Here is a 50,859-nt window from a genome sequence, read left to right as displayed (position 1 = left end):
GCCTCAGCGCCGCCGGCTCCGCCGCCCGCGGCGCCCGCCCCGCCCTCGGTCTGTGCGCCGTCCGGGCCATCAGCGGCATCCGCCTCGCCTGCGGGCTGCGCCCCATCCGGGTCTTCCGCGGCAGCGGCGCCCGCCTCGCCTACGGGCTGCGCCCCATCCGGGTTTGCCGCGTCAGCGGCGCCCGCCTCGCCTGCGGGCTGCGCCCCATCCGGGTCTTCCGCGTCAGCGGCATCCGCCTCGCCTGCGGGCTGCGCCCCATCCGGGCCATCCGCGGCAGCGGCATCCGCCTCGCCTGCGGGCTGCGCCCCATCCGGGTCTTCCGCGTCAGCGGCATCCGCCTCGCCTGCGGGCTGCGCCCCATCCGGGTCTTCCGCGTCAGCGGTGGCGGCTTCGGGTCCGTCCGGGTCGGCCTGCGACCCCGCCGGGTCATCCGCGTCAGCGGTGGCGGCTTCGGCCTGACGGTCCGTACTCACAGCGTGCTCCAGTCCTGATCGGGATAGCGGTGCTCCGGCGCCGACACGTCGTCCAGCGCACGGCAGATCTCCTCCGGAAGACTAAGCTCCTCCACCGACAACGCCGCCGCGAGCTGCGCCGACGTCCGCGCGCCGACGATCGGCGCGACCACCCCCGGCCGGTCTCGGATCCATGCCAGCGCCACCTGGAGCGGGGTCACGGCCAGGCCCTGGGCCGCCGTCACCACCGCGTCCACGATCCGGCCCGCCGCCTCGTCGAGGTACGGCTCCACCAGCGCGGCCAGGGACTCCGAGGCGCCCCGCGAGTCGGCCGGGGTGCCGTCCCGGTACTTGCCCGTCAGCACCCCGCGCCCCAGCGGGGACGACGGCAGCAGACCGACCCCCAGGTCCAGCGCGGCCGGCAGCACCTCCCGTTCCACCCCGCGCTGGAGCAGCGAGTACTCCATCTGCGTCGAGGCGATCCGGGTCCGTACCCCGGGGGCCGCGAGCTGCCAGGTCGCCGCCTTCGCCAGCTGCCAGCCGCAGAAGCCCGCCACCCCCGCGTACCGGGCCCGGCCGCTGCTCACCGCCAGGTCCAGGGCCTGCAGGGTCTCCTCCACCGGCGTCGCCGGATCGAAGGCGTGGACCTGCCACAGGTCGACGTAGTCGGTGCCCAGCCGGTCCAGCGAGTCGTCCAGGGCCGCGAGCAGATGGCCCCGCGAGCCGTCGAAGCGCCGGTCCGGGTCCGGGACGCTGCCCGCCTTCGTCGCGATCACCAGGTCCCGGCGCGGGACGAGCCCGCCCACCAGCCGCCCGAGGAGGTACTCCGCCTCACCGCCGCCGTACACGTCGGCGGTGTCGACGAGCGTGCCGCCCGCCTCCCAGAACGTCTTCACCTGCTCGGCGGCGGCTTCCTCGCCGGTGTCGCGGCCCCAGGTGAGGGTGCCGAGGCCGATCCGGGAGACGCGCAGTCCGGTGCGGCCGAGATGCCTCTGCTCCATGAGCGCTGAGACTACTGGGGCGCTGACGCGGAGGACCTTGGCGCGCTACAGTCCCCGCACACCAACGTTACTGATCGGTAAACCGGTAAGGGGACGACACATGCGGCTCGGCATCAATCTTGGTTACTGGGGCGCGGGCATGGACGCCGACAACCTCGCCGTCGCCCAGGAGGCCGACCGCCTGGGTTACGACGTCTGCTGGGCGGCGGAGGCCTACGGCTCCGACGCCCCGACCGTGCTCGCCTGGGTCGCCGCCCAGACCGAGCGCATCGACGTCGGCTCGGCGATCCTCCAGATCCCGGCCCGCCAGCCCGCCATGACCGCCATGACCGCGGCCACCCTCGACTCGCTCACCAAGGGCCGCTTCCGGCTCGGCCTCGGCGTCTCCGGCCCCCAGGTCTCCGAGGGCTGGTACGGCGTCAAGTTCGACAAGCCGCTCGCCCGCACCCGCGAGTACGTGGAGATCGTCCGCAAGGCCATGTCCCGCGAGCGGCTGAGCTACGAGGGCGAGCACTGGACCCTCCCGCTGCCGGACGGCCCGGGCAAGCCGATCAAGCTGACCGTGCACCCGGAGCGCGAGCACATCCCGCTCTACATCGCCGCCATCGGGCCCAAGAACCTGGAGCAGACCGGCGAGATCGCCGACGGCGCCCTGCTGATCTTCCCGGCCGCCGAGCACCTGGAGGCCACCGCGCTCACCCACATCCGGGCGGGCCGCGAGAAGGCCGGGCTGACGATGGACGGCTTCGACGTCTGCCCGACCGTGCCGCTGGCCCTCGGCGACGACGTGAGCGCCCTCGCCGACATGTTCCGCCCCTACACCGCCCTGTACGTGGGCGGCATGGGCAGCCGGAAGCAGAACTTCTACAACCAGCTGGCCCAGCGCATGGGCTACGAGAAGGAAGCCGCCGAGATCCAGGACAAGTACCTGGCCGGCGACAAGAACGGCGCTGCCGAGGCCGTCCCGCACTCGCTGATCGACTCGACGACGCTGCTCGGCCCCGTCGAGCGGATCGCCGACGGGATGCGGGCCTACGCGGAGGCCGGGGTCACCACCCTCACGCTGGCGCCGGCCGGCTTCACCCTGGACGAGCGGATCGCCGCCCTGCGTGCCGGCACCGAGGCCATGGAGCTCGCGGGCCTCGCCTGAGCCGGGTCCGGGCGGCGGGCGCCGGATGCCGCCTGAAAGCTCTGCGGCCGTGGTGGGGGCTCGGGGGGTCTTCCCCGCCACGGCCGACACAGCCAACAACGCGCCGGACGGCCAAGGGGTTACGCACCGCGGCCCGACCCGGCGGTTCGTTCATTCGGACGAGTAGTGCCACCCCTCGGTTGCCCGCCCCCCGCACCGGCGTTTGACTCGTTGCATGCTCTCTGCCCGCAGCCTGTTCCAGGAGATCGTCGACCACGACGACTCCTTCCAGCTGTTCTGCTCCATCGCCGCCAGCGGGGAAGCCCAGGGCGGCTGGGAGAACGCCCGTATCGCGGCTCTCGTCCCGGACGGCATGCGCGACCTGGCGCCCAAGATCACCCGGCACGGCGCCGACGAGGACAAGCACGGCCGGATCTTCCACGCCCTGCTGCGCAAACGCGGCCTGGAGGCCGTCCCCGTACCGCCCGAGACCGACTACACGATGCTGCTCGAACGCCGCGGCATCGGGCTGGCCCACGACAAGCTGCGCCGCCGGGAGGCGCTGAGCGAGGAGGACATCGTCGTCTACCTCGCGCACAGCCGCGTCACCGAACAGCGCGCCGCCGACCAGATGGACATGCTGGTCAGGTACTTCGGTGACCACCCCGAGGTGGGCAAGGCCATCCACATGATCAGCAACGACGAGGGCAACCACCTCGCCTACTGCCACGAGGAACTGCTGCGGCTGGCCCGCGCCGGCCACGGCCGGACCATCCAGCGGGTGCTGCGCGAGAGCGCCCTCGCCGAGATCGCCGTCTACCGCGACGTGAGCCTCGCCGTCATGGACCACATGGGGCGGCTGCTGCACTGGCCCGCGCCGAAGGCCGCCCTGCTGGCCGCCGGGATCCGCGCGATGTACGCGTACGAGCGCTTCAGCGGCTGGCACCGGATGGTCGACCTGCGGATGCCCGAGCGGCGCAACGCCCTCGGCGGCGCACCCGTCACCGCAGCTGAGTTCGCCTAGGTGCGCCTCAGAGCCAGCCCCGGCGCTTGAACAGCCGGTGCAGGCCCAGACAGGCGCCCGCCATGAGCACGAGCACCCCCGGATAGCCCCACCACCGGTGGAGCTCGGGCATGTGGTCGAAGTTCATCCCGTAGATCCCCGCGACCATCGTCGGCACGGCCGCGATCGCCGCCCAGGCCGAGATCTTCCGCACGTCGTCGTTCTGCCGCAGCCCCGTCTGCGCGAGGTGCGCGGCCAGCGCGTCGGACAGCAGCCGGTCCAGGCCCTCGATGTACTCGCTCGCCTTGGTCAGGTGGTCGGCGACGTCGCGGAAGAACGGCTGGGCGTGCTCGTGGACGAAGGGCACCTGCCCGAAGGCGAGCCGGTCCATCGGCGCCAGCAGCGGGTTCGTCGCCCGCCGGAACTCCAGCACCTGCCGCTTGAAGGCGTAGATCCGGGCCGCGGTGTTCTTGGTGTCCGAGGCGTTCGGCGCGAACACCTCCGCCTCCAGCTCCTCCAGGTCCGACTGGAGTTCCGCCGCCACCTCGATGTAGTGGTCCACCACCGCGTCGGACACCGCGTACAGCACCGCCGTCGGGCCGTGCCGCAGCACGTCCGGCTCCTGCTCCAGCCGGTGGCGCACGGCGGCCAGCGGGGCCCCTTCGCCGTGCCGGACCGTGACGACGAAGGAGTCGCCGATGAACAGCATCAGTTCGCCCGCGGACACCGTGTCCGTGTCCTCGTCGTAGAGCACCGGCTTCAGCACGACGAACAGCGAGTCGTCGTACACCTCCAGCTTGGGACGCTGGTGGGCGTTGAGCGCGTCCTCCACCGCCAGCGGGTGCAGTCCGAACTCCCGGCGGACGTGATCGAACTCCGCCTCCGTCGGCTCGTACGTGCCGATCCAGAGGAAGGCGTCACCGCTCGCCCGGGCCTCGTCCAGGGCGTCCGAGAAGTCCTCCGGCCCCTTGGCACGGCGACCGTCCCGGTAAATCGCGCAGTCGACAATCACGCCGAACATTGTCCCCCGCCGCCGACGCCCCCGCACCCCTCCCGCACCGCCTACGCTGGCTCCCATGGCCACGCTGATCCTCGTACGACACGGGCGGTCCACCGCCAACACCGCAGGGCTGCTCGCCGGATGGACCCCCGGCGTGGCCCTCGACGAGCGCGGCGCCGAGCAGGCCGCCGCGCTCCCCGGACGGCTCGCGGGCGTGCCGCTCGCCGCCGCCGTCACCAGCCCCCTGCAGCGCTGCCGGGAGACCCTGGCACCCCTGCTGGCCGCGCGGCCCGAGCTGGAACTGCACACGGACGAGCGGATCGGCGAGTGCCACTACGGCGACTGGTCCGGGCGCAAACTCTCCGAACTGTCCGAAGAACCGCTGATGAAGATCGTGCAACAGCACCCGTCGGCGGCCGCCTTCCCGGGCGGCGAGTCCATGCGGGCCATGCAGGCGCGCGCCGTGGACGCCGTGCGCGACTGGAACGCGCGGATCGAGGAGCGGGACGGCAGCGACGCCGTCTTCCTGATGTGCTCGCACGGCGACATCATCAAGTCCCTTGTCGCGGACGCCCTGGGCATGCACCTGGACCTCTTCCAGCGCATCCACGTCGACCCGTGCTCGGTGACGGCGATCCGCTACACGCAGACCCGCCCGTTCGTGTTCCGCCTGGGCGACACCGGGGACTTCGGCTCCCTCGTACGGCGTCCCGCCGCGCCGGAGCCCGTCGCCTCCGACAAGGAATCCGAAGACTCCGGGAACGCGGTCGTGGGGGGCGGCGCGGGCGCGGCGTGATCGCAGGGCGCAGTAGGGTGGACGGGCCCACACAAGGGCGCAGATCCGCCCCCGCCGCCGAGACTTGGAGACTGGACGTGCCCCGTCAGGTGTTCCTCTACGACCCGCCGGACCGCTTCGTGGCCGGCACGGTCGGCTTGCCGGGACGCCGTACGTTCTTCCTGCAGGCCTCCGCCGGCCCCCGCGTCACCAGCGTCTCCCTGGAGAAGACCCAGGTCGCCGCACTCGCCGAGCGGATGGACGAGCTGCTGGACGAGGTCGTGCGGCGGACCGGCGGAAACGCCCCGGTCCCCGCCATGGCCCCCACGGAGGCCGCCGACACCGCCCCGCTGGACGTCCCCGTCGAGGAGGAGTTCCGCGTCGGCACCATGGCCCTGGCCTGGGACGGCGAGGAACAGCGGATGATCGTCGAGGCCCAGGCCCTGGTGGAGCTGGACGCCGAGTCCGACGAGGACCTCGCCGAGGCGGAGGAGCGGCTGCTCCAGGACGAGGAGAACGGCCCGCCGATGCTGCGGGTCCGCCTCACCGGCGCCCAGGCGCGCGCCTTCGCCAAGCGCGCCCTGGACGTGGTCAACGCCGGCCGCCCGCCGTGTCCGCTGTGCAGTCTGCCGCTGGACCCGGAGGGACACGTGTGCCCGCGCCAGAACGGCTACCGGCGCCAGGCGTGACCGGCCAGGGGGACATGGAGGAACTGCTCGCCAAGGGCGAGCTGACCGTCGTCGGCCGGATCCGCGAGGCGTCCAACGCGGTCCTGCTGTGCACCGTCACCCACGACGGCGCGAGCACCGACTGCGTCTACAAGCCGGTCAAGGGGGAGCGGCCGCTGTGGGACTTCCCCGACGGCAGCCTCGCCCAGCGGGAGGTCGCCGCCTACCTGGTCTCCGAGGCCACCGGATGGGGCCTGGTGCCCGCCACCGTGCTGCGCGACGGGCCCTACGGCGAGGGCATGGTCCAGCAGTGGATCGAGGCCCGGCAGCCGCAGGACGACTCCCCTGAGGGCGGGCTCCTCGCGCTCGTCGACGGCGAGGAGGCCGGTGAGGGCTGGAAGCCCGTTGCCTTCGCCGAGGTCGGAGAGGGCCGCACCGCCCTGCTCGTCCACGCCGACGACCCCCGGCTGCGCCGGCTCTCCGTCCTCGACGCCGTGATCAACAACGGCGACCGCAAGGGCGGGCACCTGCTGCCCGCGCCCGACGGGCGGATCTACGGCATCGACCACGGCGTGACCTTCCACACCGAGGACAAGCTGCGCACCCTGCTGTGGGGCTGGGCGGGGGAGCCGCTGACGGAGGAGGCCCGCCTGGCGCTCACCGCGCTCGCCGCGGAACTGGCCGAAGGAGCCCCCCTCGCCACCCGGCTGGCCGAACTGATCACGGCGGCCGAGCTGGCCGCCGTACGGGAGCGGGTGGCGCACATGCTGCGCACCGGAAGGCATCCGCAGCCGTCCGGGCAGTGGCCGGCGATCCCCTGGCCACCGGTCTGAACCGGCCACCGGGCACACGCACAGAACCGGCCAGACCGCAAGAGCGCCGATCAAGACAACAGTGCTGGTCCAGTTCGTTTCCGGAACATCAGTCCGGTTAGGCTCGACACATGCATGCCTGGCCCGCTTCTGAAGTCCCCGCCCTTCCCGGTAAGGGCCGCGACCTCCAGATCCACGACACCGCGACCCAGAAGGCGATCACCCTCGCCCCCGGTCCCGTCGCCCGCATCTACGTCTGCGGCATCACCCCGTACGACGCGACCCACATCGGTCACGCGGCGACCTACAACGCGTTCGACCTCGTGCAGCGCGTGTGGCTCGACACCAAGCGGCAGGTCCACTACGTCCAGAACGTCACCGACGTCGACGACCCGCTCCTGGAGCGGGCGCTGCGCGACGGCCACGACTGGACCGAGCTGGCCGAGCGCGAGACCGCGCTCTTCCGTGAGGACATGACGGCCCTGCGGATGCTGCCGCCGCAGCACTACATCGGAGCCGTCGAGGCCATACCCGGCATCGTGCCGCTGGTCGAGCGGCTGCGGGACGCGGGCGCCGCCTACGAACTCGACGGCGACATCTACTTCTCGGTGGAGTCCGACCCGCACTTCGGCGGCGTCTCCCACCTCGACGCCGAGGCGATGCGCCTGCTCTCGGCGGAGCGGGGCGGCGACCCCGAGCGCCCGGGGAAGAAGAACCCGCTGGACCCGATGCTGTGGATGGCGGCGCGCCCGGGCGAGCCGAGCTGGGACGGCGGCTCGCTGGGCCGCGGCCGGCCGGGCTGGCACATCGAGTGCGTCGCGATCGCCCTGGACCACCTCGGCATGGGCTTCGACATCCAGGGCGGCGGCTCCGACCTCGCCTTCCCGCACCACGAGATGGGCGCGTCGCACGCCCAGGCGCTGACGGGCGAGTTCCCGATGGCCAAGGCGTACGTCCACGCCGGCATGGTCGCCCTGCACGGCGAGAAGATGTCGAAGTCGAAGGGCAACCTCGTCTTCGTCTCGGCGCTGCGCCGCGCAGGCGTGGACCCGGCGGCGATCCGCCTGGCCCTGCTCTCCCACCACTACCGGGCCGACTGGGAGTGGACCGACGCCGTCCTCGACGAGGCCGTGGCCCGGCTGGAGCGCTGGCGCGCGGCGGTCTCCCGCCCGGACGGCATCGCGGCGGACGCGGTCCTCGAAGAGGTCCGCGAGGCCCTGGCGAACGACCTGGACGCCCCTGCGGCGCTCGCGGCCGTGGACCGCTGGGTGGAGCTCCAGAACGCCACCGACGGCGACGACGAGTCGGCCCCCGGCCTGGTCTCCCGCACCGTGGACGCCCTGCTGGGCGTGGCGCTCTAGGTCCGCAGTACCGCCACAAGCGCGCCCCCGGCCTCGTGCCGGGGGCGCGCTTCGCCGTTGCAGGGCTTTCACCGCGTCACTGCATGACGGTCACCGGAGGGCCAAGCAGGGCGCACTGACACCCGGACAGCCCCTTGCGGTCAGGCCCCGGGAGTGTCCCCGCCGCCCCCGCCGTCGGCGCCGCCGTCTCCTTCAGCGGTGCCGTCCGCCCGTGGCGGGGCGTCCTGGTCCGGCGCGTCGTCCGGCTTCGGCTTCGGCGCGGGGCGCCCGCCGGAGAGGTCCCGGAAGTACGAGCCCGTGTCGGTGGCAGTCTCCGGGCCCGCCGCCGGATCCCGGCGCCGCAGATACCGTTCGAACTCCCGCGCGATCGCGTCGCCCGAGGCCTCCGGCAGGTCGGCGGTGTCCCGCGCCTCCTCCAGCGTCTGGACGTACTCCGCCACCTCGCTGTCCTCGGCGGCCAGTTGGTCCACGCCCAGCTGCCAGGCCCGAGCGTCCTCCGGCAGCTCGCCCAGCGGGATCCTGATGTCGATCAGGTCCTCCAGCCGGTTCAGCAGGGCCAGCGTCGCCTTCGGGTTCGGCGGCTGCGACACGTAGTGCGGCACCGCCGCCCACAGCGACACCGCCGGCACGCCGGCATGCGTACAGGCCTCCTGGAGGATGCCCACGATGCCCGTCGGACCCTCGTACTTGGTCTCCTCCAGGTCCATCGTCCGCGCCAGGTCCGCGTCCGAGGTGACCCCGCTCACCGGCACCGGCCGGGTGTGCGGCGTGTCCCCGAGCAGGGCGCCCAGGATGACCACCATCTCCACGCCCAGCTCGTGCGCGAAGCCCAGGATCTCGTTGCAGAACGAGCGCCACCGCATGGACGGTTCGATCCCCCGCACGAGCACCAGGTCGCGCGGCTTGGCGCCGCCGATCCGGACCACCGAGAGCCGGGTCGTCGGCCACGTGATCTTCCGTACCCCGTTGTCCAGCCACACCGTGGGCCGGTTGACCTGGAAGTCGTAGTAGTCCTCGGCGTCCAGAGCCGCGAAGACCTCGCCCTTCCACTCCCGGTCCAGGTGTGCGACCGCACCGGAGGCCGCGTCACCCGCGTCGTTCCAGCCCTCGAACGCGGCCACCATGACCGGGTCGATCAGCTCGGGCACGCCCTCAAGCTCGATCACCCAGGTCTCCTTCCGAAGTTCCTTGCGTACGTGGGTCAGCCTAAGCCCCGAGGGGACACCGGCCACAGCCCACGACAGAGGGGCGGTTCCCCTCGGAACCGCCCCTCTTCCCCACCTGCGTGAGAGCTATGCCTTGCGGGCCAGCATCTCCTCGACGCGGGCCCGGACGGCGTCGTCGTCCAGGCCGCGGATCGTCACCGTGGTGCGGCGGCGCAGCACGTCGTCGACCGTCTCGGCCCACTCGTTGTCACGGGCGTAGGCGACCTGCGCCCAGATCTCCGGACCGTCCGGGTGGATGCGCTCGGCCAGCGCCGGGTCCTCGTTCGCGATGCGCGCGATGTCGAAGGCCAGGGAGCCGTAGTGCGAGGCCAGGTGGCGTGCGGTCAGCGGGTCCATCCGGGTGCCGGGCTCACGGTCCACCAGCAGCCGGTGCGCGACCGCGTTCGGGTTGGCGACACCCGGCAGCGCGATGCGGCGCACGAGGGACTTCACGGGCTCCATGTCCTCGGTCAGCGGGCTGCCCGGGAGCTTGGCCAGCTTGTCCATGACGACGCGGCCGATGTGGCGGTACGTGGTCCACTTGCCGCCGGCGACCGACAGCATGCCGCCCGCACCCTCGGAGACGACGGTCTCGCGCTTGGCCTTCTCCACGCCGCCGGGACCGCCGGGCAGCACGCGCAGGCCGGCGAAGGCGTACGTCATCAGCGAGCGGTCGAGGTCGGCGTCCTTCACCGAGAAGGCCGCCTCGTCCAGGATCTGCTGGATGTCGGACTCGGTGGCGCGCACGTCCGCCGGGTCGCCCTCGTACACCTCGTCGGTGGTGCCGAGCAGCAGCTGGTCCTCCCACGGGAGGGCGAAGGTGATGCGGTACTTGTCGATCGGGGTGGCCATGGCGGCCTTCCACGGCGACTTGCGCTTCATGACGATGTGCGCGCCCTTGGAGAGGCGGATCGACGGCATCGAGTGCTTGTCTTCCATGCGCCGCAGGTGGTCCACCCACGGGCCGGTGGCGTTGAGCACGACACGGGCGTCGATCCCGAACTCGGTACCGTCCAGGCGGTCCTTGAGCTCGGCGCCGGTGACCCGGCCGTGCGTCTTGCGCAGCCCGGTGACCTCGGCGTGGTTGAGGACGACCGCACCCGACTCGACGGCCGCGCGGACCGTCATGACGGCGACGCGGGAGTCGTTCATCTGGTGGTCGTAGTAGACCGCGACGGCCTTGAGGTTGTCGGTCTTCAGACCGGGGTTGTCGGCGACGGCACGGGCGGGGGATATGACCTTGCCCATGCCGTCGCCGAAGGCCGAGAGGGCGGAGTAGGCGAAGACGCCCGCGCCCAGCTTGGCCGCACCCACCGGACCGCCCTTGTAGACCGGCAGGTAGAAGGTGAGCGGGTTGACCAGGTGCGGGGCCACGTCCTTGGCCAGCACCCGCCGCTCGTGGTGGTTCTCCGCGACCAGCTTGACCGCGCCGGTCTGCAGGTAGCGCAGGCCGCCGTGGACGAGCTTGGAGGAGGCCGAGGAGGTGGCGCCGGCGAAGTCGCCGGCGTCCACCATGGCAACCCGCAGACCCGACTGCGCGGCGTGCCAGGCCACCGAGGTGCCCAGGATTCCACCGCCGATGACCAGCAGGTCGTACGTGGCCTTCGCCAGCTGCTCACGGGTCTCGGCACGGCTCGCGTTCGCGACGGCGGTCGGGTGCGTACCCAGGGCGGGGACGCTCTGCAGGGTGCTCATATCTCTTTCAGCTCCTCGTCGATTGACTCAGCTGGTGCGGTCAGCTGGCGTCTTCGTCGTCGACCCAGCCCATGGACCGCTCGACGGCCTTGAGCCAGCTCTTGTACTCGCGATCCCGCTGCTCGGCGGGCATCCGCGGGGTCCACTCCGCCGCGCGGCGCCAGTTGGCGCGCAGGGCGTCGGTGTCGGGCCAGAAGCCGACGGCCAGGCCGGCGGCGTAGGCGGCGCCGAGGCAGGTGGTCTCGGCGACCATCGGGCGCACCACGGGGGCGTCCAGGAAGTCCGAGAGCGTCTGCATCAGCAGGTTGTTGGAGGTCATGCCGCCGTCGACCTTGAGGGCGGTGAGCTCGACGCCCGAGTCCTTGGTCATGGCGTCGGTGATCTCGCGGGTCTGCCAGGCGGTGGCCTCCAGGACGGCACGGGCGATGTGCGCCTTGGTGACGTACCGGGTGAGGCCGGCGATCACACCGCGGGCGTCGGAGCGCCAGTACGGGGCGAACAGGCCGGAGAAGGCCGGCACGAAGTAGGCACCGCCGTTGTCCTCGACGGAGGAGGCCAGCGTCTCGATCTCGGCCGCGGACTTGATCAGGCCCATCTGGTCGCGCATCCACTGGACGAGCGAGCCGGTGACGGCGATGGAGCCCTCCAGGGCGTAGACCGGCTTCTGGTCGCCGATCTGGTAGCCGACCGTGGTCAGCAGGCCGCTGTAGGAGTTGATGATCTTGTCGCCGGTGTTCATCAGCATGAACGTTCCGGTGCCGTACGTGGACTTCGCCTCGCCCTCGGCGAAACAGGTCTGGCCGAAGAGGGCGGCCTGCTGGTCACCGAGCGCCGAGGCGACCGGGACACCGGCGAGGACGCCGTCCTTGACGTGGCCGTAGACCTCGGCGGAGGACTTGATCTCGGGGAGCACGTTGAGCGGGACGCCCATCGACTCCGCGATCTTCTCGTCCCAGGCGAGGGTGTGCAGGTTCATGAGCATGGTGCGCGAGGCGTTGGTGACGTCGGTGACGTGCGCACCGCCCTGGGCGCCGCCCGTGAGGTTCCAGATGACCCACGAGTCCATGGTGCCGAAGAGGATGTCGCCGGCCTCGGCGCGCTCGCGCAGGCCCTCGACGTTGTCGAGCAGCCAGCGGACCTTCGGGCCCGCGAAGTAGCTCGCCAGCGGCAGGCCGGTCTCGCGGCGGAAGCGGTCCTGGCCGACGTTGCGGCCGAGCTCCTTGCACAGGGCGTCGGTGCGGGTGTCCTGCCAGACCAGCGCGTTGTGGACGGGCTCGCCGGTGTGGCGGTCCCACAGCAGGGTGGTCTCGCGCTGGTTGGTGATGCCGATCGCCTTGACGTCGGCCGCGGTGATCTCGGCCTTGGCGATGGCGCCGGCGACGACCTCCTGGACGTTGGTCCAGATCTCGGTGGCGTCGTGCTCCACCCAGCCCGGCTTCGGGAAGATCTGCTCGTGCTCCTTCTGGTCGACGGCGACGATGCGGCCGTCGCGGTCGAAGACGATGCAGCGGGAGGAGGTGGTGCCCTGGTCGATCGCGGCGATGAAGGGGCCGGTGCTGCTGGTCATGATGGCTGCTCCTGGCAGGTCTGGTGAGTAGGCGGAATCAGGAGTGCGGTGCGGATCTTACGAGCGCGGCAGATGCTGATCAGGCGAACGCGATGTTGTAAAGACCGCCGGCGAGCACGGCACCGACGAGCGGGCCGACCACCGGGATCCAGGAGTATCCCCAGTCGGAGCCGCCCTTGTTGGGGAGCGGCAGCAGGGCGTGGACTATTCGGGGGCCGAGGTCACGGACCGGGTTGATGGCGTAGCCGGTCGGGCCGCCCAGGGAGAGGCCGATGCCGACGACCACGAAGGACGTGATCAGGACACCGATGACACCGAGGCCCTTGCCGCCGTCCTGCAGGCCCTGGGTCAGGATCGCCAGGACCAGCACGGCGGTGCCGATGATCTCGGTCGCCAGGTTCTGCACGACGTTGCGGATCTCGGGGCCCGTGGAGAAGATGCCGAGCACGGGGCCGGCCACGTCGTGCGGGTGCGGGTCCTCCGGGCCGAGCTTGGCGTCGCGGATGTGCTCGGGGTCGGAGAGGTGAGCGCGGAACTGGCCGTAGTAGGTCACCCACATCACCACCGCGCCGAGCATGGCGCCCAGCAGCTGGCCGGCGAAGTAGACGGGCGTGTCGCCCCACTCGCCGGTCTTGACGGCGAGGCCGACGGTGACCGCCGGGTTGAGGTGCGCACCGGAGAGCGGCGCGGACACGTAGGCCGCGATCAGTACGGCGAAGCCCCAGCCGAAGGTGATCGCGAGCCAGCCCGCGTTGCGGGCCTTGGAGCTCTTGAGTGTCACTGCGGCGCAGACGCCACCGCCGAGCAGAGTGAGCAGGGCGGTACCGATGGTCTCGCCGATGAAGATGTCGGAGCTGGACACCCGCGACTCCTTACGTACGTCCAGGGGTGGGCGGAACCCGGGTCCCTCCGGTTGTTCCGCGCACTCGGTGAGTGCTGCACCGGTCCTTGGCCTTGTCGCATCCTAGCGCGTATTGCCGGTAGGTGTTCGACAATGTCGACCGGTGAACGGCAGTTTTCCGCCCAGGTGAAGAATGCGTCAAGGGTCGGCCAGGCCAATGTGTCGGATCGTTACCAGCACGTGTGATCAGCCAAATCCGGCCATCTCAAGGTCGAGATATGGCGAAAAATGGGCAGAAGGGGGCCAGGTGGTGGCCGGAGCCTGTTAAAGGGAGGTCAGAACCGGCCTGCGCCGAGATCGCGTGAAACCGCGCGCGCACAGTCCCGCACCGAGGCGACGAGGGCCGCACGGGGCTCCCCGGCCTCGCCGCAGACCCGCTCCACGGCGCCCGCGACCGCCACCGCGCCCACCGGCATCCGGCGCCGGTCGTGGATCGGCGCCGCCACCGAGGCGATGCCCTCCCACGTCTCCTCGACGTCCGCGGCCCAGCCGCGCGCCCGGGTCAGGCCCAGGATCTCCTCGAAGCCGACGGCGTCGGTGACCGTGCGGGGGGTGAAGGGGTCCCGCTCCACTTCCATCGCCTGGGAGTGCGCGACCGGGTCGTACGCCGACAGCACCTTGCCCAGCGCGGTCGAGTGCAGCGGCTGCATGGCCCCGACCTCCAGCACCTGGCGGCTGTCGTCGGGCCGGAACACGTGGTGCATGATCAGCACCCCGCTCTGGTGCAGCACGCCCACGTACACGCTCTCGCCGCTCGCCCGGGCCAGGTCGTCCGTCCACACCAGGGCGCGGGCGCGCAGCTCGTGCACGTCCAGATAGCTGTTGCCCAGGCGCAGCAGCTCGGCGCCCAGCTGGTAGCGCCCGGAGGCCGGGTCCTGCTCCACGAAGCCCTCGGCCTGCAGGGTGCGCAGGATGCCGTGGGCCGTGCCCTTGGCCAGGCCCAGCGAGGACGCCACGTCCGAGAGCCCCAGCCGGCGTTCGCCGCCCGCCAGGAGTCGCAGCATCGCAGCGGCTCGTTCGAGCGACTGGATGTTCCGTGCCATCGCGCAGCCTCCTGCTGACCTTCGGTATCACTGACCATATTGACGTGGTTCGACAATGCTGAACAGTATCGGTCGATGCCGACCTCGCGCACCGTAGGAGATCTGTTCGCCGTACCGCCACCGGGACACCTCGGACAAGCCCCCGCCACAGAATGCAGTCCGCCACGTGGGACACCCACACCGGGGCCGGTGCCTCGCGGTTACGCTGGCCGCGTGCACCCTTGACACAGAGGGGGTGCAAAGCCGACAGCCGTCGCATCCCAGGGAGCACTCCATGGCATCGCTGCCGAACCCGCCCGCCGACACCCAGACCCGGGCCGATGCCCTTCGGGAGGCGCTCGCGACCCGCGTGGTCGTCGCCGACGGAGCCATGGGAACGATGCTCCAGGCGCAGGACCCCACCCTGGAGGACTTCCAGCAGCTCGAAGGCTGCAACGAGGTCCTCAACGTCACCCGCCCCGACATCGTCCGCACGGTGCACGAGGCGTACTTCTCGGTGGGCGTGGACTGCGTCGAGACCAACACCTTCGGCGCCAACTACGCCGCCCTCGCCGAGTACGACATCGCCGAACGCAACTTCGAGCTCTCCGAGTCCGGCGCCCGCATCGCCCGCGAGGTCGCCGACGCGTTCACCGCCTCCACCGGACAGCAGCGCTGGGTGCTCGGTTCCATGGGCCCCGGCACCAAGCTGCCGACCCTCGGCCACATCACCTACGGGCAGATCCGCGACGCCTACCAGACCAACGCCGAGGGACTGATCGCCGGCGGCGCCGACGCGCTGCTCGTCGAGACCACCCAGGACCTCCTGCAGACCAAGTCCTCCATCATCGGCGCCCGCCGCGCCATGGAGGCGCTCGGCGTCAACGTCCCGCTGATCTGCTCCGTCACCGTCGAGACCACCGGCACCATGCTGCTCGGCTCCGAGATCGGCGCGGCCCTCACCGCGCTGGAGCCCCTCGGCATCGACATGATCGGCCTGAACTGCGCCACCGGCCCCGCCGAGATGAGCGAGCACCTGCGCTACCTCGCGCGCAACGCCCGCATCCCGCTCTCCTGCATGCCCAACGCCGGCCTGCCCGTCCTGACCAAGCAGGGCGCCCACTACCCGCTGACCGCCCCCGAGCTCGCCGACGCCCAGGAGACCTTCGTCCGCGAGTACGGCCTCTCCCTGGTCGGCGGCTGCTGCGGCACCACCCCCGAGCACCTGCGCCAGGTCGTCGAGCGGGTCCGCGGCACCGCGATCGCCCCGCGCGACCCCCGGCCCGAGCCCGGCGCCGCCTCGCTCTACCAGACCGTGCCCTTCCGCCAGGACACCTCGTACATGGCGATCGGCGAGCGCACCAACGCCAACGGCTCCAAGAAGTTCCGCGAGGCCATGCTGGAGGGCCGCTGGGACGACTGCGTCGAGATGGCCCGCGACCAGATCCGCGAGGGCGCGCACATGCTCGACCTCTGCGTGGACTACGTCGGCCGCGACGGCGTCGCCGACATGGAGGAGCTCGCCGGCCGCTTCGCCACCGCCTCGACCCTGCCGATCGTCCTGGACTCCACCGAGGTCCCCGTCATCAAGGCGGGCCTGGAGAAGCTCGGCGGCCGCGCCGTCATCAACTCGGTGAACTACGAGGACGGCGACGGCCCCGAGTCCCGCTTCGCCAAGGTCACCCGGCTGGCCCAGGAGCACGGCGCCGCGCTCATCGCGCTGACCATCGACGAGGAGGGCCAGGCCCGCACCGTCGAGCACAAGGTCGCCATCGCCGAGCGCCTCATCGACGACCTGACGGCCAACTGGGGCATCCGCGAGTCGGACATCCTCATCGACACCCTGACCTTCACCATCTGCACCGGCCAGGAGGAGTCCCGCGGCGACGGCATCGCCACGATCGAGTCGATCCGCGAACTCAAGCGCCGCCACCCGGACGTCCAGACCACCCTCGGCCTGTCCAACATCTCCTTCGGCCTCAACCCGGCCGCCCGCGTCCTGCTGAACTCGGTCTTCCTCGACGAGTGCGTCAAGGCCGGCCTCGACTCCGCCATCGTGCACGCCTCCAAGATCCTGCCGATCGCCCGGTTCGACGAGGAGCAGGTCTCCACCGCCCTCGACCTGATCTACGACCGGCGCACCGAGGACTACGACCCGCTGCAGAAGCTGATGGCCCTCTTCGAGGGCGTCAACACCAAGTCCCTGAAGGCCGGCCGAGCCGAGGAACTCCTCGCCCTGCCCCTGGACGAGCGCCTGCAGCGCCGCATCATCGACGGCGAGAAGAACGGCCTGGAGGCAGACCTCGACGAGGCGCTGCAGACCCGCCCCGCCCTCGACATCGTCAACGACACCCTCCTGGAGGGCATGAAGGTCGTCGGCGAGCTCTTCGGCTCCGGCCAGATGCAGCTCCCCTTCGTCCTGCAGTCCGCCGAGGTCATGAAGTCGGCCGTGGCCTACCTCGAACCGCACATGGAGAAGACCGACGACGAGGGCAAGGGCACCATCGTCCTGGCCACCGTCCGCGGCGACGTCCACGACATCGGCAAGAACCTCGTCGACATCATCCTGACCAACAACGGCTACAACGTCGTCAACATCGGCATCAAGCAGCCCGTCTCCGCGATCCTCGAAGCGGCCCAGGAGCACAAGGCCGACGTCATCGGCATGTCCGGCCTGCTCGTGAAGTCGACCGTGATCATGAAGGAGAACCTGGAGGAGCTGAACCAGCGCAAGCTGGCCGCCGACTACCCGGTGATCCTCGGCGGCGCCGCCCTCACCCGCGCCTACGTCGAGCAGGACCTCCACGAGATCTACGAGGGCGAGGTCCGCTACGCCCGCGACGCCTTCGAGGGCCTGCGCCTCATGGACGCCCTCATCGCCGTCAAGCGCGGCGTGCCCGGCGCCGCCCTGCCCGAGCTCAAGCAGCGCCGCGTCGCCAAGCGCGACACACCCCTGCCGGTGGAGGAGCCGGAGGAGTCCGGCGGCCGCTCGGACGTGGCCGTCGACAACCCGGTGCCCACCCCACCGTTCTGGGGCACCCGGGTGGTCAAGGGCATCCCGCTCAAGGACTACGCCTCCTGGCTGGACGAGGGGGCCCTCTTCAAGGGCCAGTGGGGCCTCAAGCAGGCCCGCGCGGGCGGCGCCACGTACGAGGAGCTCGTCGAGAGCGAGGGCCGCCCGCGCCTGCGCGGCCTGCTGGAGAAGCTGCACACCGAGAACCTGCTGGAAGCGGCCGTCGTCTACGGCTACTTCCCCTGCGTCTCCAAGGGCGACGACCTGATCATCCTCGACGACGACGGCAACGAGCGGACCCGCTTCACCTTCCCGCGCCAGCGCCGCGGCCGCCGCCTGTGCCTCGCGGACTTCTTCCGCCCCGAGGAGTCCGGCGAGACCGACGTCGTCGGCCTCCAGGTGGTCACCGTCGGTTCGAAGATCGGCGAGGCCACGGCCAAGCTCTTCGAATCCGACTCCTACCGCGAGTACCTGGAGCTGCACGGCCTCTCCGTCCAGCTCGCCGAGGCCATGGCCGAGTACTGGCACGCCCGCGTCCGCGCCGAGCTCGGATTCGGCGGCGAGGACCCGGCCGCGGTCGAGGACATGTTCGACCTCAAGTACCGCGGCGCCCGCTTCTCCCTCGGCTACGGCGCCTGCCCCGACCTGGAGGACCGCGCGAAGATCGCCGACCTCCTCCAGCCGGAGCGGATCGGCGTCCACCTCTCGGAGGAGTTCCAGCTGCACCCGGAGCAGTCGACGGACGCCATCGTGATTCACCACCCCGAAGCGAAGTATTTCAACGCACGCTGAGCTCCGCCGACGTACACTTGTCGGTCCCATACAGGCCGGTCGCCTGTTCCCCTGGGGATGCCCCGCGGGAAGAGGTGACCGGCCTTCTCGTCCCTTCAGAGAGGTACGCGCATGACGAGCACCGTTCCCGCCCCCGTCACCCGCACGGCCGACGGCTCGGCCCTGCAGGCGGTGCTGCTCGACATGGACGGCACCCTGGTGGACACCGAGGGCTTCTGGTGGGAGATCGAGGCGGAGATCTTCCGCGAGCTCGGCCATCGCCTGGAGGACGCCTGGCGCGACGTGGTCGTCGGAGGCCCCATGACCCGCAGCGCGGGCTTCCTGATCGAGGCGACCGGCGCGGCCATCGGCATCGCCGAGCTGAGCGTCCTGCTCAACGAGCGCTTCGAGGCCCGCATCGCCGACCGGGTCCCCCTGATGCCCGGCGCCGAGCGGCTGCTGACCGAGCTGGCCCGGCACAACGTGCCCACCGCCCTCGTCTCCGCCTCCCACCGCCGGGTCATCGACCAGGTGCTCCTCACCCTCGGCCGCGACCGCTTCACGATGACGGTCGCCGGCGACGAGGTCCCCCGTACCAAGCCGCACCCCGACCCCTACCTGCTCGCGGCGCGGACGCTCGGCGCACACCCCTCGCGGTGCGCGGTCATCGAGGACACCAACACCGGTGTGGCGGCCGCCGAGGCCGCCGGCTGCCGGGTCGTGGCCGTCCCCTCGGTCGGCGTGATCGAACCGGCTCCCGGGCGTACCGTCGTCCGCTCGCTGGAGGACGTCGACCTGGAGTTCCTGCGCTCCCTCATCGTCCCGATGAACTGAGCACGCGGGCTCCGCCCGACCGGCGCCACCCAAGTGGACACATCGGCATGCACTGGCCTACATCGGTATGCATCGCCACGCACCGGAATCCCCCGAGCACGCTCCGTACCGAACGGAACCCTGTCGCGCCGCACCCTGACGGAAGGATCTTCCGCCGCAGGCCCCGGAGGCTGAAATTCCATCCTCTCCGGGGCTGTTGCGCAGGGTGACCTTGGTCACGCGTCACACGCCCGACGGGCCTGTCCAGGGGCCCCCATGGCTTCCAATGTGTCCACATTGATCAGCCCCTGACCGAATCTGCGCAGCCCTGCCTGTGAACAGGCAGTTCGCTCCGATCACAGTGCGATTACGCCCCAAGTCCGGCCAGTTCCAGCCATCCCGCCCCGGACCACTAGTGTCGAGCCGGGCACTGCGCCGCACCCAGCCGTCCCGGACACACACCCCTGTGCCGGAACCGCGTGGACCGATCGTCACAACACCGGCCCGATCGTTCCGCCCTGAACGGGCGACCGCCGCCACGTGCCCTTCACACCGCTTTGAGCAAGTGCCGGTTACAGGGAGTACTTCCAGCATGAACCGCAAGACCATGGTGCTGACGGCCGCGGCCGGACTGCTCACCCCCGCGCTGGCCGCATGCGGCACCGCGAGCGGCGGAGGAGCAGGATCCGCGGCGATCGTCGTCGGGACCACCGACCGGTTCGAGGCCGCAGACTTCGCTCCCGCCCCCTTCGACCCCGCATACGCCTACGACGCCGGCGCCTGGAACATCCTGCGCCAGACCGTCCAGACGCTGATGCACACCCCGCGCGGCGGCGGCCAGCCCGTCCCCGAAGCGGCCTCCGCCTGCCGCTTCACCGACTCCGGCAACGAGAGCTACCGCTGCACCCTGCGCCCCGGCCTGAAGTTCGCCAGCGGCGACCCGCTCACCGCCAAGGACGTCAAGTTCTCCATCGACCGCGTCCTCGCGATCAAGGACGAGAACGGCCCCTCCTCGCTCCTCTCCACCCTCGACAACGTCGAGGTCAAGGGCGAGGACACCGTCGTCTTCCACCTGAAGACCCCGGACGCGACCTTCCCCTTCAAGCTCTCCACCCCCGCCGCCGGCATCGTCAGCGAGAAGAACTACGACGCCAAGAAGCTCCGCGAAGGCTTCGAAGTCGACGGCTCCGGGCCCTACACGATGAAGGCCGAGGTCAAGGACAACCGCCTCGTCCGCGCCGTCTTCAGCAAGAACCCCCACTACAAGGGCGACCTCAAGCTGCAGAACGACAAGGTCGAGCTGCGCACCTATCCCGACTCCCCGGCCATGGGCAAGGCACTCACCGACGGCAAGATCCACGTGGTCTCCCGCACCCTGTCGCCCGCCCAGATCAACGAGCTCAGCGCCAACCCGCCCAAGGGCGTCAAGCTGGTCCCGATGCCCGGCCTGGAGATCCGCTACATCGGCTTCAACACCGACGCGCCCGTCGTCAAGGACAAGGCCGTCCGCCAGGCCCTCGCCGCCGCCGTCGACCGCGGCGCGCTCATCTCCAAGGTCTACGGCAAGTCCGCCCAGCCGCTGTACTCGCTGGTCCCCACCACCGTGACCGGCCACGTCAACTCCTTCTACAACAAGTACGGCGACGCCAACACGCCCAAGGCCGCCGCACTGCTGAAGGACGCCGGGATCAAGACCCCGGTCAAGCTGACCCTGCACTACACCAGCGACCACTACGGCGACGGCACGGCGGCCGAGTTCGAGGCCCTCAAGGCCCAGCTCAACTCCACCCAGCTCTTCGACATCACCGTTCAGGGCAGCGAATGGGCGGACTTCCGGCCCGCGCAGAAGAAGGGCGACCACGCCGCCTACGGGCTCGGCTGGTTCCCCGACTACCCGGACGCCGACAACTTCCTCGCCCCGTTCCTGGAGCAGGACAACTTCCTGGGCACGCCGTACGCCAACAGCGCGGTGCGCACCAGGCTCCTCCCCGAGTCCCGGCGCGCGGTCGACCGTAACGTCGCCGCCCCCGCGGTCACGGAGATGCAGGACATCGTCGCCGAGGACGTACCCGTCCTGCCCCTGTGGCAGGGCAAGCAGTACGTCGCCGCACGCGACGGGATCACCGGAGTGGAGTGGTCGGTCAACGCCATCTCCGACCTCCAGTTGTGGGAGCTCGGCCGCGGCGTAAGCGGCTGAGCAAGGCAAAGACCGGCAGCGGGTGTCGCGGGCCGGAGCAACGAAACAGTTCGACTGTGAAGGACGTTCGCGTGAATCGACGTAACCAGTGGCTGGCGGCCCCGCTCGGCGCGGCCACCGCCGCCGCGCTGCTCAGCGGTTGCGGTTCGACCGATGGCTCCAATGCCGGCAGCGGCAAGGGCGTGGTCATGGGCATATCCGACAAGGTGAAGTCCACCGACCCGGCGTCCGGCTACGACCCGGGCTCCTGGCTGCTCTTCAACAACGTCTTCCAGTCGCTGCTGAGCTTCCCCAAGGGCGGCACCACCCCCGAGCCCGACGCCGCCCAGAGCTGCGCCTTCGAGGGCGGCGACAGCAAGCTCTTCAAGTGCACCTTGAAGAAGGACCTGAAGTTCAGCAACGGGCACGAGCTCACCTCGAAGGACGTCAAGTACTCCTTCGAGCGCACGCTGAAGATCAACGACGAGAACGGCCCCGCCGTCATGCTCGCCTCGATCGCCGGCATCGACGCCCCCGACGAGCAGACCGTCGTCTTCCGCCTGAAGACCTCCGACGCCACCTTCCCGAGCAAGATCGCCTCGGGTGCGGGCTCCATCGTCGACCACCGCGAGTACCCGGCCGACAAGCTCCGCACCGACAACAAGGCCGTCGGCTCCGGCGTCTACAAGCTCGACTCCTTCAGCGAGAAGAGCGCCACCTTCTCCGTCAACGAGTCCTACACGGGCAAGGCCAAGGCCAAGAACACCGGCGTCACCCTCAAGTTCTTCAACGGCGACCAGGCCGGCCTCAAGACCGTCCTCGAAAGCGGAGACGTCGACTTCGCCTTCCGCGGCCTCGCCGCCAAGGACATCGCCGCCCTCGCCTCCACCAAGACCGGCGACGACAAGGTCGACGTCGTCCAGGGCACCGGCGCCGAAGTCGAGCACATGGTCTTCAACATGAACGACCCCGTCGTCGGCAAGCTCCCCGTCCGCAAGGCCATCGCCTACCTCGTGGACCGCGAAGCCCTCGTCAAGGACGTGTACGCCGGCACCGCCACCGCCCTGTACTCCATCGTCCCCACCGGCATCGCCGGCCACACCACGCCGTTCTTCGACCGCTACGGCGGCACCCCGCAGCTGGACAAGGCCAAGGCCGTCCTCAAGGCCGCCAACATCAACGGCAAGGTCAAGGTCACCCTGTACTCGACCCCGTCCCGCTACGGCCCCTCCACCGACCAGCAGTTCGAGGTCATCGCCAAGCAGCTCAACGACAGCGGCCTCTTCGAAGCCGACGTCAAGTCCGTCGAGTACGAGCAGTACGAGAAGGACATCCAGGCCGGCAAGTACGGCATCTACGTCAAGGGCTGGGTCCCCGACTACCCGGACGCCGACAACTTCACCCAGCCGTTCTTCGGCCCGGGCAACGTCCTGAACAACAACTACGACAACAAGGAGATCACCGGGACGATCATCCCGTCGACCTCCGCGAAGTCCGACCGCACCGCGGCCAACACCGACTACAACCGCCTCCAGGACATCGTCGCCGACGAGCTCCCGCTCCTCCCGCTCTGGCAGGGCAAGCAGTACGCCGTCACCCGCCAGAACGTCAACGGCCTCCAGTGGTCCCTGGACGCCTCGACGGTCTTCCGCTTCTGGGAGATCAGCAAGGGCTGACCCGGACCGGGCCCGGACACACCACGGGGCCGCACGCGCGAGGTTCTCTCGCGCGTGCGGCCCCGTGCCCGTTCCCGACGGCCACGGCAACCGCTACTGCGCCCCCGGCCGGACCAGACCGCTCTCGTACGCGTACACCGCCGCCTGGACCCGGTCACGCAGCCCCAGCTTCGTCAGGACGTGCCCCACGTGCGTCTTGACCGTCGTCTCGCTCACGAACAGGTCCGCCGCGATCTCCGCGTTCGACAGCCCCCGCGCCACCAGCTTCAGCACCTCCACCTCGCGCTCGGTCAGCGTCCCCAGCGTGTCCGGGACCCGCTCCTCACCCGACGGCAGATGCCCCGCGTACTTGTCCAGCAGCCGCCGCGTGATGCTCGGCGCGAGCATCGCCTCGCCCGCCGCCACCACCCGGATCGCCTGCACCAGCTCGGTGGCCGGCGCGTCCTTCAGCAGGAACCCGCTCGCCCCCGCCCGCAACGCCTCCACCACGTACTCGTCCAGATCGAACGTGGTCAGCACCAACACCTTCGCCGGACCGTCCCGGCCCGGACCGGTGATCTGCCGCGTCGCCTCGACCCCGTCCATCCGCGGCATCCGGATGTCCATCAGCACCACGTCCGGCTGCAGCGCCCGCACCTGGTCCAGCGCCTGCAGGCCGTCCCCGGCCTCGCCGACCACCGCCAGCTCCTCCTCCGCCTCCAGGATCATCCGGAAGCCGGTGCGCAACAGTGGCTGGTCGTCGACCAGAAGAACGCGGATGGCCACGGGCGATACCTCGTATTCGTCGGACGGCTTCGGCGGACACGCCCATTCTGCCCTGACCCGACGATCAAGAAATCCCGCCCCTGACCCCGAGACCCCAAGGCCGTGTCGGCAAAGTCCCGCCTGCGCGGCGGGGTCCGGTGCGCGCGCTTGCCGCGTTGTCGTCGGTCGCCGATGCTCCGCATCGGCTCCCTCCTCCGCCTTGCAATCGCACGCACCGGACCCTGCCGCGCCCGCCCTCCGGGCGGCCGACGCTACTTTGCGGACACTCCCTAGCTCCCCGCCGAGGCTCCGCCCGGCCGCGGCACCACCGGCAGCGGGTACACCGGGGGAGTACCGCCGAACTCCGGACACGACGCCTGGTGATCACACCAGCCGCACAGCTTCGTCGGACGCGGCCGCCACTCACCCGTCTCCGTCGCCTCCCGGATCGCCTCCCACAACGCGAGCAGCTTGCGCTCCACCCGCTCCAGGTCCGCCACCACCGGGTCGTACGTCAGCACGTCCCCACTGCCCAGATACACCAGCTGCAGCCGCCGCGGCACCACCTGCTTCAGCCGCCACACCACCAGCGCGTAGAACTTCATCTGGAACAGCGCACCGTCCGCGTACTCCGCCCGCGGCGCCTTCCCCGTCTTGTAGTCGACGATCCGCACCTCACCCGTCGGCGCCACGTCCACCCGGTCGATGATCCCGCGCAGCCGCAGCCCCGACTCCAGCTCCGTCTCCACGAAGAACTCCCGCTCCACCGGCTCCAGCCGCGTCGGGTCCTCCAACGTGAACCAGCGCTCGACCAGCGCCTCCGCCTCCGTCAGCCACCGCGCCAGCCCCGCCCCGCCATCACCCTCCGGGAACAGCTCCGCCAGCTCCGGACGCGACCCCAGCAACCGGTCCCACTGCCCCGGAATCAGCTCCTTCGCCCGCGGCGCCGTCCGCTCCTGCGCGGGATGATCGAAGAGCCGCTCCAGCACCGCGTGCACCAGCGTCCCCCGCGTCGCCGCCGCACTCGGCTTCTCCGGCAGCTTGTCGATCACCCGGAACCGGTACAGCAAAGGGCACTGCATGAAATCGCTCGCCCGGGAAGGAGAGAGCGAAGAAGGCGCCACAGCGCTCGGGCTTGCGGCTTCGGCCGCGCCGGGCACGGCACCGGGGCTCGTCGTCATGGACAAAACCCTACGACCCGCGACCGACAGCACGCGCATACCATCGACGCCAAGCCCCCTCGCACTGCATGATCGGAGCATCACCAGGCGCTACGCACACCGCGCCGTACACCACGAGAACCACACGCGAACCCCCGGCACCGAACGAAGGACAGACGTGGCAGACACCGACCAGACCGACGGGCGCGACAACCGGCGCCCCGGACCGGGCGGCGGACTCCTCATGGGCCGCCCCTTCGGCGTGCCCGTCTACGTCTCACCCAGCTGGTTCCTCGTCGCCGCCCTCATCACCTGGGTCTTCGGAGACCAGCTCGACCGCGTCCTGCCCGACCTCGGACCCGTCCGCTACCTCGTCTCCCTCTTCTTCGCCGTCGCCTTCTACGCCTCCGTCCTCGTCCACGAACTCGCCCACACCGTCGCCGCCCTCCGCTTCAAACTCCCCGTCCGCCGCATCCAGCTCCAGTTCTTCGGCGGAGTCTCCGAGATCGAGAAGGAATCCGAGACCCCCGGCCGGGAGTTCGTCCTCGCCTTCGTCGGCCCCCTCCTCTCCCTCCTCCTCGCCGGCGCCTTCTACCTCGGCATGAAAGCCGTCGACCCCGCGACCGTCCCCGGCGTCCTCCTCGCCGGCCTCATGATCTCCAACCTGCTCGTCGCGGCCTTCAACCTGCTCCCCGGCCTCCCCCTCGACGGCGGCCGCATGCTCCGCGCCGTCATCTGGGGCGTCACCGGCAAACCCATGGCCGGCACCGTCGCCGCCGCCTGGGTCGGCCGCGCCCTCGCCGTCGCCGTCCTCCTCGGCCTCCCCCTCCTCACCCACACCGGACTCCTCGGCAACCGCACCGAAGAGATCGGCGGCATGGACACCGTCATGGACGCCCTCCTCGCCGCCATCCTGGCCGCCATCATCTGGACCGGCGCCGGCAACAGCCTCCGCATGGCCCGCCTGCGCGAACACCTCCCCGAACTGCGCGCCCGCAGCCTCACCCGCCGCGCCATCCCCGTCGAGAACGCCACCCCCCTCTCCGAAGCCCTCCGCCGCGCCAACGAAGCCGGAGCCCGCGCCCTCGTCGTCGTCGACGGCCACGGAGACCCCACCGCCATCGTCCGCGAGAGCGCCATCGCCTCCGTCCCCGAACACCGCCGCCCCTGGGTCGCCGTCAGCACCCTCGCCCAGGACCTCACCGACGGCATGAAGGTTTCCGCGGAACTCACCGGCGAAGAACTCCTCGACCACCTCCGCGCCACCCCCGCCACCGAATACCTCGTCCTCGAACCCGGCGGCGCCATCTACGGCGTCCTGTCCACCCTCGACGTCGAGAAGGCCTTCGTGAAGGCCATGGCACGGCCCCAGTCCTGAAGCCAATACACTGGTCACATGTCCGAACCGACCGGTGCCGCCCGCCGACGCGGGCCCTTCAAGGTCGGGGACCAGGTTCAGCTCACCGACCCCAAGGGCCGCCACTACACGTTCACGCTCGAAGCCGGGAAGAATTTCCACACCCACAAGGGTTCCTTCCCCCACGACGAGCTGATCGGTGCTCCCGAAGGCAGTGTTGTCCGTACCACGGGGAACGTCGCGTACCTCGCGCTGCGCCCCCTGCTCCCCGACTACGTCCTGTCCATGCCCCGCGGCGCCGCCGTGGTCTACCCCAAGGACGCGGGCCAGATCCTGGCCTTCGCCGACATCTTCCCCGGCGCCCGCGTCGTGGAAGCGGGCGTGGGCTCCGGCTCCCTGAGCAGCTTCCTGCTGCGCGCCATCGGCGACCAGGGCATGCTCCACAGCTACGAGCGCCGCGCGGACTTCGCCGAGATCGCCACCGCCAACGTGGAACGCTACTTCGGCGGACCCCACCCGGCCTGGCAGCTCACCGTCGGCGACCTCCAGGACAACCTGTCCGACACCGACGTCGACCGCGTCATCCTCGACATGCTCGCCCCCTGGGAATGCCTGGAGGCCGTCTCCAAGGCCCTCGTCCCCGGCGGCATCCTCTGCTGCTACGTGGCCACCACCACCCAGCTGTCCAAGACCGTCGAGTCCATCCGCGAGATCGGCTGCTTCGCCGAGCCGCAGCCGTGGGAATCGATGATCCGCAACTGGCACGTCGAAGGCCTCGCCGTCCGCCCGGACCACCGCATGATCGGCCACACCGGCTTCCTCGTCACCGCCCGCCGCCTCGCGGACGGCGTCGAGCCCCCCATGCGCCGCCGCCGCCCCGCCAAGGGCGCCTACGGCGAGGACTACGAGGGCCCCGGCAGCGACCGCTCCGCATAACGGCCCTCAGGATCCTCCGCCGACCCAACACGACGGCGCTGCGGCGCAGTTCCCCCCATCACCGGGGAACTGCGCCGCAGCGCCTTTTCGTTGTCTCCGCAACGGCTCCGGACCCTGCCGTTCCACCCCCGTGTGAGGTGTGGCACGATGCTGGCTCCCCGTCACCCTTCGCACAGGAGACACCCCGCGTGCTGCACACCCCCGCCACGCTGGCAACCCCGGACACCCCGGCCCACACCCGGACCAGGCCCCTGCACTGGCTCGCCACGGCCACCGCCCTGGCCGCCGTCATCGCCGCGGCGGGACTCGTACAGCCGGCCACCGGCACCCCCGCCGGCGCGACCGGCACCACCGCCGCCGAGGAACCCGCCGCGAACGGGCCCGAGGCCACCGCCCCCGACGCCGCAGCCGCCACCTACCCCCTCGACTGCAAGGGCGCGCCCCGGGCCGTCACCGCCACCGCCCACGGCGACCTCGACGGCGACGGCCGCCCCGAGACCGTGGCGGCCGTCCGCTGCGACGCGGGCTCCGGCACCCCGCCGCACGCCATCTACGTACTCACCCAGGACCCCGCCGAAGGCTCCCGCCCCCGCGTCGTGGCCACCCTCCTGGACACCCCGCAACGCCAGACCGCCACGGAACTCACCGTGCGCGACCGCGCCGTCACCGCGAGCCTCCTCGGCTACTCCGGCCCCGAGGTCCCCCGCTGCTGCCCCGACAAGAAACAGCTCGCCAAGTGGCGCTGGACCGACGGAAAATTCCGCCAGGAGCTGACGGACTCAGCCGCCAGGAGTGTTTGAAACGTCACTCCGCGTCCGGACCGAAGACCTCCACGCCGTCCGAAACGCGCCTTACGTGAATGCAGTCCCCCGGACATTCCTTCGCCGAGTCCACCACGTCCTGGAGCAGCGGCAGCGGCACCGGAGTGCTCGCCCCCACCTCCTGCAGCAGCTCGTCGTCCGCGCTCTTCACATACGCCAGACCGTCGATGTCCAGCTCGAACACCTCGGGCGCGTACTGCGCGCAGATGCCGTCCCCGGTGCAGAGGTCCTGGTCGATCCAGACCTCAAGCGGCTCGCCGGTCCCACCGGCGCCGCCGGTCGGAGCCTCCTGCTGCACGGTCATATCTCCTGCCGTTCCCTGCGGTGAGTGATCCATCCCGGTCACAACCCGCAGCAAGTCGCGCGGGCCCTGACGGGTGTTGAACACTTCGACCTTACAACCGGCGGCTTCCCGAGTTTGATGGGTGGGTATTTCCTTGGCGTGAGGGAGTACGCAAGGGTGAAGATCGGACACACCTCTATCGTCTTTGTGATCTAGGGGTTTCAATCACCACCAGCCCAGGTAGGGTCAGGAAGCGTCCAGCTCCCCATGGAGGAGGTGAGGACCGTGGCAGCCCACGACGACGACATCAACCGCGGCATCCGGCCCGCGCGAGGGTCCGAGGACCCCGCCGGCCAGGTTGCCTATCTCGAGCAGGAAATCGCCGTCCTGCGACGTAAGCTCGCCGACTCTCCGCGACACACGAGGATTCTCGAAGAGCGGATCGTCGAGCTCCAGACAAATCTGGCCGGCGTCTCCGCACAGAACGAACGACTGGCGAATACCCTCCGTGAGGCCCGGGACCAGATCGTGGCCCTCAAGGAAGAAGTCGACCGGCTCGCACAGCCGCCAGCAGGCTTCGGTGTCTTCCTCCAGGCGAACGAGGACGGCACCGTCGACATCTTCACCGGAGGCCGAAAGCTCCGCGTGAACGTCAGCCCCAGCGTCGACCCGGAAGACCTCCGGCGCGGCCAGGAGGTCATGCTCAACGAGGCCCTCAACGTGGTCGAGGCCATGGAATTCGAGCGGGCCGGGGACATCGTCACCCTCAAGGAGATCCTCGAGGACGGCGAGCGCGCCCTGGTCGTCGGGCACACCGACGAGGAACGGGTGGTGAGGCTCGCCGAGCCGCTCCTGGACATCACCATCCGTCCCGGCGACGCCCTCCTGCTCGAACCCCGCTCCGGCTACGTCTACGAGGTCGTCCCCAAGAGCGAGGTCGAGGACCTGGTCCTCGAAGAGGTCCCCGACATCGACTACGACAAGATCGGCGGCCTGGGCGACCAGATCGAGCTGATCCGCGACGCGGTCGAGCTCCCGTACCTCTACCCCGACCTGTTCAAGGAACACGAACTGCGGCCCCCGAAGGGCATCCTGCTCTACGGCCCGCCCGGCTGCGGCAAGACGCTCATCGCCAAGGCCGTCGCCAACTCCCTTGCCAAGAAGGTCGCCGAGGTGACCGGACAGGCCCAGGGCAAGTCGTACTTCCTGAACATCAAGGGCCCCGAGCTCCTCAACAAGTACGTCGGCGAGACCGAGCGGCACATCCGCCTGGTCTTCCAGCGGGCCCGCGAAAAGGCCAGCGAGGGCACCCCCGTCATCGTCTTCTTCGACGAGATGGAATCCCTCTTCCGCACCCGCGGATCCGGAGTCAGCTCCGACGTCGAGAACACCATCGTCCCGCAGCTCCTCGCCGAGATCGACGGCGTGGAGGGCCTGGAGAACGTCATCGTCATCGGCGCCTCCAACCGCGAGGACATGATCGACCCGGCCATCCTGCGACCCGGCCGCCTCGACGTGAAGATCAAGATCGAGCGTCCGGACGCCGAGGCCGCGAAGGACATCTTCGCCAAGTACCTCAAGGCCTCGCTGCCCCTGCACACGGACGACCTGTCCGAACACCAGGGCTCCACGGCCGGCACCGTCCACAGCATGATCCAGACCGTCGTCGAGCAGATGTACGCCGAAACCGAGGAAAACCGCTTCCTTGAGGTCACGTACGCCAACGGCGACAAGGAAGTCCTGTACTTCAAGGACTTCAACTCGGGCGCGATGATCCAGAACATCGTCGACCGTGCCAAGAAGATGGCCATCAAGGCATTCCTCGAACACAACCAGAAGGGCCTGCGGGTCTCCCACCTCCTCCAGGCCTGCGTGGACGAGTTCAAGGAGAACGAGGACCTGCCCAACACCACCAACCCGGACGACTGGGCCCGAATCTCCGGTAAGAAGGGCGAGCGGATCGTATTCATCCGCACCCTCGTCACCGGAAAGCAAGGCGCGGACACCGGACGCTCCATCGACACGGTGGCGAACACCGGCCAGTACCTCTGAACCGGAGCGGCTGCGGATGCCCTCCCCGGGCATCCGCAGCCGACTGCTTTACCCGACCGATTGACCGGCCGTATTCCAGCCGGTGACAGGGCAGATTCAATGACGGAAATGATCTCCCCACGAGCGCGCAGTGGTTCTAGGCTCTTCCGTACCGCCGGTCGCGCAGTGCGGGGACGGGCACCGCACAGTCACACGCACCGGAGCACCAGCGGTACTTGAGCGCCGCCCCCGGAGGGGGGCGCCGCCGGGCAAGGAGGGCCGCATGACCGTACGGCGAGTAATGGGGATCGAGACGGAGTACGGGATCTCCGTCCCCGGTCACCCGAACGCCAATGCCATGCTCACCTCGTCCCAGATCGTCAACGCCTACGCGGCGGCGATGCACCGGGCGCGACGCGCCCGCTGGGACTTCGAGGAGGAGAACCCGCTGCGGGACGCCCGCGGCTTCGACCTCGCCCGCGAGGCCGCCGACAGCAGCCAGCTGACCGACGAGGACATCGGCCTCGCCAACGTCATCCTGACGAACGGCGCACGGCTCTACGTCGACCACGCACACCCCGAATACAGCTCTCCGGAGATCACGAACCCACTGGACGCCGTGCTCTGGGACAAGGCCGGCGAACGGATCATGGCCGAGGCCGCCGTACGTGCCGCCCAGCTGCCCGGGGCCCAGCCCATCCACCTCTACAAGAACAACACCGACAACAAGGGCGCCTCCTACGGCACGCACGAGAACTACCTGATGAAGCGGGAGACCCCCTTCTCGGAGATCGTGCGCCACCTGACCCCCTTCTTCGTCTCACGACAGGTCGTGACCGGAGCGGGACGCGTGGGCATCGGCCAGGACGGCCGCGAGCACGGCTTCCAGATCAGCCAGCGCGCGGACTACTTCGAGGTCGAGGTCGGCCTGGAGACCACCCTGAAGCGGCCCATCATCAACACCCGCGACGAGCCGCACTCCGACGCCGAGAAGTACCGCCGGCTCCACGTGATCATCGGAGACGCCAACCTCTCCGAGATCTCCACCTACCTCAAACTCGGCACGACGGCCCTGGTGCTCTCCATGATCGAGGACCAGTTCATCAGCGTCGACCTCGCCGTCGACCAGCCCGTGCGCACCCTCCACCAGGTCTCCCACGACCCGGACCTGGGACACCTCATCACGCTGCGCAGCGGCCGGACACTCACCGCCGTGCAACTCCAGATGGAGTACTTCGAGCTGGCGCGGAAGTACGTGGACGAGCGTTTCGGGACCGACGCAGACGAGCAGACCAAGGACGTACTGGCCCGCTGGGAGGACGTACTGGGCCGGCTGGAGAGCGACCCGATGAGCCTGTCGGGCGAGCTGGACTGGATCGCCAAGCGGGAGATCCTGGAGGGCTACCGGCGCCGGGACGGGCTGGACTGGGACGCGGCGCGACTGCACCTGGTGGACCTCCAGTACTCGGACGTACGGCCCGAGAAGGGCCTCTACAACCGCCTGGTGGCCCGCGGCAAGATGAAGCGGCTGGTGGAGGAGACCGCGGTCGAGCGGGCTCAGAGCAAGCCTCCGGAGGACACGCGGGCGTACTTCCGCGGGCGCTGCCTGGAGCAGTACGCGGACGACGTGGCGGCGGCCTCCTGGGACTCGGTGATCTTCGACCTCCCGGGCCGGGACTCGCTCCAGCGCGTCCCGACGCTGGAACCCCTGCGGGGGACCCGCAACCACGTCAAGGAGCTCCTGGACCGCTGCCGTACGGCGGAGGACCTGGTCCGGGTGCTTTCGGGGCAGTGAGCGGGCCTGAAATGCGGCCGGTCCGGGAATCATGAGAAGAACCGGACTGTGAAAGTACGGGGACGAATGTCGGACCCTCCCTATAGGGTCCGACGTAGGGTCTGATCTTGAGAGATCCCGAATCCCGGGGTCTCTCGACATGAGCGTGCGAACCGAGCGGGGTGAGGTAGACATGGCGACCAAGGACACCGGCGGCGGACAGCAGAAGGCGACGCGCTCGACCGAGGAGGTCGAGGAGGCGGCGGTCGAGGAATCGACCGACCTCAAGGAGCGCCAGGAAAAGCTCTCCGACGACGTCGACTCCGTACTTGACGAGATTGACGATGTACTCGAAGAGAATGCCGAGGACTTCGTTCGGAGCTTCGTACAAAAAGGCGGCGAATAGCCTTCGAATCTAAGGCGCGCTCGCCAACATTGGCTTCATGTCCAATGGAACGAAGTGGTGTCGCGGCTGCAGCCGGGACGTGCCGCTGAGCGGGTTCGCCCTGGATCGGAATCGCGGCGACGGCTTTCAGCCGAGGTGCCGTGAGTGCGTGGCGGAGTACAGCGCCGCGCACTACCGGCGCCGCCAGGCAGCGAGGGGCAAGGTCGTCAAAGAGAAAGTGGATGTTCCGTCCGGCCATAAGCTCTGCCGACAGTGCGGTGAGATCAAGCCGCACAGCGAGTGGCACAAGAACGCGTCGGCGTCTGACGGCTTGTCCACCCGATGCGCGGCATGCAGGGCCGTCCAGGGTCGGGCGGGGCATCTCAAGCGTTCGTACGGCATGACCGAGGCTGACCGGGACGAAATGATCGCCGCCCAGGGCGGGCTCTGCTGTATCTGTCTCAAGCGCCCTGCGGTACATGTGGATCACTGCCACAAGACGGGTAGGGTCCGAGGCGTACTGTGCTTCAACTGCAACACGGCCATCGGCAAGTTGGGTGACGATCCCGACGCAGCTCGTCGGGTCGTCTCATACTTGGAGGGACACGCGTGGAAGCCAACAATCGTGGCACAGGGCGTCTACCGGCAGCCTTCCTGACGCCGGGGTCTTCGTCCTTCATGGACTTCCTGGGCGCGCACTCGCCCGAGATGCTGCCCGGCAACCGCAAGCTGCCGGAAGGCGTGGTCGAGGCGCCGCACGGGACGACCATCGTGGCCGCCACCTTCCCCGGCGGGGTCGTGCTCGCCGGTGACCGGCGGGCGACCATGGGGAACATGATCGCGCAGCGGGACATCGAGAAGGTGTTCCCGGCGGACGAGTACTCCGCCGTCGGCATCGCCGGTACGGCCGGCCTGGCCGTGGAGATGGTCAAGCTGTTCCAGCTGGAGCTGGAGCACTTCGAGAAGGTGGAGGGGGCGACCCTCTCCCTGGAGGGCAAGGCCAACCGGCTCTCGACCATGATCCGGAGCAACCTCGGCATGGCGATGCAGGGCCTGGCCGTGGTGCCGCTCTTCGCCGGGTACGACGAGGCCAAGGAGAAGGGCCGGATCTTCTCCTACGACGTCACCGGCGGCCGCTCCGAGGAGCACGGCTACGCGGCGACCGGTTCCGGTTCGATCTTCGCGCGGGGCTCCATGAAGAAGCTCTTCCGCCCCGATCTGACGGAGGAGCAGGCCACCACCCTGGTCGTCCAGGCGCTGTACGACGCCGCCGACGACGACTCGGCGACCGGTGGGCCGGACCTGTACCGGCACATCTACCCGATCGTCACCGTCATCACGGACGAGGGGTTCCGCAGGCTGACCGACGACGAGTCGCAGGAGCTCGCCCGTTCGGTCACCAACCGTCGGCTGGAGCAGCCCGACGGCCCGCGCGCCGCCCTGCTCTGACCATCCGTCGCCCCGTAGGAGCCCAGAAGAAAGGGACGGACAGCCGGTGTCGACTCCGTTCTATGTGTCACCCCAGCAGGCCATGGCCGACCGGGCGGAATACGCCCGGAAGGGCATCGCCCGCGGTCGCAGCCTTGTCGTGCTGCAGTACGCCGACGGCATCGTGTTCGTCGGCGAGAACCCGTCCCGTGCGCTGCACAAGTTCAGCGAGATCTACGACCGGATCGGCTTCGCGGCCGCCGGCAAGTACAACGAGTACGAGAACCTGCGGATCGGCGGTGTGCGGTACGCGGATCTGCGCGGATACACCTACGACCGTGACGATGTGACGGCGCGTGGGCTGGCCAACGTGTACGCGCAGACCCTCGGCACCATCTTCTCCTCGGCCGGTGAGAAGCCGTACGAGGTGGAGCTCGTGGTGGCGGAGGTCGGTGCGACGGCCGCCGGTGACCAGATCTACCGGCTGCCGCACGACGGTTCGATCGTGGACGAGCACGGCTCGGTCGCGGTCGGCGGCAACGCCGAGCAGATCAGCACCTACCTGGACCAGCGCCACCAGGACGGGATGACGCTGTCGGAGGCGCTGAAGCTGGCGGTGGCGGCGTTGTCCAGCCAGGCCAACGGTGCCGACAAGGCGATTCCGGCCGAGCGGCTGGAGGTGGCGGTGCTGGACCGGACGCGGTCGCAGCAGCGCAAGTTCAAGCGGATCCGGGGCCGGCAGCTGTCGCGGCTGCTGGAGGCGGACGTGCCGGCCGCCGCGCAGGCGGACGCGGTGTCGAACGACGAGGCGCCGGAGGACGACGCCGAGTAGGACGCCGAGTAGGACGCAGGGCAGGACGTGTTGCGGCCCCGGTCGCCCCCTCTGGGGGGTGGCCGGGGCTTCGTCGTGTCCGGGGGCGGGAGGTCCCCCTACGGGGCCGGGGTGGGGGCCGGGCCCGTGGAGTCGCGGACGACGAGGGTGACGGGGATGTCGGGGGCGGTCCAGGGGGTGCCTTCGAGGACGGCGAGGAGGGCGGTCATGCCCTGTTCGCCGACGCGTTCGGCGGGGAGGTGGACGGTGGTGAGCTCGGGTTCGACGGCGGTGGCGAGGGCGAGGTCGTCGAAGCCGGTGACGGAGAGGTCCTCGGGGACGCGCAGGCCGAGGCGGCGGGCGGCCTTGCAGGCGCCGGCGGCGAGGATGTCGTCGTCGCAGACGATGGCGGTGGGCCGGCCCCCGGGGGCCGCGAGGGCGGCCTCCATGGCCGTACGGGCGTCGTCGGCGGTGAGGGGGGACCGTACGGTGCGCAGCTCGGTGCCGGGGCCCAGGAGGGTCGTGAGGGCTTCTGCGCGGGTGTCGAAGGTCCAGGAGTCGACGGCGGAGGCGAGGTGGAGGAAGCGCCGGTGGCCGAGGGCGAGGAGGTGTTGGGTGACCTGGCGCATGCCGTCGGCCATGGCGAGGTTGACGTGGGCGGCGGAGCCTGCGGCGCGGGGGTCGCTGTCGAGCATGACGAGGGGGAGGGTGTCGCCGCCGATGGCGTGGAGGGCGTGGGCGGCCATGGAGGAGGCGATGACGCCGTCGAGGGCGGCGCGGGCGGAGGCGAAGGGGTCGCGGGCGGGGCCGGTGCCGTCGGGGGAGGGGTAGAGGACGACGCCGAAGCCGTGTTCGGCGGCGACGCGGGCGGCGCCGGTGTAGACGCGGGCGAAGAACTCGTTGGTGAGGGCGGGGACGACGAGGAGGGCGGTGCGGGTGGAGCCGAGGCGGAGGTTGCGGGCGGCGAGGTTGGGGCGGTAGCCGAGCCGGGTGGCGGTTTCGCGGACGAGGGCGGCGGTGCGTTCGGAGACGCGGCCGGGCCATTTGTCGCCGAGGACGAGGGAGACGGTGGCCTGGGAGACCCCGGCGGCGGTGGCCACGTCCCGGCTGGTGGGTCTCGTCACACGGGGCTCCTGTAGTGCGAGGTCAGGGGTGGTTTCGTGGTCCGTGGGGTGGACCCGTGGACTGTGGCCATGGTACGTATGACGCGTCAAGTTATACGTATTACCCCGGCTGGGTCCGGGCAGAAGGGGGCCGACATGGCCGCGGGATACGCGGAGCTGCTGGGGACCCGGCACGCCGCGAGGCTGCTGGTGGGCACGCTCGTCGGCAGGCTGCCGAACGCCACCGCGCCGATCGCGATCGTGCTGTTCACGCGCGCGGAGGGCGGCAGCTACAGCCTGGCGGGGGCGCTGGCCGCCGTGTACGGGCTGGCGAACGCGGTGGGTCAGCCGCTGCTCGGGCGGGCGGTGGACCTGTTCGGGCAGCCGAGGGTGCAGCTGCCGGCGGCGCTGCTGTCCGCGCTCGGAATGGTGTGGCTGGCGCTGGCGGGCACCGGCTCGGTGGTCGCGGCGTACGCCGCCGTGGTGGTCGGCGGGCTCTTCACGCCTCCGCTGGAGGGCGGTCTGCGGGCCCTGTGGCCGAGCGTGCTGGGGGGGCGTGAGGAGAAGGTGCACGCGGCGTACGCGATGGACGCGGTGGCCCAGGAGGTCATGTTCACCGTCGGTCCGCTGCTGGTGACGTTGTTCGTGGCGGTGTGGTCGCCGGCCGGGGCGCTGCTGGCGCTGAACGCGATCGGGGTGCTGGGCGCGCTGTCGGTCGTGGTCAGCGAGCCGTCGCGGACGTGGCGTTCGCAGCCGCGGGAGGCGCACTGGCTGGGGGCCCTGCGCTCGCGCGGGCTGCTGGCGCTGCTGGGTTCGTTCTTCTTCGTGGGGATGGCGCTGGGTTCCATCACGGTGGCCGGGGTGGCGTACGCGGACGGCCACGGCGGCCAGGCGGTGTACGGCTGGCTGATGGCGGCGCTGGGCCTGGGCGCGCTGATCGGCGGTGTGTTCTACGGTGCGCGGCAGTGGGCGGGTGCGCCCGAGCGGCGGCTGCGGCTGCTGGTGGCGCTGCTCGCGGTCGGCTACCTGCCGTTGCTGCTGACTCCGGGGCCGGTGGCGATGACGGCCCTGGCGGCGGTGTCGGGGGTGTTCCTGGCGCCGGCCCTGGCGTGCGCGTTCATCGTGGTGGACCGGCACGCGCCGACGGGCACGGTGACGGAGGCGTTCTCGTGGCTGGTCACCTTCTTCGGGGTGGGTGCGGCGATCGGTACGGCGGCGGCGGGTCCGGCGGTGGAGCTGGGGGGCACGGCGTGGGGCTTCGGCGTGGCGTGTGCCGCGGGCGGTTCGGCGCTGCTGGTGCTGATGGTGACTCAGGGGGTGCTGTCAACTGCGGGTCACAGCCGTGCGGTGGCGGGTTCGGCTCCGGGAGTGCCGGACGGCTCCGGCGAGGTGGCTCCGCAGGCCCGGTCGGCGCAGTGACGGGCGGGCGCGTCGGTGCGGCGCGCCCGTGGTGTTCGCGGGGCTCCGGGCCGCCGTTCGGCGGCCTGCTCGGGGGAACTGATCGAAACGGCGGCTGCGAACCCGGTTTCAGAAGAGGGCAGAAGGCGTAATGTTCAGTCATGGACCGCCGCATTTTCGGGCTGGAGAACGAGTACGGCGTCACGTGCACGTTCAGGGGACAGCGCCGACTGTCTCCTGACGAAGTGGCGCGCTACCTCTTCCGCCGTGTCGTGTCATGGGGCCGCAGCAGCAATGTCTTCCTGCGGAACGGCGCCCGCCTGTACCTCGACGTGGGTTCGCATCCGGAATATGCAACTCCCGAATGCGACAACGTGACCGAGTTGGTCACGCACGACAAAGCAGGCGAGCGCATTCTCGAAGGACTGCTCGTCGACGCCGAACGCCGCCTGCACGAGGAGGGAATCGCGGGCGACGTCTATCTCTTCAAGAACAACACCGACTCGGCGGGCAACTCGTACGGCTGCCACGAGAACTACCTGGTGGCCCGGCACGGGGAATTCTCCCGCCTGGCGGACATTCTCATTCCGTTCCTCGTCACGCGGCAGCTGATCTGCGGTGCCGGCAAGGTGCTGCAGACCCCTCGGGGCGCGGTCTACTGCGTGAGCCAACGGGCCGAGCACATCTGGGAGGGCGTCAGCTCAGCGACGACGCGTTCCCGGCCGATCATCAACACGCGTGACGAGCCGCACGCGGACGCGGAGCGGTACCGCCGCCTCCACGTGATCGTGGGCGACTCGAACATGTCCGAGACGACCATGCTGCTGAAGGTCGGGGCGACCGACCTGGTGCTGCGCATGATCGAGGCGGGCACGGTGATGCGGGACCTGACCCTGGAGAACCCGATCCGGGCGATCCGCGAGGTCAGCCACGACATCACGGGCCAGCGCAAGGTGCGCCTGGCGTCCGGCCGGGAGGCCTCAGCGCTGGAGATCCAGCGGGAGTACTACGACAAGGCGGTGGACTTCGCCGAGCGCCGGGGCATCCGTACCGGCGTGGTGGACCAGGTGCTGGAGCTGTGGGGCCGCACGCTGGACGCGATCGAGGCGGAGGACCTCGACCGGATCGGCACCGAGATCGACTGGGTCATGAAGTACCAGCTGATCGAGCGGTACCGGGGCAAGCACAACATGACCATGTCGAATCCGCGGGTGGCTCAGATAGACCTCGCCTACCACGACATCCATCGCCGGCGCGGGCTGTACTACCTGCTGGAGCGCAAGGGGCAGGCGGCGCGGATCTGCAACGACCTCAAGATCTTCGAGGGCAAGTCGGTGCCCCCGCAGACGACGAGGGCGCGGCTGCGCGGCGACTTCATCCGCCGTGCGCAGGAGCAGCGGCGGGACTTCACGGTCGACTGGGTGCACCTGAAGCTCAATGACCAGGCGCAGCGGACGGTGCTGTGCAAGGACCCGTTCCGGTCGGTGGACGACCGTGTGGAGAAGCTGATCGCCGGTATGTAGGCGGTCGGTGTGACGTCCCACATCTCGCCAGGGCCCCGTACGTCTCTCGTACGGGGCCCTGCGCACGGCTTAGAGTGGCGGGCGACCGCCTTGCCGTCTGAGATCTGAGGAACACGTGCGCCGACTTGCCGGCCTGCTTGTCGTACCCCTTCTGCTGCTGTCGACAGCGGCGTGTGGCGACGACAGCGGCTCCGACTCCGCCCAGATGAAGAACGGAGCGCCCGCGATCACGAAGGGTGCCGAGTTCGGGGAGACGCCCACCCTGTCGAAGGGGAAGGGCGAGCCGCCCAAGGAGCTGAAGGTGGTGACCGTCAAGGAGGGCACCGGCCCGGCGCTGAAGAAGGGCGACATCGCCCAGGTCAACTACTACGGCCAGGTGTGGGACGGTACCGAGCCGTTCGACCAGAGCTTCGGCAAGGGCCAGCCGTTCGACGTGACGATCGGCGCGGGCGCCGTCATCAAGGGCTGGGACCAGGGCCTCGAGGGCCAGAAGGTCGGCAGCCGTGTCGAGCTGGTGATCCCGCCGGACCTCGGCTACGGCGCGCAGGGTTCGCCGCCGAAGATCAAGGGGAACGCCACGCTGGTGTTCGTCGTGGACATCGTCAAGGGTGCCACGGTCCCGGTCTCGGCCACGGGCAAGGAAGTCGCCCAGGACAACAAGGACCTGCCGAAGGTCGGTACGAACACGGACGGCAAGGAAGTCTCCGTGGCCGTCCCGAAGGACGTCACCCCGCCGGCGAAGCTGGTGTCGAACTACGTCCTGGAGGGCGACGGTCCGGCGGTGACGGACAAGAACAGCGTCGTCGTCAAGTTCCACGGCAAGACCTGGAAGGACGACAAGACCTTCGAGAGCACCTACACCTCCGACCAGTCGGTGACCTGGCCGCTGGAGCAGCTTCAGGTGAAGGGCCTCAAGGAGGGCATCGTCGGCAAGAAGGTCGGCAGCCGCATCCTGCTGGTGATCCCGCCGGACATGGGCTTCGGCGACAAGGAGCAGGGGACCATCCCGGCGAACTCGACGCTGGTCTTCAGCCTCGACATCCTCGCGGTGGTGTAAGACTGTCCCGGTTGTCCCATAGTTTGAGGAGCAGTTCCGTGAGCGACAAGCTCGAAAAGCCCGAGATCGACTTCCCCGAGGGCGAGGCCCCCAAGGACCTCGTGGTCGAGGACATCTGGCTGGGTGACGGTGCCGAGGCCAAGGCCGGCGACATGGTCGCCGTCCACTACGTGGGCGTGGCCTTCTCCACCGGCGAGGAGTTCGACGCCTCCTGGAACCGCGGTTCCGCGCTCCAGTTCAAGCTCGGTGTCGGTCAGGTCATCAGCGGCTGGGACCAGGGTGTCCAGGGCATGAAGGTCGGCGGCCGCCGCAAGCTGGTCATCCCGGCGCACCTGGCGTACGGCGACCGTGGTGCGGGCGGCGCGATCGCCCCGGGCGAGACGCTGATCTTCGTCTGCGACCTGGTCAAGGTCGGCTGAGCGGAACATCCGCGAGCAGTGCAGGGCCCCCGCCGTGAGGCGGGGGCCCTCGCTTTTGTCCGGGAGCGCCGGGGCGGTACGGTCAACGGTCACGAGTGTGTGTCGAGAACGGGGGATGGGCGTCGATGGCGATTGCCAAGGCCGAGCGGCTGATGAATCTGGCGCTGTGTCTGCTGGGGACCCGCCGGCCGCTGAGCAAGCGCGAGTTGCGCGGTTCCATCGAGGCCTACATGGAAGCCGGCAACGACGAGTCCTTCAACCGGATGTTCGAGCGGGACAAGGACGACCTGCGCGAACTCGGTCTGGTCATCGAGACGGTGGAGAACCTGGAGGGGGAGACGGGCTACTTGGCCCGCCGGGACAGCAACCGGCTGCCCCCGGTCTCCCTGGACGCCGAGGAGGCCGCCGCCCTGGGCCTGGCGGCCAAGGTGTGGCAGCAGGCCCGTCTCGCGGGGGCCGCCAGCGGCGCCCTGCAGAAGCTGCGGGCGGGCGGGATGCCCGAGGCGGGCAACCCGTACGAGGGCCAGCACAGCGCCATCGAGCCGCGCATCCCGGTCCACGAGGCGGCCTTCGAGCCGCTGATGCTGGCCTGCCGGGACCGCCGGCCGGTGGTCTTCGACTACCGCAAGTCGACCGCCGCCCGGCCCGAGACGCGGCAGGTGGAGCCGTGGGCTCTGGAGTGCTGGCGCGGTCACTGGTACCTGGCCGGCTACGACCGTGAACGCGGGGCGGAGCGGGTGTTCCGGCTCTCCCGGATCACCGGGAAGGTCCGCTCGCGCGCGGCGAAGTACACCGCGGAGGTGCCCGACGTGGTGACCGTGCGGGAGACCGTGGCGAGCTGGGCCGGGGAGAGCGCGGACCGCTCCGCGCTGATCCGGCTGCGGGCCGGGGCGGGCTACCCGCTGCGGGCCAAGGCCACGGCGGTGCGCGAGGGCACCGACGGCTGGGACGAGCTGGAGATCCCCTACGGGCACGGTCTCGACGCCTGGCTGGTGGAGTTCGGCCCCGACGTCGTCGTGGTCGGGCCCGCGGACCTCCGGGCGGACGTGGTGGACCGGCTGCGGGCCGTCGCCGGGGCCTGACAGGCTTTCCCGGAACCGCCGCCGGTGCGGCGCCGGTCCGCCGCCGCACCTTTTTCGAACCGCGACATCCACAGACGTGCCCTGAGGGGGAGACGTACCAGCATGGCTGCCAACGCCATCGACCAGACCCGCCGGATGCTGTCCCTGGTGACGTACCTGCGCGAGCGCCCGGGTGCGCACGTCGCCGACGTCGCGCGTGCCTTCGGCATCACCGAGGACGAGCTGATCTCGGACCTCGACGTGCTGCCCATGTGCGGGACCAGCTTCCGGGGCGGGGACCTGCTCGACATCGACACCGACGGGGAGCGCATCTGGTGGCGCAACCCCGACGCCTCCGGGGAGTCCACCGCCGAGCCGCTGCGGCTCGCCGCCGACGAGGCGACCGCGCTGCTGGTCGCCGCGCGCGCGGTGGCGACCCTGCCGGGGCTGCGCGAGAGCGACCGGGACGCCCTGCTGCGGGCGACCGCGAAGCTGGAGGCGGCCGCGGGCGAGGCCGCCGGGGCCAGCTCCCGGCTGTCGGTGACCTTCGAGTCCGAGGGCGGGGTCTTCGCCGACGTCGACCGGGCCATCGCCGAACGCCGCCGGCTGTGGCTGCGCTACTACTCGCCGGCCCGTGACGAGCTCACCGAGCGCGAGGTCGACCCGATCCGGCTCTTCGCGGTGGGGCACACCTACATGGAGGGCTGGTGCCACCTCTCCGAGGCCCGGCGCACCTTCCGGCTCGACCGGGTCGCCGAGATCCGGCTGCTGGACGAGCGGGCGGAGCCGCCCGCCATCGAGCCGCGCGACCTGTCGGTGGGACTCGTCCAGCCGTCCGCCGAGGACCCCGAGGTCGTGGTCGAGGTGGGACCGGGCGGACGCTGGGTCGCCGAGTACTACCCGCACGACAGCGCCGAGGAGCTCGCGGACGGCGGCCTGCGGATCACGCTGCGCACCCCGGACCCGGGCTCGCTGCGACGCCTCGCGCTGCGGCTGGGCCGCGAGGGGCGGATCACGGCTCCCGCCGAGCTGGCGGACAGCGCGCGCAGCGCCGCCCGGGAGGCCCTCGCGGGGTACGGGGAACAGGTCTGAGGGGGGCGCGGTCGATGTCGCCAACGTCCGGGCCCGTCGCCTTCAAGGCCTCCTGTCCCGAGTGCGGCGCCCGCTTCGAGCTGGACGCGGGCGCCCTGCGGCTGGCCATCGGCGGCAGCCGCAGGGCCACCTTCTACTCCTTCACCTGTCCCGAGTGCGGTGCCGCCGTCCGCAAACCGGCCGGGGACCGCATCGTGGAGCTGCTGACCGGTGGCGGCGTGAGCACCCTGCGCAGCATCTGAGGCGTCCGGTGGCCTAGGCTCGGCCCATGCTGTGGCCGATGTTCGCAATTGCCCTGGGCTTCCTCGGAGTGGCCGTGCTGGCCGTGCTGGCCGTGCGCGTGTACGTGGAGGTGCGCCGGCTCTCCTCGGAGGTCGCGCTGGCCAGCCGCCGGATCACCGCCGCGTCGGCCGATCTGGAGCGGGAGGCGGCCGGTCTGGCACGGGCGGGCCACGACGTGCGGCCGTAACGAACGCGACAGGCGTGTGACCGGGGGATTGACAATCGGCCAGGACGCAAGACGGGGTACGCCGGGGGATTGCCGGGCGTTAACCCCCTGGGGTTACGATCCTCGGTAGAGACAGTCCCAGGCGCCCGTACCGGTGCGCTGCGAACCTCGGAGAAAAGGAAGACTTCATGGGCAACCTCAGGGGTTGGGAAATCCTCGTCATCGTCGGAGTCATCATCCTGCTCTTCGGCGCCAAGAAGCTCCCCGACATGGCCCGCTCCCTCGGCAAGTCGGCCCGCATCCTCAAGAGCGAGGCCAAGGCCATGAAGAAGGACGGCGAGGCCGACGACGCGGCCGCCCCGGCCGACCAGTCCGCGCAGGCACCGGTCGCCCCGCGCACCATCCAGGCCGCGCCCGGTGACGTCACCAGCTCCCGGCCGGTCAGCGAGCCGAACCGCACCGCCCAGGGCTGACCTACGCCCTTCAGGCCAGTCATCTGCAACGAGACAAGGGACGTGGGTTGCTCAAGTCTGCCCGCAAGCAGGGGAAACAAGAACGACAGGCAAAGGACGCCGAAGGGCGCATGCCTCTCGTCGAGCACCTGCGCGAACTGCGTAACCGCCTGCTGAAGTCGGTCCTGGCGATCCTCGTCATCACGATCATCGCGGCCTTCTTCTACCGGGACATCATCAACTTCCTGTTGAAGCCGATGCTGGACTCCGTCGGCTGCACCAACGGGGTGGTGACCCAGCGCAACGGGCGCCCCTGCGCCGACATGACCGTGAACGGCCTGATCTCGGCGTTCTCGATCGCCCTGAAGGTCTCGCTGATGGCCGGCGTCGTGCTCTCCGCGCCGGTGTGGCTCTACCAGCTGTGGGCGTTCGCCGCGCCCGGTCTGCACAGCCACGAGAAGAAGTACGCGCGGAGTTTCGTCGCGGTCGGCGCGCCGCTGTTCATGACCGGCGCCGTCCTCGCGTACAAGATCCTCCCGCAGACCGCGACGATCATGCTGGAGTTCACCCCCGACCACGCGCGCAACCTGCTCCCGGTCGACGACTACCTCGACCTGGTCACCCGCATGGTGATCGTCTTCGGTCTGGCCTTCGAGCTGCCGCTGCTGCTGATCCTGCTGAACTTCACCGGCGTGCTCTCCGGCAAGCGGCTCGCCGGCTGGTGGCGGGGCATGGTCCTCGGCATCACCGTCTTCGCCGCCTTCGCCACGCCCACCGGTGACCCGCCGACCATGCTCGCGCTGGCCCTGCCCATCGTGGCCCTCTACTTCGCGGCCGTCGGCCTGTGCCTCCTCAACGACCGCAGGCGCCGGCGCAACGACCCCGACGCGGGACTGAGCGACGACGAGGCCTCGGAGCTCGACCTCACCCCGGCTCCGATCGGCGCCATCGACGCCGCGCCCGCCCCGGCCGCCCTGCCCGAACAGGCCGACGGCGGACGACACCGGATCAACGGGTACGACGACGCCACCTGACAGGTACGCCCCCGGCCACCGCCGGGAGGTGCCCCCGGGGGCGGCCGAGACCCGCGAAAGGGCTCCGGTACATTCCCGGGGGTGAGCTACGAGGTCACCCTCTTCGTCAATCCCACCGCGGGACGCGGCCGGGGCGCGCACGCCGCCCAGCCGGCCGCTTCCGCTCTGCGGGAAGCCGGATTCTCCGTACGGACCCTGGTGGGCACCGACGCACCGGACGCGCTGGCCCGGCTGACGGCCGCGGTCCGCGAGGGCGCCGGCGCAGTCGTCGCGGTCGGCGGCGACGGCATGGTCTCCCTGGCGCTCCAGGCGCTCGCGGGCACCCGGGTGCCGCTCGGCGTGGTCGCCGTGGGCACCGGCAACGACTTCGCGCGGGCCGCGGGACTGCCCGTACGCGAGCCCGCCCGGGCGGGACGGATGGCCGCCCAGGCCCTCAAGGAGGGCCGGACCCGGGAGATCGACCTGGGGCGCGTGGGCGCCACCTGGTACGGGACCGTGCTGTGCTCGGGCTTCGACTCGAAGGTCAACGACCGGGGCAACCGGATGCGGCTGCCGGCGGGCCGCTTCAAGTACGACCTGGCGATGATCGCGGAACTGGCCGCCTTCCGGCCGTTCCCGTACCGCATCACCCTCGACGACGGCCCGGTGATCGAGACCGAGGCCACGCTGGTGGCCGTCGGCAACGGCTCCTCCTACGGCGGCGGCATGCGCATCTGCCCCGGCGCCGTCCCCGACGACGGCCTCTTCGACGTCACGGTCGTCGGCGACTGCAGCCGGGCCACCCTGCTGAAGGTGTTCCCGCAGGTCTACCGGGGCGGCCACCTCTCCCACCCGAAGGTGAGCGTCCACCGCACCAGGAAGATCACCCTGGAGGCGCCCGGCCTGACCGCGTACGCCGACGGAGAGCCGCTCGGGCCCCTCCCGGTGACCGCCGAGTGCGTGCCCGGGGCGATCCGGCTCCTCACATAAATGATCGCGACTGTTGTCAGAGCCGACGGGTAGGCTCGACAGCAAGATGACCGAAGAACTCTCACCCGCCGAGCGGTACGCCGCTGCCCGGATCCGCGCCGCCGAAGAGGCCTCCGCCCTGGCCCCCTTCCGCGAGATGTACGACTTCGACCTGGATCCGTACCAGGTGGAGGCCTGCAAGGCGCTGGAGGCCGGCAAGGGCGTCCTCGTCGCCGCCCCGACCGGCTCGGGCAAGACCATTGTCGGCGAGTTCGCCGTGCACCTGGCCCTCCAGCAGGGCCGCAAGTGCTTCTACACGACGCCGATCAAGGCGCTCTCGAACCAGAAGTACGCCGACCTCGTCAAGCGCTACGGCGCCGACAAGGTGGGCCTGCTGACCGGCGACAACAGCGTCAACTCCGAGGCGCCGGTGGTCGTGATGACCACCGAGGTGCTCCGCAACATGCTGTACGCGGGCTCCCAGTCGCTGCGCGGTCTCGGCCACGTCGTGATGGACGAGGTCCACTACCTCTCCGACCGGTTCCGCGGGGCCGTCTGGGAGGAAGTGATCATCCACCTCCCCGAGTCGGTCACCCTGGTCTCCCTGTCGGCCACCGTGTCCAACGCCGAGGAGTTCGGCGACTGGCTGGACACCGTGCGCGGGGACACCGAGGTGATCGTCTCCGAGGAGCGGCCCGTACCGCTGTGGCAGCACGTCATGGCCGGCCGCCGGATCTACGACCTCTTCGAGGAGGAGTCCGACCACGGCGGCCGCGGCTCCGCGCGCCGGGAGGTCAACCCGGACCTGCTGCGCATGGCGCGCGAGGAGAACAGCCGCACCTACAACCCGAAGGACCGGCGCCGCGGCAAGATGGTCCGCGAGGCCGACCGCGAGCGCGAACGGCGCTCCCGCGGCCGGATCTGGACCCCGTCCCGCCCCGAGGTCATCGCCCGCCTCGACAACGACGGGCTGCTGCCCGCCATCAACTTCATCTTCAGCCGGGCCGGATGCGAGGCCGCCGTCCAGCAGTGCCTGTACGCGGGCCTGCGCCTCAACGACGAGTCCGCGCGGCTCAGGGTCCGCGAGATCGTCGAGGCGCGCACCGCCTCCATCCCCACCGAGGACCTGCACGTCCTGGGCTACTACGAGTGGCTCGAAGGCCTGGAGCGGGGCATCGCCGCGCACCACGCGGGCATGCTGCCCACCTTCAAGGAGGTCGTGGAAGAGCTGTTCGTCCGCGGTCTGGTGAAGGCCGTCTTCGCCACGGAGACGCTGGCGCTGGGCATCAACATGCCCGCGCGCACGGTGATCCTGGAGAAGCTGGTCAAGTGGAACGGCGAGCAGCACGCCGACATCACCCCCGGCGAGTACACCCAGCTGACCGGCCGGGCCGGACGGCGCGGCATCGACGTCGAGGGCCACGCGGTCGTGCTCTGGCAGCGGGGCATGGACCCGGCCGGCCTCGCCGGGCTCGCGGGCACCCGTACGTATCCGCTGCGTTCCAGCTTCAAGCCGTCCTACAACATGGCCGTCAACCTGGTCAGCCAGTTCGGGCGGCACCGCTCGCGCGAGCTGCTGGAGACCTCCTTCGCGCAGTTCCAGGCCGACCGCTCGGTCGTCGGGATCTCCCGGCAGGTGCAGCGCAACGAGGAGGGCCTGGAGGGCTACCGGGAGGGCATGACCTGCCACCTGGGGAACTTCGAGGAGTACGCGCAGCTGCGCCGCGACCTCAAGGACCGCGAGACGGAACTGGCCAAGCAGGGCGCCGCCCAGCGGCGGGTGCAGGCGGCCAGTTCGCTGGAGAAGCTCAAGCCGGGCGACATCATCCACGTCCCGACGGGCAAGTTCGCCGGGCTCGCGCTCGTCCTCGACCCGGGCGTGCCGGCCGGACGCGTCCACGGGCACCGCGGGTACGAGTACGCCGAGGGCCCGCGTCCGCTGGTGCTCACCGCAGAGCGGCAGGTCAAGCGGCTCGCCGCGATCGACTTCCCGGTCCCGGTCGAGGCGCTGGACCGGATGCGGATCCCCAAGTCCTTCAACGCGCGCTCGCCGCAGTCCCGTCGGGACCTGGCGTCCCAGCTGCGGAGCAAGGCCGGGCACATCGCCCCGGAGCGGCGCTCCCGGGGCCGGGCCGCGGCCGCCGACGACCGCGAGATCGCCAGGCTGCGCGCCGAGCTGCGGGCGCACCCCTGCCACGGCTGCGACGAGCGCGAGGACCACGCCCGCTGGGCGGAGCGCTACCACCGGCTGCAGCGGGACACGCAAGCGCTGGAGCGGCGGATCGAGGGCAGGACGAACACGATCGCCCGCACCTTCGACCGGATCCACGCCCTGCTGACCGAGCTGGACTACCTGCGCGAGGACGAGGTCACGGTGCACGGCAAGCGGCTCGCCCGGCTGTACGGGGAGCTCGACCTGCTGGCGTCCGAATGCCTGCGCGCCGGGATCTGGGAGGGCCTGAGCCCGGCGGAACTGGCCGCCTGCGTCTCGGCACTGGTCTTCGAGGCCCGGCAGTCCGACGACGCGGTCGCGCCGAAGGTCCCGGGCGGCGCGGCGAAGGTCGCGCTCGGCGAGATGGTCCGCATCTGGGGCCGGCTCGACGCCCTGGAGGAGGAGCACCGCATCAACCAGGCGGAGGGCGTGGGCCAGCGCGAGCCGGACCTCGGCTTCGCGTGGGCGGCGTACCAGTGGGCCTCCGACAAGAGCCTGGACGAGGTGCTGCGCGAGGCGGAGATGCCGGCCGGTGACTTCGTGCGCTGGTGCAAGCAGGTCATCGACGTGCTCGGCCAGGTCGCGGCGGCGGCTCCCTCGGCCGCCGGCGACAGCGGCAGCACGGTGGCGAAGAACGCCCGCAAGGCCGTGGACGCCCTGCTCCGGGGCGTGGTCGCCTACAGCTCCGTCGGCTAGGGACGGCCCTGGACGTGTGACCGGTCGCCGCGCGGAGGACTCCTCCGCGCGGCGACCGAGTCGTTTCAGGGCCCGGCGGTGGGCCGGACGTCCGCCTGCGGCCCGGTCTCCCAGCCGGGGCGGTCGCGCCAGGCCTGGAGGGTGCGGGCGCTCTCGAAGCGGTGGGCCGCGCCGGTGACCGGGTCGGTGAACGCCAGCACACGGGCCAGGAGTTGCAGCGGCCGGCGGTAGTCGTCCGGAGCCGGGTCGGTGACCTCCGGGTAGACCGGATCGCCCAGGATGGGCAGGCCCAGGCCGTTCATGTGCACCCGCAGCTGGTGGGTGCGGCCGGTGTGCGGGGTCAGCCGGTAGCGGCCCAGGCCGCCGCGGACGTCGACCAGCTCGATCAGGCTCTCGGCGTTGGGCGTGCCGGGGACCTCGGTCGCGGCGATCACCCCGCGGACCTTCTCGATCCGGCTGCGGACCGTGCGCGGGAAGGTGAGCGCCGGGTCGCGGGCGGCGAGCGCCTCGTACTCCTTGTGCACCTGGCGCCGCTGGAAGAGGAGCTGGTACGCCCCGCGGTCCTCGGGCCGGACGCTGAACATCACCAGGCCGGCGGTGAGCCGGTCCAGGCGGTGCGCCGGGCTGAGCCCGGGCAGGTCCAGCTCCTCGCGCAGCCGGGCCAGGGCGGTCTCGGTGATGTGGCTGCCGCGCGGAGTGGTCGCCAGGAAGTGCGGCTTGTCCACGACCAGCAGGTGCGCGTCCCGGTGGACCACGCGCACCGCGAACGGCACCCGCGGTTCCGGGTCCATGTCCCGGTGGAACCACAGGTAGGCGCCGGGTTCGTACGGGTCCCGCGCGTGCAGCACCCGCCCGCCGGGGCCGAGGACCCGGCCCGCGGCCAGCAGGTGCGCCATGGACTCCTCGCCGCGGGTGCCGGCGTAGCGGGCGGCGAGGTAGCTGCCGAGGTCCGGCCACGTCCCGTCCGGGTCGGGCGGCAGCCGGAGCCGGACCGGGTCGATGCCGGCCCGCTGGGGGAGGGGCGAGGGGGGTGCCGGGGATCTGCGTCTCATCGGGGGACAGGCTATGCGGCTACTGCCGGGTGAAGGTGCCCAGGTGGTCGGCGTCGAGGTATTCGACGCGGAGCGTCCCGTCGGCGAAGGTCACACCGGTGCGGCCGACGGCGTTCTCGCCGGTGGTCTCGAAGCTGAAGGTGTCGCCGTCGTAGTGGGCCAGCGGGAAGCGCAGCGGCTTCGGTCCGAGGGCGAGGGTGAGCGCCCCGTCGTCGTCGGCGGTGACGGTGGCCCTGCCGTAGTACGGGTTGTCGTAGGTGCCGGTGTACGCGGCGCTGTCGCGGGCCGGTTTCGCACCGGTCGGCGGGCGCGAGTAGTCGGTGTCGGACCGGCCCGCATTGAAGGTCTGCTCGTAGCTCGCGCCCGCCAGCGCCATCCAGTCGGCGGTCGGCTTGCCGTACTCGGCGGTGTCGAAGAAGTCCAGGGCGACCGCGTCGGCGAGGCCGACCGGGGCGCCGTTGGTCAGGACGACGATGCCGAGGCGCTCCAGCGGGAGCATCGTGACGTTGGTGTTGGCGCCCAGGGCGAACCCGCCGGAGTGACTCAGGCGCAGTCGGCCCGCGCCGTCGTAGGAGACGTTCCAGCCGAGCCCGTAGAACTGCGGGGTGCCGCGGCCGGTCACGGCCTGCGAGACGATCTCGGGCACGCGGGTGCGGTCGAGTGCGTCGGCGGCGATGATCCGCTTCCCGTCGAGGGTGCCGGTGTTCAGCTGCAGCCGCAGCCAGCGGGACATGTCGCGGACGGTGGAACTGGTCCCGCCGGCCGGGGTCTGGGCGTCGGCGTCACGGACGTAGCGGGGGCTCCAGGTGCCGTCCGGGTTGCGCACGTGGCCCCATGCCCGGTCCGGGGCCTTGGCGTAGGCGTCGAACTCGGTGCTGGTACGGGTCATTCCGGCGGGCTTGAAGAGGGTGTCCGCGCTGAGCTGCTGCCAGCTCACGCCGTGGTCGCGGGCGACGGCCTCGGCGGCGGCGGTGAATCCGAAGTTGGTGTACGCGTAGCTCGCGCGGAACGGGCTCAGCGGCTCTTCGCGCAGGTGGCCGAGGATGTACCGCTGGTCGTAGCCGAGGTCCTCCAAGAGGTCCCCGGCGTGGTCCGGGAGCCCGCTGCGGTGCGAGATCAGGTCGGCGGGGGTGACGTGCGAGGTGACCCAGGGGTCCTTGAGCGCGAAGCCGGGGAGGGAGCCGCCGAGCGGCTCGTCCCAGTCGCCAGGATCGGCGAGGGCGCCTGCGATGACGGTGGAGGTGACGGGCTTGGAGACGGACGCCAGCTGGAAGACGGTGTCGGGGTCGACCTTGGCGCTCTCGCCGGTGTGGCGCAGGCCGAAGCCCTTGAGGTAGACCACCCTGTCGTCGTGGACGACGGCCACCGCGACGCCGGGGACGCCGGTGCGGCGCATCTTGTCCGCGACGGAGGCGTCGAGGCCGGCCACGGCCTTGTCGACGGCTGTGTCCGTGAGCTGGGGGCGGGGAGCGGGGGGCGGGCTCGGGGCCGCCGTGGCCGCCGTCGCCGCCGAGGCGGTGAGGAGGGCGGCAGCCCCTGCCGCGCCGAGGGCGCGGAGCGTACGCATGGGGACATTGTCCCGCCGCACGCCCGT

45 protein-coding genes are annotated in these 50,859 nt (G+C 70.6%); 32 read left to right on the top strand and 13 right to left on the bottom strand.

Translation table 11 applies throughout. From position 1 onward, the window contains the following. Nucleotides 1-491: hypothetical protein (locus IG86_RS0134295; RefSeq protein WP_030902162.1), on the top strand; the 491-nt coding region annotated here is incomplete at its 5' end. Here IG86_RS0134295 and IG86_RS0134290 read toward each other — a convergent pair. Next, on the bottom strand, nt 470-1,453 hold the full coding sequence (locus IG86_RS0134290; RefSeq protein WP_030833313.1) for an aldo/keto reductase: 984 nt from the start codon (nt 1,451-1,453) through the stop codon (nt 470-472). The genes IG86_RS0134295 and IG86_RS0134290 overlap by 22 nt on opposite strands. A gap of 100 nt (nt 1,454-1,553) precedes the next feature. Between IG86_RS0134290 and IG86_RS0134285 the strand changes: the two genes are divergently transcribed. Beyond that, nucleotides 1,554-2,603, top strand: a complete 1,050-nt coding sequence (locus IG86_RS0134285; protein ID WP_030902161.1) for an LLM class F420-dependent oxidoreductase — start codon at nt 1,554-1,556, stop codon at nt 2,601-2,603. Between the two features lie 214 nt (nt 2,604-2,817). Then, nucleotides 2,818-3,606 carry a hypothetical protein gene (locus IG86_RS0134280; protein WP_030833319.1) on the top strand — a complete coding sequence of 263 codons (789 nt, stop codon included), beginning with the start codon at nt 2,818-2,820 and terminating at the stop codon, nt 3,604-3,606. Nucleotides 3,607-3,613: 7 nt separating this feature from the next. On the opposite strand, the gene IG86_RS0134275 is transcribed toward IG86_RS0134280, so the two are convergent. Next, the gene (locus IG86_RS0134275; protein ID WP_030833322.1) at nt 3,614-4,606 is read right to left on the bottom strand and encodes a magnesium and cobalt transport protein CorA; all 993 of its coding nucleotides are present in this window, start codon (nt 4,604-4,606) and stop codon (nt 3,614-3,616) included. 55 nt (nt 4,607-4,661) lie between these two features. Here IG86_RS0134275 and IG86_RS0134270 point away from each other — a divergent pair, with 55 nt between their 5' ends. The 4 genes from IG86_RS0134270 (at nt 4,662) to mshC (ending at nt 8,201) form a co-directional block, all read left to right on the top strand. Continuing rightward, nucleotides 4,662-5,381, top strand: coding sequence for a histidine phosphatase family protein (locus IG86_RS0134270; protein ID WP_030833325.1), 720 nt, complete (start codon nt 4,662-4,664; stop codon nt 5,379-5,381). Nucleotides 5,382-5,458: 77 nt separating this feature from the next. Next, the gene (locus tag IG86_RS0134265; RefSeq protein WP_030833328.1) at nt 5,459-6,049 is read left to right on the top strand and encodes a DUF3090 domain-containing protein; all 591 of its coding nucleotides are present in this window, start codon (nt 5,459-5,461) and stop codon (nt 6,047-6,049) included. Next, complete coding sequence (locus tag IG86_RS0134260; RefSeq protein ID WP_173429256.1) at nt 6,013-6,861, top strand: SCO1664 family protein; 849 nt, start codon at nt 6,013-6,015, stop codon at nt 6,859-6,861. The genes IG86_RS0134265 and IG86_RS0134260 overlap by 37 nt, the downstream gene beginning before the upstream one ends. 110 nt (nt 6,862-6,971) lie before the next feature. Then, a complete protein-coding gene (gene mshC, locus IG86_RS0134255; protein WP_030655896.1) occupies nt 6,972-8,201 on the top strand; it encodes a cysteine--1-D-myo-inosityl 2-amino-2-deoxy-alpha-D-glucopyranoside ligase in 1,230 nt (409 codons plus the stop codon). A gap of 140 nt (nt 8,202-8,341) precedes the next feature. Here mshC and IG86_RS0134250 read toward each other — a convergent pair whose 3' ends face one another. The 5 genes from IG86_RS0134250 to IG86_RS0134230 form a co-directional block, all read right to left on the bottom strand. After that, nucleotides 8,342-9,367 carry a PAC2 family protein gene (locus IG86_RS0134250; RefSeq protein ID WP_045937266.1) on the bottom strand — a complete coding sequence of 342 codons (1,026 nt, stop codon included), beginning with the start codon at nt 9,365-9,367 and terminating at the stop codon, nt 8,342-8,344. 126 nt (nt 9,368-9,493) lie between these two features. Next, nucleotides 9,494-11,101 carry a glycerol-3-phosphate dehydrogenase/oxidase gene (locus tag IG86_RS0134245; protein ID WP_030833336.1) on the bottom strand — a complete coding sequence of 536 codons (1,608 nt, stop codon included), beginning with the start codon at nt 11,099-11,101 and terminating at the stop codon, nt 9,494-9,496. A gap of 40 nt (nt 11,102-11,141) precedes the next feature. After that, nucleotides 11,142-12,668 (bottom strand): glycerol kinase GlpK, encoded by a 1,527-nt coding sequence (gene glpK / locus IG86_RS0134240; protein ID WP_030833339.1) that lies wholly within the window; start codon nt 12,666-12,668, stop codon nt 11,142-11,144. A gap of 79 nt (nt 12,669-12,747) precedes the next feature. After that, nucleotides 12,748-13,530, bottom strand: coding sequence for an MIP/aquaporin family protein (locus IG86_RS0134235; RefSeq protein ID WP_030655906.1), 783 nt, complete (start codon nt 13,528-13,530; stop codon nt 12,748-12,750). A gap of 314 nt (nt 13,531-13,844) precedes the next feature. Further along, nucleotides 13,845-14,612, bottom strand: coding sequence for an IclR family transcriptional regulator (locus IG86_RS0134230; protein WP_030902158.1), 768 nt, complete (start codon nt 14,610-14,612; stop codon nt 13,845-13,847). Between the two features lie 274 nt (nt 14,613-14,886). Here IG86_RS0134230 and metH point away from each other — a divergent pair, with 274 nt between their 5' ends. The 4 genes from metH to IG86_RS0134210 all read left to right on the top strand — a co-directional run bounded on the left by metH (nt 14,887) and on the right by IG86_RS0134210 (nt 23,040). Then, a complete protein-coding gene (gene metH / locus IG86_RS0134225; protein WP_030833345.1) occupies nt 14,887-18,396 on the top strand; it encodes a methionine synthase in 3,510 nt (1,169 codons plus the stop codon). 111 nt (nt 18,397-18,507) lie between these two features. Next, the gene (locus tag IG86_RS0134220) at nt 18,508-19,209 is read left to right on the top strand and encodes an HAD family hydrolase (RefSeq protein ID WP_030833349.1); all 702 of its coding nucleotides are present in this window, start codon (nt 18,508-18,510) and stop codon (nt 19,207-19,209) included. A 571-nt stretch (nt 19,210-19,780) separates the two neighbouring features. Continuing rightward, on the top strand, nt 19,781-21,385 hold the full coding sequence (locus IG86_RS0134215; protein WP_030833352.1) for an ABC transporter substrate-binding protein: 1,605 nt from the start codon (nt 19,781-19,783) through the stop codon (nt 21,383-21,385). A 71-nt stretch (nt 21,386-21,456) separates the two neighbouring features. Further along, nucleotides 21,457-23,040, top strand: coding sequence for an ABC transporter substrate-binding protein (locus IG86_RS0134210; RefSeq protein WP_030833363.1), 1,584 nt, complete (start codon nt 21,457-21,459; stop codon nt 23,038-23,040). Nucleotides 23,041-23,133: 93 nt separating this feature from the next. Here the strand turns inward: IG86_RS0134210 and IG86_RS0134205 are convergent, their stop codons facing one another. Together IG86_RS0134205 and IG86_RS0134200 are read right to left on the bottom strand one after the other, a co-directional pair. Beyond that, on the bottom strand, nt 23,134-23,805 hold the full coding sequence (locus tag IG86_RS0134205; RefSeq protein ID WP_030833366.1) for a response regulator: 672 nt from the start codon (nt 23,803-23,805) through the stop codon (nt 23,134-23,136). A 269-nt stretch (nt 23,806-24,074) separates the two neighbouring features. Next, the gene (locus tag IG86_RS0134200) at nt 24,075-24,965 is read right to left on the bottom strand and encodes a RecB family exonuclease (RefSeq protein ID WP_199814490.1); all 891 of its coding nucleotides are present in this window, start codon (nt 24,963-24,965) and stop codon (nt 24,075-24,077) included. A gap of 157 nt (nt 24,966-25,122) precedes the next feature. Between IG86_RS0134200 and IG86_RS0134195 the strand changes: the two genes are divergently transcribed. The 3 genes from IG86_RS0134195 to IG86_RS0134185 all read left to right on the top strand — a co-directional run bounded on the left by IG86_RS0134195 (nt 25,123) and on the right by IG86_RS0134185 (nt 28,037). Then, complete coding sequence (locus tag IG86_RS0134195) at nt 25,123-26,322, top strand: site-2 protease family protein (protein ID WP_030902153.1); 1,200 nt, start codon at nt 25,123-25,125, stop codon at nt 26,320-26,322. Between the two features lie 18 nt (nt 26,323-26,340). Beyond that, complete coding sequence (locus IG86_RS0134190) at nt 26,341-27,237, top strand: tRNA (adenine-N1)-methyltransferase (protein WP_030833375.1); 897 nt, start codon at nt 26,341-26,343, stop codon at nt 27,235-27,237. Between the two features lie 188 nt (nt 27,238-27,425). Beyond that, nucleotides 27,426-28,037 carry a hypothetical protein gene (locus IG86_RS0134185; protein WP_030833378.1) on the top strand — a complete coding sequence of 204 codons (612 nt, stop codon included), beginning with the start codon at nt 27,426-27,428 and terminating at the stop codon, nt 28,035-28,037. Nucleotides 28,038-28,041: 4 nt separating this feature from the next. Here the strand turns inward: IG86_RS0134185 and IG86_RS0134180 are convergent, their stop codons facing one another. Then, nucleotides 28,042-28,362 (bottom strand): ferredoxin, encoded by a 321-nt coding sequence (locus IG86_RS0134180; protein WP_030655924.1) that lies wholly within the window; start codon nt 28,360-28,362, stop codon nt 28,042-28,044. Between the two features lie 264 nt (nt 28,363-28,626). Here IG86_RS0134180 and arc point away from each other — a divergent pair, with 264 nt between their 5' ends. The 6 genes from arc to prcA all read left to right on the top strand — a co-directional run bounded on the left by arc (nt 28,627) and on the right by prcA (nt 34,791). Continuing rightward, complete coding sequence (arc, locus tag IG86_RS0134175) at nt 28,627-30,393, top strand: proteasome ATPase (RefSeq protein WP_030655926.1); 1,767 nt, start codon at nt 28,627-28,629, stop codon at nt 30,391-30,393. A gap of 262 nt (nt 30,394-30,655) precedes the next feature. After that, the gene (gene dop / locus IG86_RS0134170) at nt 30,656-32,167 is read left to right on the top strand and encodes a depupylase/deamidase Dop (protein WP_030833381.1); all 1,512 of its coding nucleotides are present in this window, start codon (nt 30,656-30,658) and stop codon (nt 32,165-32,167) included. A gap of 172 nt (nt 32,168-32,339) precedes the next feature. Further along, nucleotides 32,340-32,552, top strand: coding sequence for a ubiquitin-like protein Pup (locus IG86_RS0134165; RefSeq protein WP_030233608.1), 213 nt, complete (start codon nt 32,340-32,342; stop codon nt 32,550-32,552). Nucleotides 32,553-32,589: 37 nt separating this feature from the next. Continuing rightward, nucleotides 32,590-33,189 carry an endonuclease VII domain-containing protein gene (locus tag IG86_RS41810; RefSeq protein ID WP_030902150.1) on the top strand — a complete coding sequence of 200 codons (600 nt, stop codon included), beginning with the start codon at nt 32,590-32,592 and terminating at the stop codon, nt 33,187-33,189. Further along, a complete protein-coding gene (prcB, locus tag IG86_RS0134155) occupies nt 33,141-33,980 on the top strand; it encodes a proteasome subunit beta (protein WP_030902148.1) in 840 nt (279 codons plus the stop codon). The genes IG86_RS41810 and prcB overlap by 49 nt, the downstream gene beginning before the upstream one ends. Nucleotides 33,981-34,026: 46 nt before the next feature. Further along, the gene (prcA, locus tag IG86_RS0134150; RefSeq protein WP_030655938.1) at nt 34,027-34,791 is read left to right on the top strand and encodes a proteasome subunit alpha; all 765 of its coding nucleotides are present in this window, start codon (nt 34,027-34,029) and stop codon (nt 34,789-34,791) included. A gap of 98 nt (nt 34,792-34,889) precedes the next feature. On the opposite strand, the gene IG86_RS0134145 is transcribed toward prcA, so the two are convergent. Beyond that, entirely contained in the window at nt 34,890-35,894 is a 1,005-nt protein-coding gene (locus tag IG86_RS0134145) for a LacI family DNA-binding transcriptional regulator (protein ID WP_030833389.1), read from the bottom strand. Between the two features lie 135 nt (nt 35,895-36,029). On the opposite strand from IG86_RS0134145, the gene IG86_RS0134140 reads away from it, so the two are divergent. From IG86_RS0134140 to IG86_RS0134085, 12 genes are all read left to right on the top strand, one after another. Next, nucleotides 36,030-37,292, top strand: a complete 1,263-nt coding sequence (locus tag IG86_RS0134140; protein ID WP_030902146.1) for an MFS transporter — start codon at nt 36,030-36,032, stop codon at nt 37,290-37,292. 140 nt (nt 37,293-37,432) lie between these two features. Then, on the top strand, nt 37,433-38,794 hold the full coding sequence (gene pafA / locus IG86_RS0134135; RefSeq protein ID WP_030655944.1) for a Pup--protein ligase: 1,362 nt from the start codon (nt 37,433-37,435) through the stop codon (nt 38,792-38,794). Nucleotides 38,795-38,909: 115 nt separating this feature from the next. Next, nucleotides 38,910-39,851, top strand: coding sequence for an FKBP-type peptidyl-prolyl cis-trans isomerase (locus tag IG86_RS0134130; protein ID WP_030833395.1), 942 nt, complete (start codon nt 38,910-38,912; stop codon nt 39,849-39,851). 38 nt (nt 39,852-39,889) lie between these two features. Beyond that, nucleotides 39,890-40,270 (top strand): FKBP-type peptidyl-prolyl cis-trans isomerase, encoded by a 381-nt coding sequence (locus IG86_RS0134125; RefSeq protein WP_037849886.1) that lies wholly within the window; start codon nt 39,890-39,892, stop codon nt 40,268-40,270. Nucleotides 40,271-40,395: 125 nt separating this feature from the next. Then, on the top strand, nt 40,396-41,352 hold the full coding sequence (locus IG86_RS0134120; RefSeq protein ID WP_030833400.1) for a helix-turn-helix transcriptional regulator: 957 nt from the start codon (nt 40,396-40,398) through the stop codon (nt 41,350-41,352). 102 nt (nt 41,353-41,454) lie between these two features. Beyond that, nucleotides 41,455-42,423 (top strand): helix-turn-helix transcriptional regulator, encoded by a 969-nt coding sequence (locus IG86_RS0134115; protein ID WP_030025909.1) that lies wholly within the window; start codon nt 41,455-41,457, stop codon nt 42,421-42,423. Between the two features lie 14 nt (nt 42,424-42,437). After that, a complete protein-coding gene (locus IG86_RS0134110) occupies nt 42,438-42,665 on the top strand; it encodes a CpXC domain-containing protein (RefSeq protein WP_030655956.1) in 228 nt (75 codons plus the stop codon). A 26-nt stretch (nt 42,666-42,691) separates the two neighbouring features. Continuing rightward, nucleotides 42,692-42,892, top strand: coding sequence for a hypothetical protein (locus tag IG86_RS0134105; RefSeq protein WP_030902143.1), 201 nt, complete (start codon nt 42,692-42,694; stop codon nt 42,890-42,892). Nucleotides 42,893-43,059: 167 nt separating this feature from the next. Continuing rightward, nucleotides 43,060-43,344, top strand: a complete 285-nt coding sequence (tatA, locus tag IG86_RS0134100; RefSeq protein ID WP_030655960.1) for a Sec-independent protein translocase subunit TatA — start codon at nt 43,060-43,062, stop codon at nt 43,342-43,344. Between the two features lie 47 nt (nt 43,345-43,391). After that, nucleotides 43,392-44,357 (top strand): twin-arginine translocase subunit TatC, encoded by a 966-nt coding sequence (tatC, locus tag IG86_RS0134095; protein ID WP_030833408.1) that lies wholly within the window; start codon nt 43,392-43,394, stop codon nt 44,355-44,357. Nucleotides 44,358-44,438: 81 nt separating this feature from the next. Then, complete coding sequence (locus IG86_RS0134090) at nt 44,439-45,326, top strand: diacylglycerol kinase (protein WP_030902140.1); 888 nt, start codon at nt 44,439-44,441, stop codon at nt 45,324-45,326. Nucleotides 45,327-45,372: 46 nt separating this feature from the next. After that, nucleotides 45,373-48,213: a DEAD/DEAH box helicase gene (locus IG86_RS0134085; RefSeq protein WP_030833413.1), complete on the top strand. Its 2,841-nt coding sequence runs from the start codon at nt 45,373-45,375 to the stop codon at nt 48,211-48,213. 65 nt (nt 48,214-48,278) lie between these two features. Here the strand turns inward: IG86_RS0134085 and IG86_RS0134080 are convergent, their stop codons facing one another. Further along, on the bottom strand, nt 48,279-49,265 hold the full coding sequence (locus IG86_RS0134080; protein ID WP_037943518.1) for an RluA family pseudouridine synthase: 987 nt from the start codon (nt 49,263-49,265) through the stop codon (nt 48,279-48,281). A gap of 19 nt (nt 49,266-49,284) precedes the next feature. After that, nucleotides 49,285-50,832 carry a serine hydrolase gene (locus tag IG86_RS0134075; RefSeq protein WP_030902136.1) on the bottom strand — a complete coding sequence of 516 codons (1,548 nt, stop codon included), beginning with the start codon at nt 50,830-50,832 and terminating at the stop codon, nt 49,285-49,287. Nucleotides 50,833-50,859 lie beyond the last annotated feature (27 nt).

It is taken from the genome of Streptomyces virginiae (assembly GCF_000720455.1).
GTDB classification, from domain to species: Bacteria; Actinomycetota; Actinomycetes; order Streptomycetales; family Streptomycetaceae; genus Streptomyces; species Streptomyces virginiae.
Note: the sequence above shows the minus strand (reverse complement) of the source record. Positions and strands in the feature narration are given on the sequence as shown.

Bases quoted from the DNA above. Each gene is read 5' to 3' on its own strand.
- IG86_RS0134270 (WP_030833325.1), top strand. From the start codon at position 4,662: ATGGCCACGCTGATCCTCGTACGACACGGGCGGTCCACCGCCAACACC.
- IG86_RS0134275 (WP_030833322.1), bottom strand. From the start codon at position 4,606: ATGTTCGGCGTGATTGTCGACTGCGCGATTTACCGGGACGGTCGCCGT.
- pafA (WP_030655944.1), top strand. From the start codon at position 37,433: ATGGACCGCCGCATTTTCGGGCTGGAGAACGAGTACGGCGTCACGTGC.
- dop (WP_030833381.1), top strand. From the start codon at position 30,656: ATGACCGTACGGCGAGTAATGGGGATCGAGACGGAGTACGGGATCTCC.
- IG86_RS0134075 (WP_030902136.1), bottom strand. From the start codon at position 50,832: ATGCGTACGCTCCGCGCCCTCGGCGCGGCAGGGGCTGCCGCCCTCCTC.
- tatA (WP_030655960.1), top strand. From the start codon at position 43,060: ATGGGCAACCTCAGGGGTTGGGAAATCCTCGTCATCGTCGGAGTCATC.
- glpK (WP_030833339.1), bottom strand. From the start codon at position 12,668: ATGACCAGCAGCACCGGCCCCTTCATCGCCGCGATCGACCAGGGCACC.
- metH (WP_030833345.1), top strand. From the start codon at position 14,887: ATGGCATCGCTGCCGAACCCGCCCGCCGACACCCAGACCCGGGCCGAT.
- IG86_RS41810 (WP_030902150.1), top strand. From the start codon at position 32,590: ATGTCCAATGGAACGAAGTGGTGTCGCGGCTGCAGCCGGGACGTGCCG.
- IG86_RS0134200 (WP_199814490.1), bottom strand. From the start codon at position 24,965: ATGACGACGAGCCCCGGTGCCGTGCCCGGCGCGGCCGAAGCCGCAAGC.
- IG86_RS0134190 (WP_030833375.1), top strand. From the start codon at position 26,341: ATGTCCGAACCGACCGGTGCCGCCCGCCGACGCGGGCCCTTCAAGGTC.
- IG86_RS0134085 (WP_030833413.1), top strand. From the start codon at position 45,373: ATGACCGAAGAACTCTCACCCGCCGAGCGGTACGCCGCTGCCCGGATC.
- IG86_RS0134290 (WP_030833313.1), bottom strand. From the start codon at position 1,453: ATGGAGCAGAGGCATCTCGGCCGCACCGGACTGCGCGTCTCCCGGATC.
- IG86_RS0134140 (WP_030902146.1), top strand. From the start codon at position 36,030: ATGGCCGCGGGATACGCGGAGCTGCTGGGGACCCGGCACGCCGCGAGG.
- IG86_RS0134245 (WP_030833336.1), bottom strand. From the start codon at position 11,101: ATGAGCACCCTGCAGAGCGTCCCCGCCCTGGGTACGCACCCGACCGCC.
- IG86_RS0134165 (WP_030233608.1), top strand. From the start codon at position 32,340: ATGGCGACCAAGGACACCGGCGGCGGACAGCAGAAGGCGACGCGCTCG.
- IG86_RS0134220 (WP_030833349.1), top strand. From the start codon at position 18,508: ATGACGAGCACCGTTCCCGCCCCCGTCACCCGCACGGCCGACGGCTCG.
- mshC (WP_030655896.1), top strand. From the start codon at position 6,972: ATGCATGCCTGGCCCGCTTCTGAAGTCCCCGCCCTTCCCGGTAAGGGC.
- IG86_RS0134230 (WP_030902158.1), bottom strand. From the start codon at position 14,612: ATGGCACGGAACATCCAGTCGCTCGAACGAGCCGCTGCGATGCTGCGA.
- IG86_RS0134110 (WP_030655956.1), top strand. From the start codon at position 42,438: ATGTCGCCAACGTCCGGGCCCGTCGCCTTCAAGGCCTCCTGTCCCGAG.
- IG86_RS0134280 (WP_030833319.1), top strand. From the start codon at position 2,818: ATGCTCTCTGCCCGCAGCCTGTTCCAGGAGATCGTCGACCACGACGAC.
- IG86_RS0134215 (WP_030833352.1), top strand. From the start codon at position 19,781: ATGAACCGCAAGACCATGGTGCTGACGGCCGCGGCCGGACTGCTCACC.
- IG86_RS0134180 (WP_030655924.1), bottom strand. From the start codon at position 28,362: ATGACCGTGCAGCAGGAGGCTCCGACCGGCGGCGCCGGTGGGACCGGC.
- IG86_RS0134080 (WP_037943518.1), bottom strand. From the start codon at position 49,265: ATGAGACGCAGATCCCCGGCACCCCCCTCGCCCCTCCCCCAGCGGGCC.
- IG86_RS0134285 (WP_030902161.1), top strand. From the start codon at position 1,554: ATGCGGCTCGGCATCAATCTTGGTTACTGGGGCGCGGGCATGGACGCC.
- IG86_RS0134105 (WP_030902143.1), top strand. From the start codon at position 42,692: ATGCTGTGGCCGATGTTCGCAATTGCCCTGGGCTTCCTCGGAGTGGCC.
- IG86_RS0134120 (WP_030833400.1), top strand. From the start codon at position 40,396: ATGGCGATTGCCAAGGCCGAGCGGCTGATGAATCTGGCGCTGTGTCTG.
- IG86_RS0134115 (WP_030025909.1), top strand. From the start codon at position 41,455: ATGGCTGCCAACGCCATCGACCAGACCCGCCGGATGCTGTCCCTGGTG.